The sequence below is a fragment of the Paenibacillus sp. OSY-SE genome (assembly GCF_000283315.1).
In the GTDB taxonomy this organism is placed as follows: Bacteria; Bacillota; Bacilli; order Paenibacillales; family Paenibacillaceae; genus Paenibacillus_B; species Paenibacillus_B profundus.
Map to the genome: position 1 here is coordinate 115,343 of NZ_ALKF01000195.1, position 45,472 is coordinate 160,814.

General features: G+C 49.5%; 41 protein-coding genes (1 of these 41 only partly in view). 33 read left to right on the plus strand and 8 right to left on the minus strand.

All coding sequences use genetic code 11. From position 1 onward, the window contains the following. Together A372_RS0122610 and A372_RS0122615 are read right to left on the minus strand one after the other, a co-directional pair. A protein-coding gene (locus A372_RS0122610) for an ATP-binding cassette domain-containing protein (protein ID WP_019423186.1) crosses the window boundary here: on the minus strand, positions 1-118 show its 5' end (the start). The gene continues 2,357 nt to the left of window position 1, outside the view; the window shows 118 of its 2,475 coding nt (coding positions 1-118); its start codon is at positions 116-118; its stop codon lies beyond the left edge, outside the window. Positions 119-321: 203 nt separating this feature from the next. Beyond that, positions 322-1,428: a nitric oxide synthase oxygenase gene (locus A372_RS0122615; RefSeq protein ID WP_019423187.1), complete on the minus strand. Its 1,107-nt coding sequence runs from the start codon at positions 1,426-1,428 to the stop codon at positions 322-324. A 179-nt stretch (positions 1,429-1,607) separates the two neighbouring features. Here A372_RS0122615 and A372_RS0122620 point away from each other — a divergent pair, with 179 nt between their 5' ends. The 7 genes from A372_RS0122620 (at position 1,608) to A372_RS36605 (ending at position 7,943) form a co-directional block, all read left to right on the plus strand. Next, a complete protein-coding gene (locus A372_RS0122620; protein ID WP_019423188.1) occupies positions 1,608-2,603 on the plus strand; it encodes a helix-turn-helix transcriptional regulator in 996 nt (331 codons plus the stop codon). Next, positions 2,600-3,277: an AlkZ-related protein gene (locus A372_RS0122625; RefSeq protein ID WP_019423189.1), complete on the plus strand. Its 678-nt coding sequence runs from the start codon at positions 2,600-2,602 to the stop codon at positions 3,275-3,277. Before A372_RS0122620 ends, A372_RS0122625 begins: the two co-directional genes overlap by 4 nt. A gap of 140 nt (positions 3,278-3,417) precedes the next feature. Next, entirely contained in the window at positions 3,418-4,308 is an 891-nt protein-coding gene (locus A372_RS0122630; RefSeq protein ID WP_019423190.1) for a hypothetical protein, read from the plus strand. Between the two features lie 370 nt (positions 4,309-4,678). Further along, positions 4,679-5,590: a helix-turn-helix transcriptional regulator gene (locus A372_RS35605; protein ID WP_237728585.1), complete on the plus strand. Its 912-nt coding sequence runs from the start codon at positions 4,679-4,681 to the stop codon at positions 5,588-5,590. A gap of 77 nt (positions 5,591-5,667) precedes the next feature. After that, positions 5,668-6,675 carry a hypothetical protein gene (locus A372_RS34570; protein WP_019423192.1) on the plus strand — a complete coding sequence of 336 codons (1,008 nt, stop codon included), beginning with the start codon at positions 5,668-5,670 and terminating at the stop codon, positions 6,673-6,675. A 47-nt stretch (positions 6,676-6,722) separates the two neighbouring features. Further along, entirely contained in the window at positions 6,723-7,703 is a 981-nt protein-coding gene (locus tag A372_RS0122645; protein ID WP_019423193.1) for a hypothetical protein, read from the plus strand. Positions 7,704-7,760: 57 nt separating this feature from the next. Continuing rightward, the gene (locus A372_RS36605; RefSeq protein ID WP_083858919.1) at positions 7,761-7,943 is read left to right on the plus strand and encodes a hypothetical protein; all 183 of its coding nucleotides are present in this window, start codon (positions 7,761-7,763) and stop codon (positions 7,941-7,943) included. Between the two features lie 203 nt (positions 7,944-8,146). Here A372_RS36605 and A372_RS34575 read toward each other — a convergent pair whose 3' ends face one another. Both A372_RS34575 and A372_RS0122655 read right to left on the minus strand, forming a co-directional pair. Continuing rightward, complete coding sequence (locus A372_RS34575) at positions 8,147-10,393, minus strand: peptidase G2 autoproteolytic cleavage domain-containing protein (protein WP_019423194.1); 2,247 nt, start codon at positions 10,391-10,393, stop codon at positions 8,147-8,149. Positions 10,394-10,726: 333 nt separating this feature from the next. Further along, positions 10,727-11,344 (minus strand): LysE/ArgO family amino acid transporter, encoded by a 618-nt coding sequence (locus tag A372_RS0122655; protein ID WP_019423195.1) that lies wholly within the window; start codon positions 11,342-11,344, stop codon positions 10,727-10,729. A 157-nt stretch (positions 11,345-11,501) separates the two neighbouring features. Between A372_RS0122655 and A372_RS0122660 the strand changes: the two genes are divergently transcribed. The 6 genes from A372_RS0122660 (at position 11,502) to A372_RS34580 (ending at position 20,047) form a co-directional block, all read left to right on the plus strand. After that, positions 11,502-12,968: an aminotransferase-like domain-containing protein gene (locus A372_RS0122660; protein WP_019423196.1), complete on the plus strand. Its 1,467-nt coding sequence runs from the start codon at positions 11,502-11,504 to the stop codon at positions 12,966-12,968. A gap of 124 nt (positions 12,969-13,092) precedes the next feature. Beyond that, positions 13,093-13,425, plus strand: coding sequence for a YbjQ family protein (locus tag A372_RS0122665; RefSeq protein WP_019423197.1), 333 nt, complete (start codon positions 13,093-13,095; stop codon positions 13,423-13,425). Next, complete coding sequence (locus A372_RS0122670; RefSeq protein ID WP_019423198.1) at positions 13,422-13,652, plus strand: hypothetical protein; 231 nt, start codon at positions 13,422-13,424, stop codon at positions 13,650-13,652. Before A372_RS0122665 ends, A372_RS0122670 begins: the two co-directional genes overlap by 4 nt. Before the next feature lie 347 nt (positions 13,653-13,999). Continuing rightward, positions 14,000-17,464 (plus strand): family 10 glycosylhydrolase, encoded by a 3,465-nt coding sequence (locus tag A372_RS0122675; RefSeq protein WP_019423199.1) that lies wholly within the window; start codon positions 14,000-14,002, stop codon positions 17,462-17,464. A gap of 466 nt (positions 17,465-17,930) precedes the next feature. Continuing rightward, positions 17,931-18,539 carry a 50S ribosomal protein L25 gene (locus A372_RS0122680; RefSeq protein WP_019423200.1) on the plus strand — a complete coding sequence of 203 codons (609 nt, stop codon included), beginning with the start codon at positions 17,931-17,933 and terminating at the stop codon, positions 18,537-18,539. Positions 18,540-19,132: 593 nt separating this feature from the next. After that, positions 19,133-20,047, plus strand: a complete 915-nt coding sequence (locus tag A372_RS34580; protein WP_051004532.1) for a M15 family metallopeptidase — start codon at positions 19,133-19,135, stop codon at positions 20,045-20,047. A 66-nt stretch (positions 20,048-20,113) separates the two neighbouring features. Here the strand turns inward: A372_RS34580 and A372_RS38770 are convergent, their stop codons facing one another. Together A372_RS38770 and A372_RS0122695 are read right to left on the minus strand one after the other, a co-directional pair. Continuing rightward, positions 20,114-20,218 carry a YjcZ family sporulation protein gene (locus A372_RS38770; protein WP_233696635.1) on the minus strand — a complete coding sequence of 35 codons (105 nt, stop codon included), beginning with the start codon at positions 20,216-20,218 and terminating at the stop codon, positions 20,114-20,116. Positions 20,219-20,456: 238 nt separating this feature from the next. After that, a complete protein-coding gene (locus A372_RS0122695) occupies positions 20,457-20,663 on the minus strand; it encodes a DUF1657 domain-containing protein (protein ID WP_019423204.1) in 207 nt (68 codons plus the stop codon). 160 nt (positions 20,664-20,823) lie between these two features. Here A372_RS0122695 and A372_RS0122700 point away from each other — a divergent pair, with 160 nt between their 5' ends. The 12 genes from A372_RS0122700 to A372_RS34585 all read left to right on the plus strand — a co-directional run bounded on the left by A372_RS0122700 (position 20,824) and on the right by A372_RS34585 (position 33,474). Then, complete coding sequence (locus tag A372_RS0122700; RefSeq protein WP_019423205.1) at positions 20,824-21,687, plus strand: DUF421 domain-containing protein; 864 nt, start codon at positions 20,824-20,826, stop codon at positions 21,685-21,687. Positions 21,688-21,753: 66 nt separating this feature from the next. After that, positions 21,754-22,761, plus strand: a complete 1,008-nt coding sequence (spoVAD, locus tag A372_RS0122705; protein ID WP_019423206.1) for a stage V sporulation protein AD — start codon at positions 21,754-21,756, stop codon at positions 22,759-22,761. Positions 22,762-22,825: 64 nt separating this feature from the next. Further along, positions 22,826-24,415 (plus strand): alkaline phosphatase family protein, encoded by a 1,590-nt coding sequence (locus A372_RS0122710; protein ID WP_019423207.1) that lies wholly within the window; start codon positions 22,826-22,828, stop codon positions 24,413-24,415. Positions 24,416-24,476: 61 nt separating this feature from the next. Continuing rightward, entirely contained in the window at positions 24,477-24,857 is a 381-nt protein-coding gene (locus A372_RS0122715) for a YmaF family protein (RefSeq protein ID WP_019423208.1), read from the plus strand. Between the two features lie 107 nt (positions 24,858-24,964). Beyond that, positions 24,965-25,918 carry a magnesium/cobalt transporter CorA gene (gene corA / locus A372_RS0122720; protein ID WP_026011236.1) on the plus strand — a complete coding sequence of 318 codons (954 nt, stop codon included), beginning with the start codon at positions 24,965-24,967 and terminating at the stop codon, positions 25,916-25,918. A 754-nt stretch (positions 25,919-26,672) separates the two neighbouring features. Beyond that, the gene (locus A372_RS0122730; protein WP_019423210.1) at positions 26,673-28,436 is read left to right on the plus strand and encodes an ABC transporter substrate-binding protein; all 1,764 of its coding nucleotides are present in this window, start codon (positions 26,673-26,675) and stop codon (positions 28,434-28,436) included. 167 nt (positions 28,437-28,603) lie between these two features. Continuing rightward, on the plus strand, positions 28,604-28,978 hold the full coding sequence (locus tag A372_RS0122735) for a ribonuclease domain-containing protein (RefSeq protein ID WP_443146846.1): 375 nt from the start codon (positions 28,604-28,606) through the stop codon (positions 28,976-28,978). 29 nt (positions 28,979-29,007) lie between these two features. Beyond that, complete coding sequence (locus A372_RS0122740; protein ID WP_019423212.1) at positions 29,008-29,280, plus strand: barstar family protein; 273 nt, start codon at positions 29,008-29,010, stop codon at positions 29,278-29,280. A gap of 113 nt (positions 29,281-29,393) precedes the next feature. After that, complete coding sequence (locus A372_RS0122745; RefSeq protein WP_019423213.1) at positions 29,394-31,058, plus strand: GAF domain-containing sensor histidine kinase; 1,665 nt, start codon at positions 29,394-29,396, stop codon at positions 31,056-31,058. After that, positions 31,048-31,695, plus strand: a complete 648-nt coding sequence (locus tag A372_RS0122750; protein ID WP_019423214.1) for a response regulator — start codon at positions 31,048-31,050, stop codon at positions 31,693-31,695. Before A372_RS0122745 ends, A372_RS0122750 begins: the two co-directional genes overlap by 11 nt. Before the next feature lie 197 nt (positions 31,696-31,892). Further along, entirely contained in the window at positions 31,893-32,519 is a 627-nt protein-coding gene (locus tag A372_RS0122755; RefSeq protein WP_019423215.1) for an FMN-dependent NADH-azoreductase, read from the plus strand. 262 nt (positions 32,520-32,781) lie between these two features. After that, positions 32,782-33,474: a VOC family protein gene (locus A372_RS34585; RefSeq protein ID WP_019423217.1), complete on the plus strand. Its 693-nt coding sequence runs from the start codon at positions 32,782-32,784 to the stop codon at positions 33,472-33,474. 64 nt (positions 33,475-33,538) lie between these two features. Here the strand turns inward: A372_RS34585 and A372_RS0122770 are convergent, their stop codons facing one another. Beyond that, positions 33,539-34,357, minus strand: a complete 819-nt coding sequence (locus A372_RS0122770) for an undecaprenyl-diphosphate phosphatase (RefSeq protein WP_192813630.1) — start codon at positions 34,355-34,357, stop codon at positions 33,539-33,541. 215 nt (positions 34,358-34,572) lie between these two features. Between A372_RS0122770 and A372_RS35610 the strand changes: the two genes are divergently transcribed. The 6 genes from A372_RS35610 (at position 34,573) to A372_RS0122800 (ending at position 41,076) form a co-directional block, all read left to right on the plus strand. Continuing rightward, entirely contained in the window at positions 34,573-35,589 is a 1,017-nt protein-coding gene (locus A372_RS35610) for an HNH endonuclease signature motif containing protein (protein ID WP_019423219.1), read from the plus strand. Positions 35,590-35,651: 62 nt separating this feature from the next. Continuing rightward, positions 35,652-36,194, plus strand: coding sequence for an SMI1/KNR4 family protein (locus A372_RS0122780; RefSeq protein ID WP_019423220.1), 543 nt, complete (start codon positions 35,652-35,654; stop codon positions 36,192-36,194). A gap of 114 nt (positions 36,195-36,308) precedes the next feature. Continuing rightward, entirely contained in the window at positions 36,309-36,731 is a 423-nt protein-coding gene (locus A372_RS0122785; protein ID WP_019423221.1) for a hypothetical protein, read from the plus strand. A 613-nt stretch (positions 36,732-37,344) separates the two neighbouring features. Further along, the gene (locus A372_RS0122790) at positions 37,345-37,896 is read left to right on the plus strand and encodes a sigma-70 family RNA polymerase sigma factor (RefSeq protein WP_036705041.1); all 552 of its coding nucleotides are present in this window, start codon (positions 37,345-37,347) and stop codon (positions 37,894-37,896) included. After that, entirely contained in the window at positions 37,893-39,518 is a 1,626-nt protein-coding gene (locus A372_RS0122795; protein ID WP_019423223.1) for a DUF4179 domain-containing protein, read from the plus strand. The genes A372_RS0122790 and A372_RS0122795 overlap by 4 nt, the downstream gene beginning before the upstream one ends. A gap of 316 nt (positions 39,519-39,834) precedes the next feature. Next, a complete protein-coding gene (locus A372_RS0122800) occupies positions 39,835-41,076 on the plus strand; it encodes an MFS transporter (protein WP_026011238.1) in 1,242 nt (413 codons plus the stop codon). Between the two features lie 47 nt (positions 41,077-41,123). Here A372_RS0122800 and A372_RS0122805 read toward each other — a convergent pair whose 3' ends face one another. Continuing rightward, positions 41,124-41,990 carry a YitT family protein gene (locus tag A372_RS0122805; protein WP_026011239.1) on the minus strand — a complete coding sequence of 289 codons (867 nt, stop codon included), beginning with the start codon at positions 41,988-41,990 and terminating at the stop codon, positions 41,124-41,126. Positions 41,991-42,333: 343 nt separating this feature from the next. Here A372_RS0122805 and A372_RS0122815 point away from each other — a divergent pair, with 343 nt between their 5' ends. Together A372_RS0122815 and A372_RS36615 are read left to right on the plus strand one after the other, a co-directional pair. Further along, positions 42,334-43,962, plus strand: coding sequence for a M28 family peptidase (locus A372_RS0122815; protein WP_019423227.1), 1,629 nt, complete (start codon positions 42,334-42,336; stop codon positions 43,960-43,962). A gap of 138 nt (positions 43,963-44,100) precedes the next feature. Further along, positions 44,101-45,434 (plus strand): IS3 family transposase gene (locus A372_RS36615; protein WP_237728584.1). Its coding sequence is split into 2 segments (ribosomal slippage): positions 44,101-44,488 and positions 44,488-45,434, totalling 1,335 coding nucleotides; the frame shifts between segments, so codons are not numbered across the junction. Positions 45,435-45,472: the final 38 nt, after the last annotated feature.

Genomic DNA, 45,472 nt, shown 5'->3' on the forward strand with positions numbered 1-45,472 from the left:
CGGAGCCGGACACGCCGGTCACGACGGTTAATTGATTGCGGGGGAAGCGGACCTCGATATTTTTTAAATTGTGTTCTCTGGCACCTGTAATTATAATCCAGTCTTGATTGCCAGTCATAGCATTCACCTTCTTGAACATGATTTGAAATAGTTGAACAGGTTAACTATTATCTTGGGTAACTAATATACTGCTCGGAGGGATTTCTGTCAACTTTTACGTCAGGGAAAATACAAAGAGGCCTGCCCTGTATCAGCACAACTGCTTTAGGACAGGCCTATTCGATCGAGATGTTGAAAGAATCATACAAAATAAGCAGGAGCTTAGTCGTTCGCCGCATAAGGCGCCTGCTGGTAGTGAAAATTCGGGCTCATCTCGCCGTTGTCGTAGCTTCGGTGGAAGATTGGCGTCGCCGCCGGCGATAAAGGCGGAATCAACCAGGTCCAGTCGCCCGTTAGCGGACGGTCTGCCTGACGTTCCTGCTCTTCGAAGCGCATGAACTGTTGCGCGGCCGTATGATGATCGACGATGCTGACGCCAGCTTCCTTGAAGGAATGCAGCACGGCGACATTGAGCTCGACGAGCGCCTTGTCTTTCCATAGCGTCGTGTTCGAAACCGTCGACAGCCCCATGCGATCGGCCACGGCTGGCAGCATATGATAGCGCGTGTCATCCGCGAGATTGCGCGCGCCGATCTCTGTACCCATGTACCAGCCGTTGAAGGGTGCCGCGTTATAGGAGATGCCGCCGATGTCAAGACGCATGTCCGAAATGATCGGAACGGCGTACCATTTGAGTTCCAGCTCTTCGAACCACGCAAATTCCGGATGTGTCAATGACACTTCCATTACGCTGGCGGGAGGCAGCTCGTACCATTGTGGCGGATTATTCCCGGTCTGTACGACTAGCGGCAGCACGTCGAAGGGAGTTCCAGTCCCTTGCCAACCGAATGATTGGCACAGCTTCGTGAACGGCACAGAATGCGGATCCCCGACCACGCCTTGTTCTGTCACATACCCTGCGTAGCGAATGAGCTGATGATTCCAGATGCGAACTCGGTCACGGCCTTGTTCCGCAGCGGGAAAGACCGTTATCGTCGGCCGGATCCGACCCTCGTTCGTGGCGAACTCGATATGCCTTAGCAGAGCAGCATGGATGTCCTCCTCGGTCTCGGCATACCGGGCGTCGAACACATGCAGGGACGGCCAGAAGAGGCGGCCGATACAGCGGTTGCTGTTGCGCCAAGCCATCTTCGCCCCGTGCGCCAGCTCTTCCGCCGTGTGCGAATAAGTGCTCGTTGCTTCTATCTCACGGGCGACTTCTTGTAATCTGTCCGCGAGGCTGCTATCATCTATTCCCAACTCATGGTAGCATTGCCGTAAGAACTCCGATGCCGCTGTCCACAGCGTATGATTATATTGTATCGTCATGTGAATGATGTCCTCTCTCCGATTGCTGTCTTCTCAGATTAACATACGAACGATACCGCAGGTATGTCCGCTAACGAACTTTTTATGAACCCCCTGAATTGGTGACACACAAGATGTCACCAATCCCATGTTATAATCGACGTAAATGAATCGATGGATACAGATTGGGAGGACAACCAGTGAAGCGTGCAGATCGATTGATGGCTATCATCATGGCCTTGCAGCATCGCCCAGAGACCGCCCAATCGTTGGCGGATAAGTTCGAGGTGTCGAAGCGCACCATTCTGCGCGACATGGAGGCGCTATGTGAGATGGGGGTGCCCCTATATTCCTCTACCGGTCCGTCTGGGGGATTCCGGCTTATGGATGGGTATATGTTGCCCCCATTGCAATTCAATTCGATGGAAGCGCTCACGGTGCTGTTTGCGCTGCGAGGGATGACCCAATTGCCGGACTCGCCTTTTAATGAAGAACGGTGGACCGTGATGGACAAAATTAAGCACGTGCTGCCGCAGGAGACGAGGTCTCAAATCGCACCGTTATTGGAAAAAATGGAATTATCCGTGCCAAAACGGAAGTATCGCACACCATTTTTGTCCGCCCTCCTGGATTATGTCTCAGTATCAGCCTGGGTGCGTGCGTTCTATCGCTCGCAGAATCATCAGCGCTGGTTAACTTTGTTGCCGCAGCGTATTTATGCGGCCCACGGCTTCTGGTACTGCGAAGCGTATTCGACCGTGCACCGGGAGTCGAGATCGTTCCGCATCGACCGCTTCGAGAAGCTTATGCCGCTCGGGGACGAAGCAGAGTTGGCTGCAGCAATATTGTGCTACAAGCTATCGGAACGCGATACGCTTGATGGACGGGAGGCAGGTTCGAGCAGAAACGTGCCAGCGACGCTCCATATCCATGCCCGCTTGACGTATCGTGGCTTGCTTCAAGTCGAACAGGACGAACACATTGGGGAATGTGTGAGGGCGGTAGGTGAGGACATCTGGGAGGTGTCCTTTGATTGCCCGCAAGCGGAATGGGAATGGGCAGTCCGATTTTTCTATCAATTAGGGCTGGAAGCGGAAGTCCTGGAGCCGGCGGTGCTGAGAATGGAAATACGCCGAATTGCTGAACAGATGTGTAATCGATATGATGCTGAAGAAAAAGGAGGGAATGGCCATTGAAGGACATTATCGTACATACTTACGATGAGGCAGTAAAGGTGATGCAGGAAGTGGGCATATTGCCGCTGGCGAAATTAATACCGGACCATCCGTCGCTTAGTGGAATCACTAAGGAGGAGCAGTGGCACTCCGATACCGAGTTCGATCCTTGGCGGTGGAGAGTGCGCTTCCCAGGCGATGGGACAGCTGCATACGGGAAATTCCTGAAGAAGAAAGCCGTCTTCATTGCCCGCGACCTTGTTCCGCTCGTGTATGCGATCTTGGGCAGCGCTCGTTCCGGCCAGGAACGATACGAGGACGGGCTGCTGTCGAAGGCGGCATGTGAGCTGCTTGCCATCATTGATGCGCAGCAGGGGATCGAGACGAGGTCACTGCGCGCTGCGGCAGGGATGAAAGCTGTCGATAAGAAGAAGGAGTTCGATCAGGCTGTCATCGAGCTGCAGGGAACGATGGACATCGTCATCTCCGGCGTCAAGGCACGGAGAAATGAAGCAGGGGAAATTAATGGCTGGAATAGCACATCGTATGAGACGATGCCTCATTGGATGGAGCAGACGAGGATCGAAGCCGCTGCGATTCCGATAGCAGAAGCGAAGGAGCGGCTGCATGGACGCTTGTCCCAGAGCAGCAGCGCAGAGGCGATGGCGTATATGGGGAAAATATTCGGCTGGTAATGCATGAGTACAAAGCGGCTGAATACCTGACGTATTTAAGCGGAATGATGCGCACAGTTACATGGAAAGTCAAAAGGAAAGAGTACTTTTTAGAGCAAAACCAATTCAATTAATGACATTAACTATTAAGGAGGTTTAATATGAATAACGTTAATGAAGTGTTGGAGAACGCAAGACAGTTCATATACCACAATGCAAGACTGCTCGATCGGATGCGGTTCGAATATTTCTTTGGCCAAGGTACGAAGGAGAGTGTCTTGGCCGTCCTCCGTGCTTATCAGAACGTAGATGGAGGCTTCGGCAATGCGCTTGAGCCAGACATCCGCTGCCCTCACAGCCAGCCGGTGCCGACGGAAGTCGCGCTGACCATCCTGGATGAGATCGATGGATATAATCGCGAGATCGTTTCAGGGATTGCACGCTTTATGGAATCGGCCACCGTGGAGGAGACTGGCGGCATTCCACGCTCGTTCTGCAGTGTGAATGATTACCCCCATGCGCCGTGGTGGACGACGGAACGGGACGATGCGGCATCCATGAATCCGACTGGTCGGATGATAGGCTTTCTGTTGAAGCAGGATGCGGTCCCTTTTATTTCGCATGAGACGTGGTTTCGCAAGACAGAGCAGTTCGTATGGGAGCGGATTGAGAAGGTCGACACAAGTGATTTTCATGACGTCACTCAGTGCATTACCTTCCTGGAAAATCATCGAGATCGTGAACGGGCCGGCGCTTATTTGGCGAAGGTTGACGAATGGTTGTCCCATCCAGGCACGATTGAGCTCGATCCGCATGCCCAAGGTTATGTGCACAAAGTGCTCGATTGGGCACCGTCACGGGATAGCTATGCGGGACGGTTCATAGGTGAAGCGGATCTGGAACGGCATCTGACCGCGCTGCTGCAAGACCAGAGCGAAGATGGCGGGTGGCCGATCAGCTGGCCGGCCGTCAGCTCCGCATGCGAGCTGGAGTGGCGGGGATTTATTACCGTGGAGCGCTTAAAGACCCTGCGCTCGTATGGACGGCTCTAAACCGCGTGATGTGCTTTACAAATTCAGTACTTTTCGCGCCGAAATCGGAAAATACGACGCTGAACTGCAAAAATACACGCAACTATGTACATTTCCCTCGATTTGCGCGATTTCCGGGGAAATCAACTGCATCATTTCAGCACATCGAACCGTCCGACGGCATTTTGCTCACGAGAAGTGCGTCTGAAGTTGAGAACAAGTCGCGTTGAGTTAGGGTATGCGGTCTCACCGCATACCCATGTCGGCGCGTTTATCTGTATCATTTAAGTTGAATCAAACTATCTTTGCGTTCGAGCTAAGCCAAGTCGAAGTATATATCATTGGACATTCATAGAGAATATAGAAACGAGAGGGTACATATTTGAGCAACATGCACCGCATCTTATGGTTTGATCAGCAGGTCAGATCGATGAACTATCCGAATAGCAGAAAGCTCGCACAGCAATTCGAAATCTCGACGAGACAGGCAAACCGGGATATCGAGTATTTGATGAATTCGCTGGGAGCTCCTTTGTATTATTCGGCAAAAAGCCGCGGATACGAGTACGAGGATACGGCATATATTTTGCCCAGTCTGTATATTACTGAAGAGGAGAAGAAGGTTATCTCTTTTTTGGCTTACCGTTACGAGCAGCATCAATATGGCGACTTCGATGACGGTGTGAAAAATGAGAAGCTGCAAAAGCAGGTATCCCGATTATTCCGTCGTTTATCGAACACCGACAGTACGGAGCACTCCATTCCTTCCTTTGCAATCGAGTCAGCGATCGTTGACACTGCCTATACGTTTAGGCTGTCTTTGGCGCAGTCCCGCAAAGTGGCTATCGTATATAATCATGCGGAGCACGGGGAAATCAGAGGCACGATTCATCCGTATCAAATGTATTTTAAGTATTATGCTGACTATATATCGGCTTATTGTGAGGAAACGAGGCAAACGGAAATCTATCGTCTTGACCGGATGGTGGGCACACGAATGCTGCAGGAGCGCTTTGAAAAGATGCATCACGACGCGTTGAACGAACATATTGATGCCAGTCAAGTGCGCCCGTTTGTCGCCGTGTTGGAATGTTCTGGACAACTGAATGGCGAGGAGTGGGGCAGCTATAACGTCAAGCCTCTTGGAAACGGTCAATACGCAATTGAGTTTATACATATCGATCCCTTTATTGATCAACTTCTCTCTGTGCGGGGATGGACGGCGATCCACAAGCCAAAATGGTTAAATGAGAAAGTGAAGCGGCGGTTGATGCAATTATTGACTGATTTGGAGACGCAATGAAGTGGTACGACATTTTATGTCGTACCACTCTTTGTATAATCGGATTATCGCGATGAAAGATTAGGGGGCGGCCGCTCTTGAGTTGGAACAAGCTCGAAGGTATCGATTTTAAAAGAGAGAACAGAAGCTATATCGATGCGCTGCATGCAATATTGACTGCGGCGGGACGGTTTGCGGGCACGAAATCCATGCTGTCCGGCATGACTGGCATGGCATTCAAGTTTATCATTCATGAATATTTATCCGAAAGCTCGATGACGGCGTATGGGTATTGGGGCAAAGAGCACGGCGAAGCGGCCGAGCGGCTGGGCTGGGCGAATGTGTCGCCGGCAGGCTATATTAGGCACCCGACGTTCCCATTGGCCCGGAAGCAGGCCGAACGTTCTATTAAGTTGTCGATCGACCGTGGTCTGGGCGTGGTGTTCTGGCTGCCCGAATTCGCAGTCATCCACGGCTATGATGATGAGGATGAAGTGTATTTTTACCGAGACGGTTGGTCGCAGGACGAGCAAGTCATGCTATACGACAATTTCGGAGTTGCGGGAAATGGCACTCCGTTCTGGTTCTATCAACTGTTGTTGGATAAATGGGACAGGCCCGAAGCAGACATTTATAGGGAGTCACTGCGCGCAGCGGTATCGGAGTGGGAAACGCCGCATAAAACGGCACCCGATCAAGCGTTTGCCTCGGGCAGACCGGCATACGATTATCTTATTCAGGCATTGGAATCACGCCGATACAGTGCGAGCGGGGGAACGTATATCCTAAAGTCCTACGCTGGAATCAAGCGCGATATCGTCGCTTACCTGGAAGCTATCCAAGCCGAATTGGGCCTGACCGAAGCGGTGCTTCAAGCGTATCGGGAAGTAGACGCCGTATATCGGCATATTTGCCGCTTCATTCGTGCCGACGAGGGGACTGCTGCCCTCGATCAAGCATCGTTTCCTGCACTGTTGAAGAGTGTCCGCGAGGCGAAGGAGCTTGAGGAGAAGGCGGTTCATGAATTAAAAGCGTGTATTGGCTGCGAAGATAGGTTGCCGGGAGAACTTGATATTGCGCTCTGGGGTATTGCTTCCCCGAGATAGCAGCGTCTTATAGCAAGAGGTTCGCATGCGGGGGAGGAGAGAAGAAGGTGTCCGTCATCAAGCTGTCTCCGTTCAAGGTTGAACCAGAGACGAATACGTTCATCGATCAATTTCATGCTGTGCTGCACGCTGCCGGGCTGACCACGTATCCGAAATACGCGTTGGCATGCATGTCCGCGCTCGCGTTCCGCTTCAGCGTTCACCGGCAATTGTCTGCCGTGTCCATATTCGCCTATGATTGGTCTGCGCAGCATTACTTGGCTGCTGATTTCGTCGGCGCATACTCGAAGACGTATGCGGGCTATGCCGACCACCCGCTCGTGCCGATTTATCGTCAGCATGTGGTGAAGGAAGCGATGCATTCCATTGACCATGGGGTAGGCGTCGTCGTATGGCAGGATCAATTCATGTCCTTGTACGGGTATGACGATGACAACAGGCTGTTCTATGCGGTCGATTCGGCGGGGAAATCCAATCAATCCATTTCATTCGATACGCTGGGGCAAGGACAATCGCCGCTTAGTTTCTGTCAATTATTCGGTGCAGAACGCATTGCGTTCGATATTCGGGACTTGGTTAAGGAATCCTTTGTACAGGCAATTTATCAATGGGAACATCATGACACCGCACTATGTGCGGATCAATTCGCTTGCGGAGAACGCGCGTATGACGTCTTGATCGAGGCGTTTCGCGAAGGCGAGTTCGATTGGGACGGGGCTGCCCGGACGATTCGGATGTACGGTGTGTTCAAACGCTATATTGCACAGTATGTTCAGTCGATGCAGCCAGAAATGGCGGGATTGGAGCTTGTGGCAAGCTATTATGCGCAGGTATGCCGCAAGTATGAGGACATCAATCGGCTGCTCGAGTTATGTCTTGCCGACGAACCAACAACAATGCCGATCCGGCTGGAAATAGCCCGCTGTTTTCAGGAAGCCAAGGATGCAGAGCAGGCAGCCATATGCCAGATGAAGCAAGTCGTTCATGATGTAAGGCTTTCACGAGGTGTCACTCCGGAACGAAGATAGAAGATAGAAGATAGAAGATAGATAAACGAAATGAATAAAGAGGAGATATCGAACAAAATGGCAAAGACCAAACGAGGAAAAGTATTATGGAATATGCCGAGCCACGGCAGAGGGACTTGTCCCGTGTGCGGAAGCACTCGAATCAAGCTGCTGTATACGCAAACCAAATCGGACGGAACATCCATTCAAGTATGTAAAAAGTGTGTGAAAGCAAGTCAGGAAAGAGTAGACGATGCTTAGCGATAGTCTTATAGTCGATGCGAAGCGGATGGTAAGCTCTTAGAGCCGAAATCAGCGGGAACTAATTAATGTGTGCTCTGTTTTTTAACCATATCACATAGGGAAGGCCTTGATTCTATAAAGTTTAGAATCAGGGCCTTTTTTAGCAAGTTCACGCAGTGACTTGTAAGCAGTCTTATGTTTGGAAAATGATTCCTGATATTCTATCTGAACAAGACTAGAATCTGATTCGGTCCCGTCCGCTTCATTACCCGATATCCCTGCTCGGCAGAGGTGGCAATCCCTTCGTTGTCAGGCTTGCAATAACCGTTGACTTGGCAGGTGCCGTCATCGCGGACGAGCAGTTTCCCATTCAGACCGACGGCTGCCCACTCGGGCTTCTCGAGGCGGGATGCGCATTTCTGGCTTCGTACCCAATCCGGATTCAATATCGGTCTTGATTCTTTGCGTTCCGGTTCGATGACGCGTTCTTCCCTTGTAATAGAAGGAATGACGACATCGTGATATTGAATTCGATTCCACTCGTCATAGAGGAATTTGCTGCAACTTGTATCTGCCGCATCTCCCAGTATTCCATAATTGAAGCTGGTAATACCCAAGATATAATTATCACTGGTGTCAGCCTTTCGGATTTTATCGCCGTCGAGGGTTACAAAATATCCTACATCAATGGTCTGTCCATCTGTAGACTCGAACATTTCGGCATAACTGCAGGCTCCGGCAATAGGACTGAAGACGGAACCGGTAACGCTGCTGTCAAAATGGGCACTGCCATCGCCCGATATTTTCGCCACAATACCATTCGGATCGTATGGAATTGCTCCATTGGCCAAAAACCAGGCGTTTTCTTCGTTTGCGGCTCCATTTATCCCCATTATGTGAGTTCTCGCAAATTCGTTGGTAGTGGTGCTGTTGCCTTCCGCATGAGAGGAAGCTCCGCTTGCTACCGTGTTCGTATTCTGAGCGTGAGCATCAAGTCCACTTGCTACGGATTTATACCCCTCGACATGGGTATTTGTCCCGCTGGCCATGGTCTCTTCACCTTCTGCATGGGCATTTATACCAGTCTCCGTCGTTTGCGTTTGATATCCCTCGGCATGAGAGTAGGCTCCGTCTGCTATTGTTCTGCCTCCTTCGGCATGGGACGCTCCTCCGTAAGCTTTTGTATAATAACCTTCGGCGTGAGCGGACGTAAAGCTTGCGGCTGTATATAAACCTTCTGAATGGGAGCCATAGCCGCTCGCTACAGTGCCTATTCCTTCGGCATGGCTGGCTTGCCAATATGCTTCGGTCTGTATGCCCTCTGCATGACAAGATTCCCCGCTCGCCAGAGTTCCGAAACCTTCCGCGTGACAGCCAGAACCGAATGCACGGGTATTTTGTCCTTCCGTATGAGTGGCTAACCCCTCAGATACTGTGCTGAATCCCTCTGCATGAGAAAAAGTCCCAACTGCGAAGCATGTGTACCCTTCGGCATGTGCGGCTAGCCCGCTCGCTGAGGTGCCCTGCCCCTCGGCATGCGCGCTTTCCCCATCTGCCGAAGAAACTGTTCCTTCGGCATGAGAACTTTTCCCCCTCGCGTAAGTTACTTGTCCTTCCGCATGGGAATAATCGCCGCTTGCTTGCGTCAGGTTGCCTTCGGCATGTGAAGCTCTCCCGCTGGAAATCGTACTATCTCCTTCGGCATGGGCGCTAATGCCTGTCTCCGCGGCAGTCGTCTGATAACCTTCGGCGTGGGAATAGACTCCATATGCTTTTGTATGATAACCTTCGGCATGGGCGGCAGTAGCGTTTGCGGCTGTTTGTTCGCCTTCCGCATGAGCGCCTTGGCCAGCTGCAACTGTCTCAATGCCTTCGGCGTGAGAACCAACGCCCAGGGTAGCGGATGATATTCCTTCCGCGTGCGAGCCCTTACCGTTTGCTTCGGTCTGAATGCCTTCGGCGTGAGAGGCATTCCCTCTGGCAATCGTTTCTTCACCTTCGGCATGAGCATTCATGCCGTTCACAGTGGTCTGCGTTTTAAAGCCTTCAACGTGTGAATTTTCTCCTGCCGCCGTTGTTTGCGAGCCTTCCGCGTGAGAAGCATTGCCGCTCGCGTTCGTCTGAAATCCTTCCGCATGTGTCGCGAATCCATTTGCCGTTGTCATTGAACCCTCGGCATGAGACGCGTCGCCTCCAGCAATGGTATTTGCCCCTTCCGCATGAGACACGAACCCGCTTGCTGTCGTTGTTGAGCCCTCTGCATGAGAGGCGTCTCCGCTTGCCGTAGTTAGAGCTCCTTCGGCATGGGACACGAATCCTCGTGCCTTCGTTGTTGATCCTTCTGCATGAGAAGCGTCGCCAAAGGCGGTTGCGCTTGCTCCTTCCGCATGGGATGCAAATCCTTTTGCCGTCGTATTGGAACCTTCTGCATCGGAACAAGCTCCGCTCGGCTGTTGATTACATGACATAGGAGCTAACCTCCCAATATAAGAAATAATAATATCTACTATAAAATATGATAGATTCTTTCTCGCAGAAACGGCGAATCAAATAGTAAAACAACCCTTAATATGTTTCGGGTGTGCTTATCCTTCCATTTATACAAAGCATGTCATGTAACGAAGAGCTTGTTCCTGCACTTTCTTTCACCTTAGAAAATGGCAGCAGCGAAGCTCATGGAGCCCTTAGGCATCCGTTTAAGCTTCACTCAATCGCTGGTAACGGCATTTATTGTTGTGCGGCCACCCTTAATAATTATCGATATTAAATAAACGTTTAACTGCATAAAATAAATTGTTTTTTCATAAGGACATTATCATCGTTACGCCCATATACAAAGCGATGAGCCCGATCGTTAGCGCCGAGATTTTGTTCAATCCGCTCATCCACTTGCCGGAATGGTCCAACGTCCGGAGAAGCCGGCCAGCAATGGCTAACCCGATAAACCACAACCACGACACGCCAATCGTCGCCCCGATGAAGGCCCACTTGTCCGTCCCGGTGTATTGAAGTGAATTCGTGCCGATAACGCCGACAGTATCCAGCAGGGCGTGCGGGTTCAAGAGTGACACAGACAATGCGAAGAGTACCTGCCTTTTGACGGATAGCTGCCCATGTTCGCTCTGATCCGTGGCGACCTCAGCTTTCCACAGGCTCCATCCCATGTAGAGCAAAAAGATGAACCCGGCGACATAGAGCAGGCTTTTTAACCACGTCCATTGCAATATAAGCAGGGATACGCCGCCTACCGCCAACGAAATGAGCAGCGTATCACAGAGCGCGGCCGTTATGATGACCGGAACCACCTTGACGAAGCGCGGCTGAATCGCTCCTTGGTTGAAAATAAACACATTTTGAACACCTAACGGAAGAATTAACCCGAAGGCGAGCAATACACCGTGCACAAAAGCTTCTGTCATTCTAATTCCTCTTTCTCCATGCTGTACTGAATCAACGCGTTGTTCAGCATCAAGGATATATGATCTGCAGCGGATTGTCCCCAACCATTTGGTTGTATAGCAGCCCAACCAAACATTATAATTGGAAGACGATAAGGGTACGGGAGAGTGTTGCCTCGTGGATAAGATCGATTGGAAGCCAGATCCGTCTTCATCGATTCCGTTATACCAACAGATTGAAGGGTTCATGAAAGAAAAGATAACGAGCGGGGAATGGACGGTGGGCATGAAGCTGCCTTCTCAGCGTGCCTTGGCAGCGGCTTTTCAAGTGAATCGAAGCACACTGATTATGGCTTTGGAACACTTGACATCACAAGGATATATCGCAGGGAAAAGCGGGGGCGGAACGACAATCATTCATCACCAGCCGGAACGTCAGTGGGAGTCACCGCCGCCGCCGAATTGGAATGCATATGTGGAGGACGGTGTTCACTATCCGAATCTGCCGACGATCCAGACGATTAACCGAATGGAATTCGATCCGACGATGATTCGACTCGGGACGGGTGAATTGTCCCCAGAGCTGCTGCCGCAGGAACAGGTTCGACTGTTGTTTGCTGAACTGGCACGGCAACATGTGCCTCTCGGCTATGAAGAAGCGTTGGGCACCTATGCGCTTCGTTCGCAAGTGAGCGCCCATCTGCAGAGGGTAGGTATTTCCGCGCCGCCGTCCACTATTTTGATTGTGTCCGGCTCGTTGCAGGCTTTCCAGCTTATCTCTGCCGCTCTGTTGGAAAAAGGCTCGACAATGCTGCTTGAAAAGCCATCTTATTTATATTCGATTCACGCCTTTCAATCCGCGGGGATGAAGCTCATTGGCTTGCCGATGGACGAGTCCGGGCTGCAAGTGTCCCATGTCGAGCGGTTCAAACGGCAATATGACGCTTCGCTGCTCTATACGATTCCTACCTTTCATAATCCGACAGGGACGGTCATGAGCGATAAGAGAAGACGGGATCTGTTGGAGACGAGCCTACGCATCGGCTTGCCGATTCTCGAAGACGGCGCATACGAAGAGCTATGGTTCGGCCACGAAGCTCCGCCGCCACCGCTGCGCGCTCTGGACACGCAGGGGCAAGTATTGTACGTCGGCACGATGTCCAAGATTGTTAGTCCCGGCTTGCGTATCGGATGGGTCGTCGGACCACAGCCGGTTATCGAACGGTTGGCCGATATTAAAATGCAGACCGATTACGGCTCCAGCTCCTTGTCGCAGGCTGCCGCCGCGGAATGGTTCGGGGCGGGATGGCATGCGGAGCATTGCCGAACCATCCGCAGACAGTTGAAGGAGAGGCGCGATTGCATGCTGCAACTGCTAGACGCGCATTGGTCTAATCTCGCCACCTGGAGCACGCCGCAAGGCGGCTTCTACATTTGGGTCACGTTGCACGCCGACATTTCCATGGCTGCACTGTTCGAACATGCGCTCAAGCGGGGCATTCTCATTAATCCGGGCTATATTTATGATCGTTCAGCCAAGAAGCAACTGCGATTGTCATTTGCCTATGCCGGGCTCGATGAGATGGAACGGGCCATGATAGAGCTCTCCATATTGATACGCCACCTTCACTGTCTTTCCGTATGATGGGTTTCGCCGCATTTACGCAACAAAAATGTTGTCCTGATTGAACGAACCTAAGCGTTCATTCGTACTATGGATGATTTGATTTATGATATAGGGTAGAGAGATCGACGGAGGGGGAACGACAATGATCATCGTGACGACAGAACATGTGCCGCAGCATAACATCGTCGAAGTGAAAGGGACCGTATTCGGACTGACGGTACGGGCGCGCGGAATCGGCAAGGACATTGCTGCCGCTTTTAAAGGGCTGGTCGGAGGCGAGATTAAGCAGTACACGGAATTACTGGAGGATGCGCGCCGGCAGTCGCTCGATCGAATGGTTGCCAATGCGCAGGCGATGGGGGCTAACGCCATTATTATGATGAGGTTCGATTCCGGCGAAGTGGGCAGTAACATGAGCGAAATCGTGGCTTACGGCACAGCCGTCGTCGTGGAGAAAGAGAAGATGCCGCGATGATGAAGTTCATCCTCATCTATGGCGCGATTCAATTGATCGTCTTCGTCGGGCTGTTGATCGCATCCGCGAAAAAGGATAGGCGGCTTGACGACAGGCAGGGCACGGTGGTGCCTTCCGGCTTTATTTCTACTGGGGAAGTGTCGTATGACCCAACAACCGGAGATTTGATCACCGTATATTTCCATCCGCAGACGGGAAAGCGGTTCTACAAGCTGGGCAAGGAATAGGACGGTGAGCAGAGGGGATGGCCCAAGTTCCATTCCTTTCTGTGCTGTTCAACCTTTTATCCTAGTTAAACCTATTGAATGGAGAGGGGAAGTGTGTCTGGAATGAACAGTCAATAATGATTAATGGAACGAAAGGTCAATAATTTTCTTCGTACCCCGGAACAATCCTGCGCATTTTTCATTAAAATGTTGGTGGTATTCCGAATTCAACAAAAGGAATCATTTTTCGCTATGTACAGCAAATTTGAAATATTATAAACTTATATCTGCCACGAATGGTGAAATATTATTTCAGACCTCAAGAGACGACCTGCATAATTTCCTATTATGAAGGAGGGAATGATGTATTGTTTCCGACAAGGCACACCGCCCGTAAAATGATGGTCTCGATGTTGGCACTCCTCATGCTGTTCAGCACTTTTGCAAGCGCTTTCGCATTAACTTCCCCTGATGAAACCGAGACACCACCGTCCCAACCATGGATTATCGAACAACCTCAAGCAGACGCAATTGCATCTATCGGTACCCGCGCAGCATTGCTCGAAGATTTTGAGCAGATTCAGGACATCTCCGTGTCGTCCGTACGAGCGGTGCCGGGTTCCGTCACATTGGTACCGTCGTCACGCCCGCAGCCGGTCCGGCATGGTCTTCATTCCGCCAAGCTGTCGTATGACTTTACGGGCACGGAAGGCACCTCGGCTGCTTATATGAATTTCAAGGATGTTTCCGGCGCTGCCGGAAGGCCAATTGACGGTTATCCGAAGACAATTGGTATCTGGGTATATGGTGACGGCAACGACCATTGGCTGCGCGCACAGCTTCAGGATGCCAGCGGCGCCAAGCCGACAGTCGACTTCACCGCGAGTGGAGGGTTGAACTGGAACGGCTGGCGCTATATAACAGCTAACATCCCGTCCAATCTTACTGAACCGCTCAGGCTGAACCAGATCTATCTTGTGGAGACGAGCGACCGCAATAAAAATGGAGGTGCGCTTTACTTTGATGAACTGCGCGTGTTTTACGGTGATACGGATGTGTATGAGCTGACCCTGAATGGTTTGACGCCGATGCAAGTCGGTGAGACGAAGCGCGTCAATGTGCTGGCAACGTACAGCGGCAGCAAGGAACCCATCGATGTGACGAGTGACGCACAGCTTGCGAGCAGCGATCCCGCTGTCGCTCAAGTGAACTTGGACGGTTCAGTCACGGCGCTCAAGGAAGGCACAGCGCACATTACCGCTCGATATCGTCAAGCTTCCACAGCAGAATATGAACTGGCTGTGGGTGTTGAGGCGCCGGTTATCGATAAGCTTGATTTCTATGGCTTGCCGAATCTGCCTGTTGGCCAGACGAATCAGACCGAAGCGTTCGCTAATTATTACGGTGTACCGCAACCAGTGAAGATGCTGAATGGCGTGGTATACGACAGCAGCCAAGCGAACGTGGCCTCCATCGATGCGAATGGACTGGTTACCGCACTTCAGCAAGGCACGACCGTAGTGCGGGCCGTATATGGCTCTCTCTCGTCAGCGTATGAGCTGACCATCGAGCCCGCGCTGCCAAAATTACAGCGCATTGAACTGAGCGGCTTGCATTCGATGACGGTGGGAGACACGCTTCAAGGCAAGGTATTGGCGACCTATGAGAACCAGACCGAACCAATTGAAGTATCATCCGGCGTAGCCTATAAGAGCGGCAATACGCAAGTGGCCGTCATTGACGCGAACGGTTTCATTACCGCATTGAAAGTAGGGGTGAGCGTCATTACGGCAACGTATGAGGGAAAGTCAGCTGCTGTCACGCTTGTCGTGAATGCGGAGACTACAGCACCGAAACGCCAATTGCGAGCGGCGTGGATTGCCTCGGTCGAAAATATTGACTGGCCGAAGAAAGGCGTCGTCACTATAAGTGAACAGAAAAAAGATTATGTTAACTTAATTGGCGATTTGCAAGCAAGCGGCATGAACGCCGTCGTCATGCAAATCAAGCCAACCGCAGATGCGTTCTATCCTTCCGAGTATGCGCCATGGTCGGAGTGGCTAACCGGCGTGCAGGGGAAGGACCCGGGCTATGACCCGCTTGCCTTCATGATTGAAGAAACACACAAGCGTAACATGGAGTTCCACGCCTGGTTCAATCCATACCGCGTTAGCATGAAGGCAGACCCGAGCCGGCTGGTGGAGGATCACCCGGCACGGCTGCATCCGGATTGGGTCATAAGTTACGGCGGCAAGCTGTATTTCAATCCCGGCATCCCGGAGGCGAAGCAATTCGTCACGGACAACATCATGGAAGTTGTACGCAAGTATGATATCGATGCCGTCCATTTCGACGATTATTTCTATCCGTATAAAGTATCGGGCGTCGAATTTCCAGATGGTGAAGCATATCGGAAATACGGAGCGGGCTTCAGCGACATAGCGGACTGGCGCCGTGACAATGTGAATTCGTTCATTCGGCGACTTTCCTCCGAAATCAAGCAGGTGAAGCCATATGTGAAATTCGGCATCAGCCCGTTCGGCGTATGGCGCAACAAGTCGACGGATACGGCAGGTTCGGATACGGCGGCTGGCGTACAGACGTACGACGATCTGTTTGCGGATACCCGCTTATGGATACAGGAAGGCTGGATTGATTACATTGCGCCGCAGATTTATTGGAGCTTCGGCTTTACACCAGCTGCGTTCGAAAAGCTCGTCGATTGGTGGAGCAAAGAGGTGACAGGGACGCATACGCAGCTCTACATTGGCCACGCCGATTACAAAATTAATGCCAACGACGACCCGGTGTGGAAAAATCCGGACGAACTGCCGAATCAGCTGAAATATATACTGAATTACGATGCGGTAAAGGGCAGTATGCATTTTAGCGCGACAAGCGTACTGGACAATCCGCTCGGGCTGCGCGATCGGCTCATACAAGACAGCTACCGCTTCCAAGCGCTTGTTCCCGTGATGCCTTGGCTTGATGCGAAGGCTCCGGCAGCGCCGCGATGGACGGCCGCTCATGTGACGGATAGGGGAATTCATCTCGCATGGCAGGACAACAAGGACAGTGATGCGGGGTATTATGTGCTTTATCGGACGGTGGGCAGCTCGACTCCGAATGTGAACGATCCGAGTCAGATCATACTGACGCTGCGCAAGAGCGGCGGTCCGCTCCTGTTTACGGATACAAGCGCGGTGACAGGCGAGACATACACGTATGCCATGACGGCAGTCGATCGCCTTCATAATGAGAGTGTGCCGAGCGAGCCGATAATCGTATTGAATCAGGCTATCGTCAGTATTGAATTGAGCGGCGCAGCGGAGATGAAGGCAGGAGAACAGCAAAGCCTTCAAGTCATCGGCATCAACAGCAGCGGCAATCGCATTCCGTTGGCGGCCGGAGTGACGTTCACCTCCGATAACGAGCGGGTCACTCAAGTTGACGGAAGCAGCGGGATTGTGACGGCGAAGCAAGCGGGGAAGGCGGTAATTACGGCCCGCTACGGCCCGTTCCTGAAGGCATCGCTTGATATTGAGGTGGCTTCCAAGGTCAAGCAGCCGAGGCGCATCGAGATCGGGAAGCTGAAGCCGATGAAGGCGGGGAATTCGGCAACGCTGCAGATTACCGCTTACTACGCGGACGGCACGAAGAAAGGCGTCAACTCGGGCGTGCGATGGTACAGCACGGATTCGAAGGTGGCTGCGATCGACCGCGACAGCGGCAAGCTCCGTGCGATCGCGAAAGGAAAAGCGACGATCATCGCTGGATACGAGGGTAAGACGGCAACGGAACGGCTTGTCGTGACGCCTTTTGAACATAACTAGTCAGGTCTATATCCACTTGACTTCTTTATAGTTATTAAGACGCCGGTCATTCTGATGATCGGCGTCTCTTAGTTATTGATTGTGGCTTCAGAGATTTTAAATTTTTGTGGATAGATTTCGTTGGAAAATATACAGTGGAATGCAGCGTATTCGAGCGGTAATGGTCGATTGGTTGGATAGCATCCAATCTAATCTGTTGTTCGTGCTGTAAGCAACTGCTTCAAGTGGATTCAGCTGTATGCAATCCAATGAAACGTTACGTTCAGCTTTAAATGACTCATTTCTATTGTACGAAATCCAATGGAACCGAACCTGTTTCATCGTGGTGAACTTTTGTTGCGATTGAACCCATTATAATATTACTGTTTACAAAACAACTAAGACGGGTAATAACCTCTATGCCTTGCTATAACAGACAGGGCATTTTTGTAGAATGACAGGATTGCGAGAGGGAGGTTGTTACGTTATGAACGCACAGAGCAACATGTACGAATTGAAAGCAGAGAGAAGAACTGATTTCAAGCGTTCCGCCCTTCGGGGCTTGCGGCAACAAGGACGTATTCCGGCAGTCGTCTACGGTTCGAGCATGGACAGCATACCGGTACATGTCGATTCGAAGGAAATTGGAAAATTGGCGCGCAGAGGTAGAACAGAAACGTTTCACTTGAAGATTGAGGGGATGAATCCGATTCAGACCTTAATCAAAGAAATGGAACAGAAAAATGGAGCCTGGATTCATGTCGACTTTCAACAGGTATCGGACAACAAGCCGATTCGTGTACGCGTTCCGATAGAATATCAAGGAACTCCAGCCGGTACGAAGAAAGGCGGAATTATACAGAGCCAGGAAACGGGATTGGAAATCGAAGGTCTTCCTTCCGATTTGCCTTCTGTTTTTGAAGTGGATATTTCCCATTTGAATGTGGGGGACAAGCTCTTGGCGCATGAAGTAGCGCTGCCTGACGATATTCAGCTCATTTCGAACAAGGATGAATTGCTTGTATCCATCATCGTACCACGCGGTGTTGATACGGGAGATGGGGCTGTCGATGCAGCGGACGAGCAACCATCCTGATTCATGTAAATATAGGAAGCCTGTTGAGATTCTTTCAGCAGGCTTCTTTTGGTTTTAAGGAGACTCTCATCCTTTATTAATTGATGCCTTTGCCCATTCTCCCGTTCCTTCAGAAACTCTTATAATCCCATCACCCGAACACTGGGAGTACAACTTCTAAAACCAACAATTATCTGGATACCGCGAGTGAGGAAGTTAAAAGAAACGTCGTCCGAGTAATGTGAGTGAGAAAGGTAAAAGCAGCAGTCGTCCAAACACTGCGTGTGCGGAAGGTAAAAGCCACAGTCATCCAACATTGCGCACAGGAAACGTATGAGCAACAATTATTGGCCAAAACAACAGTTAGCGAGACATTATAAGCCTAACTCGCAGAGCAACAGTAATCGGAGCATAGCAAGCATGATACGGAAAATTACAGCCGTCTCCCAATGTAATGACGTTTTCTGATGATATGGGATAGTGGAGCAAAAGGCAACATGACAGTACTTCTCGCCCTAGACACACCAATGTAATTATAAAATGGACGGTATCTGTGCGTATGCGTACATGGTAAGAGGGTAGTTATTCCATACTAAGACGAGGAGGGTTAGCACATGTCGAATGAAGGATATAGACACTTATATATATGTTGCATGCTAGTTATCACGATGATTGCGGGCTGCGGTTCAATGGCGGAAGCGCCTGTTCCGAACACATCTTCAACCGGATCAGCGAGCCTTTCATCAACTGAATCAAGCACATCATCAGCTGCATCATTATCCAGATCACCGAGCACTTTATCCACCGCATCTTCAAATGAATCATCGAATGCATTGTCAGTTAAGCCCGAATCGGGGAAGCTGCTCGCCGTTGCTTCAGAAGGGCCGAAGACGAAACGGGCAGCGGATATGCAGCCCACTCCAATCAGTCATGACGGCATGGCCATTCTCGTCAATAAACAGCATGCGCTGCCGGATGAATATGAGCCAGATGATTTGGTGGACCCGAAGGTGAAATTTATTTTCCGCGAAAAATCAGAGAAACGTCTCATGCGTCGAGAAGCGGCGCGGGCATTGGAACGAATGTTCGCTGATGCGGAGAAGGACAGCATCTTTTTGGCGGGCGTCTCAGCATATCGTTCTCAAGCGGCGCAATCGTGGATTTATCGTCAATATGTGAAAAAGCACGGCAAAGAGCAAGCAATGTCCTATAGCGCCGAGCCTGGACACAGCGAGCATAAGACGGGGCTTGCGATCGACGTATCTGGGAGCGATGGGAAGTGTGCGGTACAAGATTGCTTTGCCGGCTCCGCAGAAGCCGAATGGATCGCTCGACATGCACCTGAGTACGGATTCATACTGCGCTATCCGAAAGGCAAAGAAATGGTAACGGGCTATCAATATGAGCCTTGGCACTTGCGGTATGTCGGTGTGGAGAGAGCAGCGGAGATGGCGGAACGCAAGCTGACGCTGGAGGAATATGTATACGCGTCCACGACTGCATTGACGGAAAATAAATCTGAACAATAAGAAAGAGAGCCACCTATGGGCTTGACAGTCAAGGCCATAGGTGGCTCGAACTTTACTTGCCCGATCCTAGATCAAAAAGGAACGGCTAATGATGACCAACAAAATGAAGAGTACAAGGATGACACCTGTACTTGTAAAACCGCAACCAAAACCGCCTCTAACGTCGGACATCTGCTCATAACCCCTTTCGTGTGGAGAAATTGAATTACCGTATATTTGTATGTACTTGATATCGACCTTGATTGGACACTTGCGGGGTTTTGTCTGCAAAAACTATATTTGCGCCATAATTCCATTCCCAATGCGATGATCTTTATGAAGATAGGCTTTCTGATGAAAGTCGAAGGGGCAGGCCGATGATTCTAGAGGCCTGCCCCTTCTATTGCTACTACCCATGCGTTAACATGGCTTAAAACCCCTTATACTGAGGTTCTTCCGCTTCTAACTGCTGCACTCGTCCTTCTACCTGCTGAATAACTTGCTGGGTTTGTTGGGCGGCGTTGGTGTACATATTTTTAGCTTCCTGATTTTGTGTGCCTAAGGCAAACTGCTCAAGGTCGGCTTGGACGCCTTTCAACGAAGCCAAACAGGTTTTTACTTGAGATCCTACTGTCATGGTTTCACCACCTTTATCATCAAATCACAAATAATAAGTTGTCCGAAAGTTCCCGGAACCATACTCTCCGGTCGCGATTCATTCCACGCAACATAAAATCCGCTTGTTAGACAAATAATTACTTGTAGCAATTTCATTCGTTCAAAGGGGGATGACACTCATGCCGCAATGGCTAGAAATTACATTAAGAACGCTGGTTGCCGTAGTCACGCTTTTTATATTGACCAAGCTTCTTGGAAAGAGACAGGTCTCTCAGTTATCGGTATTCGAATACATAACGGGGATCACGATCGGGAGTCTTGCCGCTTATGTTTCCTTAGATCTGGAGGATAATTGGTTCTTAGGGTTGGTGTCTTTAGGTGTGTGGACTGCCGTGTCGCTGGGCATCGAATTTCTACAGCTTAAGAGCAAGACGATGAGAAACATTATTGACGGGAAGGCCACCGTACTCATCAAAGACGGTAAAATTTTAGAGGATAATCTGAAAAAAGAGCGTATTACGTCCGACGAGCTGTTGGAATTGCTGCGCAAGAAAAATGTATTCCGCGCGGCTGACGTGGAATTCGCCATCATGGAAACGAGCGGTGAAGTGAACGTGATGCCGAAGCTGGAACACACGCCGCTCACGCCAAGTCATCTCGGGGTTAAAGTCGCACCGGAGAAAGAACCTCTGGCGCTCATCATGGACGGGCAGGTGTTGGAGCAGCCGTTAATTGCGCTAGGAAGAGACGAGACTTGGCTGGAAGAAGAGCTGGCTAAGCTGGGTATCACGGAGACGAAGGACGTCTATTTGGCTCAAATCGACAGTTACGGGAAGCTGTATGTGGACCTGATGAACGATCAAATCAAGGTGACGATGCCGCAGACAGAGGCCGAAGCGCTCGCCAAATTGAAAAAATGTGAAGCTGACTTGGAATTGTTCAGTCTGTCGACTCAAAATGAAGAGGCAAAATCGATGTATGAACAATGTTCCAAAACGCTGCAAACTATCATTACAGACCTTAGACCTTACTTGATTCGATAACAGAGAGAGGCTCAAATTTTGCTTAAAATTATATACTGCATACATTTTGCATGAAGGGGTGCTGACATGCTTAAAGGACAGCAAACGTGGAAGTTTCAACATCCGCCCGTCATTATCGGGACGTCGGCTATCGTCGGCCCGGAAGAGGGACAGGGGCCGCTCGCGACCGATTTCGATCTGATACATGAACAGCTGGATTTACAGGAGCAAACATGGGAAAAGGCGGAACGTAAGCTATTGGAACAAGCGACGCACATGGCCATCACGAAGGCGAACCTGACCGCCAATCATATCGATTATTTCATCGGCGGAGATTTGCTCAATCAGATCATCAGCAACAGCTTTGCCGCTCGTTCCCTCAATATGCCCTTTATCGGAGTATTTGGCGCTTGCTCCACATCGATGGAGTCGCTCGCACTTGCTGCGCTTCTCATCGACTCAGGCAATGCGGATTACGCGCTGGCAGCCACCTGCAGCCACAACTGTACGGTGGAGAAACAGTTCCGATATCCTACGGAATATGGAGCGCAGAAGCCGCCGACTGCGCAGTTTACAGTGACCGGAGCGGGAGCCGCCGTCATCTCAAGCCGGGGAACAGGCCCGAGAGTGACCTCGGCGACGATTGGCAAAGTGATGGACATGGGCTTGAAAGACCCGTTCAATATGGGAGGAGCGATGGCGCCGGCTGCTGCGGATACGATTCGCACGCATTTTCATGACACGGGGCGGAAGCCTGAGGATTACGACCTAATCGTTACAGGCGACTTGGCGTCTGTCGGTCATCCGATTGTGAAAGATTTATTAAAGAAAACAAAAATATATATCGACAACACGACATTTAACGATTGCGGGCTGATGGTGTTCGATATCGAGAAGCAAGCCGTGCAGGCCGGTGGAAGTGGAAGCGCATGCTCGGCCGTGGTGACGTATGGACACATTTTGAAACGGATGAACAAGGGGGAGCTGAAGCGGGTGTTGATCGTTGCGACAGGCGCCTTGTTATCGCCGCTCTCTTACCAGCAAGGGGAGAGCATTCCTTGCATCGCACATGCCGTGTCGATCGAGATGGATTAGAGAGGGACGAGTACGAATCATCACGAAATCCGCCTAATCTAGGCGGTAAAAGGGGGGAAATACGATGAATCGGGGACGCTGGATCTTGATCATGCTGTTGCTGTTCATAAGCATTGTGCCGTCTGCCTGCCAGAAAGGGGAGATTCAGCAAGGTGCACAACCCCGTATCAAGTCGGTTCAGCCCGCAGCATCAACCAAACGTGTCATCCTCGTCATCCTCGATTCGATGATGGATAAGCCGCTGCAGGAAGCGATTCGGAATGGACAAGCTCCAGCATTAAAATTTCTGATTGATCGAGGTCATTACAAACCCGATGTGGTCAGCACGTTTCCGACGATGTCCGTGACGATTGACAGCACGATACTAACCGGATCCGGTCCGGATGGGCATCACGTGCCCGGTCTCGTCTGGTACAATTCACGAGAAGGCAGACTAATCAGCTATGGGACTGCGCTGTGGGAGACGTTGAAGCTGGGTGTGGGCGATGTGTTCAAAAACAGCTTGTACCGGTTGAACAACGTTCACCTGAATAAGCAAGTCAAGACGATACATGAAGAGTTGGCCGCAAGAGGAATAGAGACGGCGTCTATCAACGGAATGGTGTATCGGGGAACGACAGAACATCGTCTGAAGGTGCCAGCCGCGTTCGCGGACAGCACCTCATTGCCACGGGACCTGAAAACGTTAGCGCCGAAATGGTTCTCTCTGGGCGTTCTGTCCAGACTGAAGCCGGACGATGTGCGGAATACTCATGCATGGCAAAGCTATGGTCTGAACGATGAATTCTCGGCTGACGAGCTCATCTATTTGATTGAGCAAGATCGTCTTCCGTCATTTACCCTCGTTTATTTGCCGAACAATGATCATGATGTTCACCGTAAAGGGCCAGCGGAGACGCGTGGCATCGAACGGGCGGACAAGCAACTGCAGCGGGTATTTCAAGCGTTCGGTTCTTGGGATGCGGCCATGAAAGACAACGTGTGGATCATTGCCGGAGACAGCGGCCAGACCTATATCGAACGGGAACGCGAGCGTTCCATCATCGATTTGAGGCAGGTGCTGAATTCGTATCGCATCGCCGCATTGAGCAAGCCCGTCACGAAGCAGGATCAGATCGTGCTCGCCGTGAATGAACGGATGGCCTATGTGTATATCAACGATTCGAAAGTAGCAAAAGCAGAAGCAGTCCGCCGCTTGCAGCAAGAGAAACGGATTGATGTGATTGCATGGCGGGAAGGCGGAGACATTCTTGTTCGATCCGGACGTAACGAACAAGAACTAACTTATCGGCCGAATGGAAACGTTCGTGACAGACACGGGCAAACATGGAACATACGAGGTGATATAGGGCTCCTCGACATGTCACTGCGGAAATCGGATAAGAGGCTAGAGTACGGCGATTATCCCGATGCGCTCATGCGGCTTCATAGCGCGCTTTCTTCGCACGAAGGCAATTTCGTCATCGTCACAGCCGCGCCGGGCAGTGAATTCATTGGAGAGAGCTCGCCAACTCATAGCGGCGGCGCCGGACATGGTTCGCTACATAAGCAGGATTCACACGTTCCGCTCCTCATCAGCGGCTCGGAGACTCGTCCGGATATATTCCGACTTGTGGATGTGAAACGATGGATCATGAACGAACTAGGTCATTAACCAACTATTACAATCGCACATATAATACGTTACTGATCTGAGTAGAAGGATGTGTAACGTAATGGAAATACCGGTTACCGGGTTCGTCGTTCATTCGGAAGATGGGTCCGGACATCATTCGCACGGTTTGTATATCACGTCATGGAACGGAAGACCTGTCCATACCCATAAGTTTGCAGGGCAGACGTCAGTTGATGTCGGTCATCGTCATCAATATGCCGGTACGACAGCGCCTGCGCCGAGCGGAGTCCCTCACATGCACGAATACTACACTGTTACTTCGTTCGATGATGGCCATACTCATATTATCCAGGGAGTGACCGACCCAGCCGTCCCGCTTCCAGGTGGAGGACACTACCATTTGTTCGAGGGTGTCACGACGGTTAACGGCATGATTCCGCATAGTCATGCCTACAGCGGGCGCACAGGCAACGAAGAGTAAATGAAAATCGGGTGGTCCGGGCAGGAGTGTTCCTGCCTTTTTCATTTTTCACGTGCAGCGTGTACAATGGATTCATCAAGATGGGAATAGAGAGGAATGGAACTGCATTGATTCGTACACTCGCGCTGACGAAGGACGCCACACTGCTGCATAATTTGCCGCTCGAACGATTGAGAGCTGCGGATATCGAATGGTATTGGGTTGATTTCGATAGTCCAAGCCATGAAGAAGCAGCCTTATTGGACCGTGTTTTTCATTTTCATCCGTTAGCGATTGAAGACTGTCTTCACTTTCTGCAGCGCCCGAAGATGGATTATTACGGAGATTACAATTTTTTTGTGCTTCATGCTTTAAACCAACGGACTTTGGATGCGGAAGAAGTTGATTTATTTGTCGGGGGCAACTATGTTGTCTCCTTTCACCTGCAGCAATCGGAGGAGCTTGAAGAGGTGTGGGAGAAAATATCAGTGAATGAAGCGATATGGGCAAAAGGGCCCGTCTATATCGCCTATCTCGTCATGGATAAACTGGTGGATCAATATTTCCCTGCCGTGTATCTGATCGAAGAAGCTGTCGATAAGCTGGATGACAATCTGAAGAGAGCGAACGGGAATCGATTGATGGACGAACTGTTCGACATCCGCGGAGATTTGCTGAAGCTTCGGCGGACGATAAATACGATGCGTGATTTACTGTACCGTATTTTGAATTCTGAGCGGCTGGCTGCTTTTAAAGAGCACCATGTCTATTTTGTCGACATTCACGATCATTTGCTGCGTCTGTCTGAATTGATCGAATCCAATCGGGAAATGACGGCAGATATACGTGACAGTTACACTTCTTTTAACTCCAATCGGATGAATAGCATCATGATGACGCTCACGATTATTTCTTCCATTTTTATTCCGTTAACGTTTATCGCTGGTGTATACGGGATGAACTTTGAATTCATGCCAGAGCTGAAATCACATTACGGATACTTTATCGTATTGATAGTGATGGTTCTAATCGGTGTGGGGATGTACTTGTGGTTTCGGAGAAAAGGCTGGTTCAAAGTGTAATGCCCATATAGACTATTAATAGAAATAATACGATTAAATATTAATGGCATTAATATATTAAAAGCAAACCTCTGAGAGTGCATTTAAAACGGGCGGTTCACAAAACGAAAATGGATACAGCAATCCGAAGGTAGGCGAATTGTTCCAAAAAGCAAGAGCGGAAATTGACATCGAAAAACGCAAACCGATCTATTAAAGAACTGTATAAAGAATTGAATGAAGATTTACCGTATATGTTCATGTACAAGTGCCGTGATATGTGGGCGACGAACGCACGCATTCAAGGTTTTGACATGTCTCCTTATCGAGACTTCACTTACATTCTGCCTACCATTCAAATTCAATAAGTCTATTACACTGCATATGCTCAGCCGATTTGGCTGGGCATTTTTTATTCGTTTGTGTGCAATGAAAAGCCGCGGCAATACGGTGTCATCCCACAAATTAATAACCATATAATGTATATCAAGTGTGGTGATTACAGGCGGATTCTTATGCATGAAATTCATTCTTTTAGAATAAATATAGGGATTTACAAATGAAAAATTTTAAAGTAATATTATGGATAATTATTGAACGCCTCAAACTGGATACCTTATTTTGGTAATGAACTTCATAGAATCTCACTTGACCAATGTTCTATTAATATGCCCTGCATCTATGTTACGAACGTTATGTATATCAGCTATACCCATCCTATGTGCATAATTTATTTAACATAAGAAAGATTATTTTTTCGCAGGGGGAGAATCTATTGAAAAAGAAATTCAGTACCATCATGTGCTTGCTTCTGTCATTGACATTAGTCCTGTCCGCATGCGGCGGCGGAAGCAATGTGGGATCCGGCGACAAGCCGAATGAGCAAGCAGCCGAACAGCCGAAGGAAGAAGGCAATGACAAGGAGCAAGGCGCGGATAGCGATATTGTCTCTGAAGGCGTTATCAAAGCTTCGGACCCGGCAAAATCTCCGGAAGCCGCAAAAAACCGCAAAGATATGATTATCGTTGGAATGACCGCTCCGTCCGGCATCATCAATCCAATTTTTGCGGAGAACGTGTATGACAATTATATGACCTCCGCAGTGTTTAATTCCTTGCTCAAAATAAACCAGGACGGCACGTATTCCGAAGATTTGGCGGAAAGCTACGAAGTTTCGGAAGACAAGCTGAGATATATATTCAAGCTCAAAGACGGGGTCAAGTTCAGCGACGGCACGCCGTTAACCGCTGAAGACGTGGCCTTCTCCATCACGCTGCTGCATGACAAATCCTACGACGGTCCTACCGACGTCATTGCCCATGCCCGCATCAAAGGCGGTCAGGAATATAAAGACGGCAAAGCAACCTCAATTGAAGGCATCAAAGTTATTGACCCGAAAACGATTGAAATAACGACAACCGAAATCAGCGCATTGGCATTTTCCACCATCGGTGGTGTAGGTGTCATGCCAAAAGCATATTATGGAAAAGATTATAAGCAAGGCAGCCTCGGCTATATGAGAGATCTGTTCACTTTGCCGCTCGGTTCCGGCCCCTACAAGCTGGTTAAGTTCGTAGCCGGACAGGAAGCAGTGTTCGCAGCGAATGAGCTGTATTTCGAAGGCAAACCAAAGATCGAAAATATGATTTACAAATTTACGACAGAAGAAACAAACGTCCAACTGCTGCAAACGGGCGAGACGGACATGGACGATATTAGCGTAAACAAAGATCAGGTGGAACAATTGAAAGAAATGGGCTTTCTCGATGTTACGCTGTTCCCGACTAACGGATATGGATATATTACGTTTAACCATAACCGCGATCAATTCAAAGATAAGAGAGTCCGTCAAGCGTTGACATACGGCTTGAACCGTCAAGAAATCGTTGATGCCATCTATCAAGGCTATGCGGAAGTCATCGATGTACCGCAGTCTAAAGTATCTTGGTCTTATACAGATGAAGTGACTCATTATAACTTTGACCTTGATAAAGCAAAGCAATTGCTGGATGAAGCCGGCTGGAAGGTCGGAGCGGACGGCCTTCGTGAGAAGGATGGTAAGAAATTCAAAATCAACTTCACGGCGACGACGCCAAATCCGGTCAATGACGCCATCATTCCGATCGCGCAAGCCAATTACAAAGAACTCGGCATCGAGTTCAACGCTGAAATGATGGACTTCAATGCCGTCGTCGAAAAGCGGAAAAAGGGCGATTTTGACATGCTGTTCATGGCATGGCAATTGACGCCGGATCCGCAAACCGGCGAGAACGTGTTCAAGACGGGCGGCTCACAGAATGATGTCGGTTATTCCAACCCAAAAGTCGACGAATTGTTTACGAAAGCAGGTAAGGAAATTGACGTCGAGAAACGCAAACCAATCTTCAAAGAGCTGTATCAAGAACTGAATGAAGATTTGCCTTACATTTTCATGTATCAGCGCCGCGATATGTTTGGTACGAACGCGCGCATTCAAGGCTTTGACATGTCGCCATACCGCAACTTTACGTATGATCTAGCCAAGATTCAAATTCAATAGCAATAATTGAACAGAACTCTCTCGACTTTGTCGGAGGGTTCTCTTTTTGTGTGATCGTGATGTGCTGGCGAAAAGATGGTAAGATAGTACGGTGAAATCGTCAGAGATAGGGGGAAACCAACTTGAAGTGGTTGAAGTCCTTGTGTCTGCTGCTGCTTACGTTATTGGTGCTGGCCGGCTGCAGTCCTTCCGTTGCACCTATATCGGACACGCAGCCATTAACCGGGTTTCAGGAGGTAGCGGACTATATCAAGGCCCATCAGGCGTTGCCGGAAAGCTTCATTACGAAGAAGGAAGCCGAAGCGCTCGGGTGGCAAGCGAAGAAAGGCAATTTGCATGAGATGGCCCCGGGGAAGAGCATCGGCGGAGATGTGTTCCGCAATCGGGAAGGGAAGCTGCCGAAGAAGAAGGGCCGGGTCTGGTACGAAGCCGACATCAACTATGAGTCTGGCTTTCGGGGGAAGGACCGCATTTTATATTCCAGTGACGGCCTCATATATAAGACGGAAAATCATTATGAGACGTTTGAACCGATGAATTGAATGAAGAGCAGCAGAGAGGAGGGTTGGGAATGCGCACCATTATTTTGGATGGCCATCACTATGAGACCCGTGATCAGCTGCACGACGCATTGAAGGAGAAGCTGGAGCTTCCGGATTATTACGGCTGCAATCTTGATGCGTTGTGGGACTGTCTGACCGGGTGGATTGAGCTTCCGCTTATGATTCAATGGACTCACTTCGAACAGAGCGAGATCCATCTGGGAGACTATAGCCACCAACTGCTGGATCTGTTCCGTGAGGCTGAGGAAGAATTAGCAGGGTTTCAACTGCTCGTAGAATAATAGGCTGTGTCCCGTAAAGCGGGGTATTTGTTCGTCGAAACCGACGAGCGAATACCCTATTTTTTGTTTATAATGGTTATAAATAAAAAAGATTGCAGACGGAGGGAGCGAATATGGGCAGCGAGATTGCCATTGATGAACTTCAGGCCTTCAAGATGATAGCTGAAACGATTAACCGTTCGAGGGAGCTTCCGGCGTTATTGAATAATGTATTGCGCACTTTGGTGGAAATTACGGGGCTCAAAGCTGGATGGATTTTTCTCATTGAGGAGAAGTCAGATTATACGCTGGCGGCTGATTACCAGCTTCCGCCGGCGCTGGATGCGGATGGCAAGTATCATATGAAGCATGGCTCGTGCTGGTGCATTGACCGGTACCGGAAGGGAAAGATTCTGCAAGCGGACAATACGCTCAATTGCAAACGGTTAGAGGATGCCGTGAAATATCGGTGGGGCGATACCGAAGGCATTACGCATCATGCCACCATCCCGCTTCACTCAGGAGAACGGCTATACGGAATTCTGAATGTGGCTGCGCCCGGCAAGGAACAGTTCCATGCCAAAGAATTGATGCTGCTGCAGTCGGTCGCCTATCAGATCGGAACCGCGATCGAACGAACTTTGCTCTATCAATCCCGCCTGAAGCGGGCTGAGCTATTGAATCGGTTGAGCGGTTTGTCGCTTAGTCTGGGAGGCGTGGTCGATGTGAAGCAGATTCCGGAAATCGTCGTACGCGCCGTCGGGGAGCACCTAGGGTGTCCGGCTGCAGCCGTATATATTGCGGAGGGCGGCAAGCTGTCCCGGCATATCAAGCTGGAGAACGGAAAGATGTCGCGGCGGGTCCAGCGTTCGGGCTCAACGGCATTGGGTCCAATCTGGACCGCATATGCAGAGAGCAAGCCTCATGTCTGGAACGAGTTCCATGACCGTTCTGATGAGCGCCCCAGCTCATACCGGTATATGGCTTCGCAAGCAGCCGTACCCGTCCTCCTGCGGGATAAGCCGATTGGCGTCATCCACGCGGGCAGTGCGGAACAGAAGCATATCGATGCCGTGATGATGGAAATGCTTCAGTTGGTGGCTGAGCATATGTCCCGCGCCTATGAGACAGCACAGTATCATGAACAGCAGCTCCATTTGCTTATGTGGCAGGAACGCAACCGATTGGCCCGGGATTTGCACGATTCGGTATCCCAGAAGCTGTTCGCCCTGCAATTGACGACGCGAGGGATGGAGAGCTTGATGTCGGTTCCAGCCTCCTTACCCGGCTTCCAAGGGGAGTCCATTCTGTCCGCTCTGACGGAAATGCAAGAGCTGACGAAGGATGCGGTATGCGAGATGCGTTCGCTCATCTGGCAGCTGCGCCCCGCCGGGTTGGAGGAGGGCCTTCTTACGGGGCTGATCCGGTACGGCAAGACGCAGGGCGTGCTGGTGATCGCTCACTCCGAGATCATGCTGGAGTTGCCCCGCTATTTGGAGGAGACGTTATTCCGCATCGGGCAAGAAGCGCTTAATAATGTGCGCAAGCATGCACGGACGAACACGGCACATATGCGTCTATATATGGAAGGCGGGCAGGTTGCGCTAGAAATTACGGATGAAGGGGCTGGCATCGTCGCGTCCGAGCTGCAGCAGAGCGCAGGGGTAGGCATTATCGGCATGCGCGAGCGGGCGGAAGCGTACGGAGGCATGTTCAGTATGGAGAGCGGCTCCCGCCGGGGGACCCTTATACGGGTTATGCTGCCTTTGAAGAAGGAAGGGAATCGATATGGCGATTAAGGTATTGCTTGTGGATGATCATACGGTGGTGCTGCGCGGGCTCCGCTTCTTCTTAAGGATGCAGCGAGATATCGAGGTGATCGGCGAAGCGTTGAATGGGATTGATGCAATACGAATGTCGGAAACGTTGAAGCCGGATGTCGTCGTCATGGATTTGATGCTGCCTCAGATGAATGGAATCGAAGCGACACGGCACATCCGGCAGCATCTTCCGGACACGAAAGTGCTAGTATTGACGTCTTATTTCGATAAAGATCACGTCGTTCCGGCCATTCAAGCCGGAGCCAACGGCTATTTAATGAAGGATATTATGCCGGATGAACTCGTGCAGGCCATCGTCGGCGTGCATCAAGGCCAAGTTCAGCTTCATCCGGGCGTGACCGAGCAGTTGATGTCGCACTTGGCCTGTCGTCCGGAGCCGGAAGACAACGAACCTAATCTGGAGTCGCTTACGCATCGTGAGAAGGAAGTGCTGCACCTGATCTCGCTGGGCAAGAGCAACAAGGAGATCGCCGCTGATATCCATATCACGGAGAAGACCGTCAAGACGCATGTAAGTAATTTGCTTGGCAAGCTGGGAATGTCCGCCCGCACGCAAGCGGCGATATTTGCAGTGAAAAAGGGCTTAGCAGAATAGTTCAACTACAACTAAAGTCGTAGAAAAGTCCGATCAAAGATCGGGCTTTTTTGGTATGCCGGTGTCCGTCTGCCCGCCGACGCGAACCCGCTCCGGGACCTGTTATGCTAACGTTACAGGACGATATGCAATTCCGCTGTAATACCATAACCCGGCATAATCCGCTCTGGGAAATTGAACGCAAGGGAGAAAGTCAAATGAATCAAGTATTGTTCGTGAAAGCCAATTGCCGTTCCGTTGAACAGTCCGTCAGCGTAAAACTGTATCATGCGTTTTTGGAATGCTACCAGAAAACAAACCCGTCTGATCGCATCACTGAGCTGGATTTATATGCCGAGGAACTGCCTTACTATAACAATGACATGATGAACGGCATGTACAAGCTCCGGAAGGACGAAATACTGTCGCCAACGGAACGAAATAACGTCAACCTAATCATGCGCTATCTAAACCAATTCGTCGCGGCGGATAAGGTCATATTCGCTTTCCCGATGTGGAATACGACGGTTCCGACTGTGCTGCACACGTATATGGATTACTTGAATCAGCCGGGAACGACGTACCGTTATACACCGAACGGAGCGATCGGGCTCATGCATAACAAGAAGGTCGCCCTTTTGCATGCGCGAGGAGGCGTCTATTCCAGTGGTCCGGCCGTTGAAGAGGAGATGGCGGTGCGCTTCATGAAGCATAATCTGAAGCTGTTCGGTATCGATGATATCGTCACCGTTATCGTCGAAGGACATAATCAATATCCAGAGCAGCAGCAACGCATCATTGAAATGGGCATCGAGGCGGCATCGAAAGCAGCAATCGCTTTTTAGAGATCAGGAAGCGCGCATAGAAGGGGGGCGCACAAAGCTGAAAATAATGATGGTAGAGCCTAACCCGAGAGCATGGATATGGCTGTGGAAATACAGGGACATGTTGATTGGGAACAATCCAATCCTTGCGTCGGCCGAAATCGATGTGCTGTATCTTCATCAGCGGCATATGTAAGTCGAGCAAGAAGAGCATGAGGAGTACCGTCCGAATGCGGTCGGTGCTCCTGAACATCCATTTCATATTAAAGAGGAGGACATTGCCATGAAAATACAAGAAATCAGGTTGCATACGAGCGACTTGCAGAATATCAAGAGGTTCTATTCCCAAGTGCTAGGACTGCCAATTATGCATGAACACGGGGGAGGCATCACGTTTCAAGCAGGTGCCTCACAGCTTACCTTCGTACACAATAACGAGGCTGAGGCTGGACGTCCGTTTTATCATTTCGCATTCAACATAACTGAGAGTAAAATAGAGCAATGCGTGGAATGGCTGAAACGGAAACAGGCGGCTATCAACTGTATAGAAGGGAAAGATATTCAGCACTTATCGCACTGGAATGCGCATGCCGTATATCTCTACGACCCCGCAGGCAACCTTATCGAATTCATTGCGCGGCATAATGGTCAGGACAGAGAAGCAGGCGAATCCGCTTCGTTCGGTGTGCCGGACATTCAATGCATCAGTGAGATCGGCCTGCCGGTCGAGGATGTGCCAGAAGCGGCAGCAGTCCTGAAGGAGCGCTATGGGGCTGACGTGTACATAGCGGCCTATCCGCTCTTTGCGCCACTAGGCAATGAGGAAGGGCTGTTGATTCTATGTTCTACGCAGCGGAAATGGTTCGGCACCGACAAGTACGCAGCGATCCATCCGATAGAAATTGTGTTGCGCGACTCTGTCCGCGATGATGCTCAGTTTCTGCAATATCCGTATCGGATGATTAGACAAGATTGAAAAATGGAACCGGAATAGAAGCAAAACAGCCTTTGATCGCGAGGATCAAAGGCTGTCTGTACGATTACAAGAACACGAAATAGATAACAGCGGCCAACACGAGGCGGTACACCGCGAACGGAACCAGCTTCACCTTGTTAATCAGCTTCAGGAAGAAGCGGATCGAGATTAATGCGAAGATGAAGGCGCTGATGAATCCGATAATGAAGAACGGCAGCGCATCAACGGTGAAATCCTTCCAATGCTTCAGCAGCGACAAGCCGCTCGCGCCCGCCATGACCGGTACGGCCATAATGAAGGTGAAGTCGGCTGCCGCGCGGTGGCTCATGCCTAATAGAACGCCTCCCGAAATGGTCGATCCGGAGCGGGAAAATCCCGGCCACAGGCCCAAACATTGAAACAGACCGATACCTAATGCTTGCTTGTACGTGATCTGGTCGACCGTCTTCGCGGATGGCTTGCTCGGGCGGAACCAGTCCGCCGCTAACATCAAAATGGCTCCGAGCACCAGACCGATGAGCACCGTCTGGATAGAGAACAAATATTCATCGATATAGTTTTCGAAGAGGAGCCCGAGGACTGCCGCCGGAATCAACCCGACGATAACCTGCGTCAGTTTCAGCCGGCGTCCTCTGCCAAGTTCCGGGTGTACCGGCCCTTTCTTCAAGCCCAAGAGATGCATGAATCGATCCCAGAACACGACGACGACCGCCAGGATGGAGCCCAATTGGATGACAACCTTAAAGGTGTTCGCAATCGAAGGAGTGAATAGTTCCTTGGAGTGCAGCAAAAAATCATCCACTAAGATCATGTGTCCAGTCGAAGAGACCGGAGCAAATTCAGTCAAGCCTTCTACAAGTCCCAGTATAAAGCCGACAAACATTTCCCACCAATTCAAAATTTCACTCTCCCATTTCCAGCCTGTCCTTCTAACTTAGAGATATAACATTTGTATTATATAGGTTTTTGAACGGAGATGGTAGCCGTTGGACTAACAGTCTAACATCGAATACAAAATAATGGAATAAAAATAATATCATTACAATATTATGAATCAGGAAATTGTTTGGAGCATGTGCAAAATAGGAGGTTGATGGGTTGAAAAGAGTTATGTCACTTGTTTTATTTGTTGCTTTATTACTCACCATGTTTGTTGGCACCCCGGTCCAAGCACAGAACGAGGACTACGACACGGATTTAACTTATGAAAGTAATCCGGAAGTTACATCCAATCTCGATGAAATTAAAGAAAAGATTTCGGAGCTCCAAAGGCGAGGTTACATAGGAGATGAAAGTAGTCTGAATGAAATCAATCTTCCGGGTCAGCAGCAGGCCAGCTACGACAATGTAGAATTATTGGCGGAAACCTACGTCCTTGTCGGTTTAGATACGGATACAAATAAGACGATTGATATTGATCAACTTATTTTAGACAATGGTCCCTCGGATACAGAAAAACCATTAAATCTGGTATTTTATACATTGAAAATTACAGATTTTATAGGAAATCCAAATACAACCGAAGCCGATTTTGTCCATTCTGCCGCTGTAACTTCAGCATTAGGCTGTTGTAGTTTTCCGAAAGATTATACAATAAATAGCTCCGTATACCAAAGTACTGACGGTACTATTTATGCTGAATTTGCTAAAAAAATTGAAACTGTGAAAATTCGTGAGGATGTTAATATAGTCACCAGAATCAATACCACATTTTACTGGAAGTCTGACGCCACAGCTTATGCTAATTTTAAAGACGCTTCGAATCTGGCGGCTTCTGGAACTGAAGGCCCTTTCCTCTTAAATAAAAAGGGTGTAAAGTATCCTGAATATACCGATAATAATTCAAAGCTGGTGCTAACAAAACCTGCTTCTACAACTTGGACGAAAGGGAACATAGGTTGCGGTTTAACGCCGACAGAGAGAATAAAGTACAGAGACTATTATGACACTAGTTATGGCAGTATAACATGGGTAGATAATCTAGGCAGGGTTAAGTATGAAATTCATCACATTAGACCGTGTAATTATGGCGGCACCAATATTTATGATAATCTTATACCGTTACCCTATGATTTTCACCGAAAAGTAGTGACACCTTGGTGGTCGTCATATTAATATGAGGACGAGAGTGAAAACACTAAAATCACGCCCTATCATCACAACATTTGGAGGATTATATGTCGATTGGAAGTATTTGTGGATCATTAAAAGACAGACTATGTGAAAACAGCACTCTAAAAGTGCAGCATGCGGGCGGAGAATTATATATGACCTATTTCTCCTGGAGGCAGCCTGCTAATAAAGATAAAATCAATACTTTGCAAGAAAATAGCGGGTGGAGGCTTCCTAGAGATTTTATAGAGTTTTTGTTAGTTTCAGATGGAGCTTCTTTATTTTGCAATAAAATGGATGAAAGCAGAGTAGAACTTTACAGTGTAAATGAAATAAATGAATACTACGAAGATTATGCCAAAGGAGACGGATATTTGAGAACATATCCGCCCGAATGGGTGATGATTGGGGAATATAGCGGATATGGGGAATATTTTTTTATTGATAGCAAAAAAGTTAAGGATGGCGAGAACCGCTGTATGATTAACGTTTCAGTAGGCAATATCATCTCAATGGAAATTGATTTTACTACTTGGCTTGATCGATTAATTGTTGCTCAAGGAGAACGTTTCTGGCTATGGAACGAGAGCAAGCACATAGATATATAAACCAATTTAACTGTATATGAGAGTTATCATCTGTGTTATTTTTCAGGGTTCGCTTATAGAACTTATAAAGTGCCCTTGGTGTGTATTCACTAATTGTTTAGGAGGAACGCAGAAATGAGAAAAAAGCTATTTGTATTACTGATGGTTTTTGCTGTATTTTTCTCCTTAGGAACAAGTGTTTTTGCTAAAGAATTCAATTTCGACCTCAAAGATGGTAATTTTTTCGGAGTACTAACTTCGAGCGGCGATTATGACAAACTGAACTTTAACCCCTATGAAATTATCGGAAAAACCCTTTATTTCCAATTACATGGCCCTTCAACTTCTGTATATAAAGTTCAATTATACGAGGGGAGTTCTAGTAAAAAAACGCTCGACCAAGGGGATATAGGTATCTATTCCAATTTTATCGCCGGAAAAAACTATTATTTCAGAATATCCACTAAAAAATTCGATAAAAACTCCAACGACCGTGATTATAAACTGAGTGTATGGTACTATAATACGAATAATCAGAAAGTATACATTACGAAGTAATAATTTAGCACCAAGGGTGCTTTATGAGTTCTGAAAACAGCGATCCCGTTTATTATAATAGCTCTTTTATGCAAATGGTCTCAACCGTGCTTAATCGCACGGTTTTTTTTATGCGATTATATCTGTCGAGCTGAAAAAGGAGTTATCCTCTAACGGCTGTAACTCATTCATTGACCACGTAGGTTTAGAGGAGATGCGCAGCCACATATGAGGAAGCACAGCAGGCTTATACTTCTGGAGCGAGTCATGTTACGCATTGGTTTGTCGCACGCGCCCGATTCATCATAATATGGCAAGAGATAAGACGTATTTCTCTCATGTCAATGTCAATATGCAGATTGCGCGGAACCTGAGGTTGAATCGTCTCTATTAGATGCTGGTGATGTCATTTGACTCGCTGGCATTTCTTTTTTTTAAAATATTTTTTCGTATATGATGTAAGATAATCGACCGCCCTTTCGTATAAGTAGTGGAACTTCAATATGCAGCAGAAGGATCGGGGATGAATTGATGAATCGGATGTCACATGATTGAATGAGAAAATAGATAGAGACGGACTGAATCAGCAATGATAGATTATTACATTAATTCGCACTATAGACAGAGATGGAGGATGCGAGTGGTTAACGAAGATCAGGAGTGGGTGTCTCAAGTATTGGCCGGTCATACGTACAGTTACGCCCACCTTGTAAACAAATATAAAGGAAGGCTATGCGCGCTGCTCGTCAGCATGGGCAATTCGCAGGCCGATGCGGAAGACATCGCACAGACTGCGTTCGTCAACGCCTATAAGCACCTGAAGAAGTATGATCCGGAGCGCTCATTCTCGGCTTGGCTCTACCGGATTGCCGTCAATCTGAGCGTGTCGCAATGGCGCACACAGAAGAACAGGCAGTGGACGGAGCTTCAGGAGACGCTCGTAGCCGTAGAGCCGACGCCGGAGGATATAGTGCTGCAGGAAGAGAAGAGACAGCAAGTGAATGAGGCGATGAATCGCTTGACGGCTCCATATCGGACCGTGCTATTCATGCGTTACAATATGGACATGAGCTACAAGGAAATCGCCGACGCGTTGAGCGTGCCAGTGACGACGGTACAGGTACATCTGCACCGAGCGAAAAAGAAAATGAGAGACATGCTCGTTCAAGAGGGGGGATTCGCTTGAATTGCACGGACTTTCATCGGCTGATGGATGAGGAACGCCCGCTTACGAAGAGGGAGCTGGCCACTGTGGAGCAGCACGCCGATTCATGCTTGTCATGCGCCGCGTTGTTAGAGTCGGATGATGAGGCGAATGAGTGGGACATCGGGCAAGACATGCCGGAAGCCGCGGTATCCGAAGGGTTCACGGATAACGTCATGCAAGAAATTCTCGCCTTGGAAGATGCGTCACAACGCCGGAGAAGGAGACATAAGCGCGTCGGGCTGATTGCGGCCGGCATAGCATTCACCGTCACTGTTGGCGCGGCGGCTTCGCCGACATTCGCGGAAATGTTGAAGTCGCTGTTCGGGTATGGATATTATGTAAATGTGGATCATGCGGCAGAAATGGGGTTCTCGGAACGGGTGGAGGGCAGCGACACCGATCAACGAATCACGTTGTCCATTCACGAAATTCTTCCCGATTCGCCGCGCGTATACGTTGCCTATCAAATTATGAGAGACGGCAAGGTGTACGAACCTATGCTCCAGATAGATGGCAAACGCAACAGGCTATACGTGACGGATGAAGACGGTAATGAATATGAAGTTGACTCGGTCGGTGGCGGCACGTCGGATACGACCATTTCGTATATCAATTTTAAGCTGCCGTACGGGCTAGAACATAAACAACTGACCCTTCATATGGATATCCTTGAAGTGGGCGGAAGGCGAGAAGGGGTTCCCTTTATCGAAGGTCTGGATAAGGAGCCGAACCCGAAGGTAGAAGGGCATTGGCAAGTAAGCGTTCCGTTCTCGTTCGCGAAAAGCACGGAAGCGACAATCCGAATTCCAATCGATCGTTCCTATACGACTCCGCAAGGCTTGAGCATCAATGTGCGCAATCTGGTCTTGACGCCGACGAAGACGCAACTAGGGCTGTCCCACCAATTGACAGAGGAAGCGGAACAGCGAAAATATCGGGTGAAGCCGCTGTTTTGGAACGAGTTGCAGAAGGATGAGCGCAACATGTACGAATTGAACCAACGCACCTTCATGTGGCAGCTTGTGGACGAGTCGGGCGCGGTCGTCAACGATACAAGCACGTCAAGCGCGCAGCTCGGCCGTTGGCCGCAAGGTCAAAAGCTGACGTTCCGCCTTGATTACGAGGAGCATAACGAACTGTCGGATCTGTCGTTGACGTTCCGTCCGGCCGACGTACGCAAGGGGCCTGTCAAGCTGAAAGCGGGCGGAACGGAATTCATGTTGAGCTCGTTCAAGCTGGAACCGGATCTGCGCAATCCAAGCCAAACCAACGCCGTCATGGTTATCGAAGGAGTAATGCCGGCGCCGCTCTATCGCGTTGCCCATTGGGTTCTCGCGCAAGGCTCGGAATTGAAAGCGAACTTTATTTCCGTCGGGACGAAGACCAACGAGTACGAAATTAGAGAAGCGGTAAGAAATACGGGCAAGATTCCACTGAAGTATGAGCTAAGAATAAAAGGCTATGAAGAGAAGTGGGAGAACGAGGAGTTGCAGCTTCTCGCTCCTGTCATTACGACACGGTATTACTACGAGGACGACGCGTGGTCGTTCCCTATTGAAGTTCCGCCTTCGTCTGGAATGAAACAGGAAGAGGGAAAGTAATATTTTGCACCGATATAACATACTGTGAGTGACGCACCGGCAGTACGGCACTGCCGGTGTTTTTGGTGTTATCATTCAGGTGCGGACAAGATTCACTGTATCTTTATGGATGGGTGCGTAGTTATAATGGAATTACTTAATTTTGGAGGTGTTCAGATTATGCGGCAAAGCTACAACGTAATCGCAAATCAACGAACGGAGATTAGAAAAAAACGAGCGGTAGAACGGCACGCGCGTATGCGCGCATGCAGGTATTAAGGAAGCTGCGTATGCCTCATGTGACGTGCCGTCTGCCGGAAAGGCGGAACTGATTGAGATGAACTTACGCGCGTCACAAGTGTATATGATTATGATGTCTATGACGGCCCTTGCCATCTCCACGATGTCTACGACCTATGGGATTTATTTAATCGCGGAGCTTGGGTTGAACCCGTTCCAGCTTGTCATGATGGGAACGGTAATGGAGTGTACCGCACTCATCTTCGAAGGTGTCACCGGCGTCGTCGCCGATACGTACAGCCGTCGGTTATCGGTCATCATCGGTATGTTCGTGCTTGGCGCCGGATTTGTGTTGGAAGGCAGCGTGCAATGGATCGGCGCGCTGACCCCGTTCATTTCGGTGTTTATGTGGATTTTGGTTGCGGAATTTGTAAGCGGCTTCGGCTGGACCTTCATCAGCGGGGCTGATATGGCCTGGATCGTCGATGAAGTCGGTGAGAAGAACGTCGGGCATTTGTTCATGCGGGCGAAGCGGGTATCGTTGATCGCGACCTTGCTTGGTATCGCACTGAGTGTCGGGCTGTCTACGGTGGCGCCCAATCTCCCGTTTGTGGCCGCGGGTCTGTTCTATTTGGGACTTGGCGTTTTTTTGATGTTATTCATGAAGGAGACGAAGTTTGTCCGTCCGGAGCGTACCGCTCATTCCACGCACTGGCATGAGATGAAGACGACTTGGGTGACGGGCGCGAAGGTCGTGCGCCGTCATCCGGTGCTGCTGATGATCGTTGCCGTCACGCTGTTCAGCGGCGCGGCGTCCGAAGGTTACGACCGGCTGTGGGAGGCGCATCTCATTACCGATATCGGATTCCCGCAAGGCGTACTGTCTTCCATGGCGATGTGGTTCGGCCTCATCTCCGTCCTGACAACGATCATCGGAATGTTGGCCGTTCGTGCCACGGAGAAGCGGCTGGATATGAGCAACGAGCGATCGGTCTTCTATGGCATGTTCGTGCTCACTGCGGCACATATCGCCGCCATCCTGTCGTTCGCCTTCTCGCCGAGCTTCGCCTGGGCGCTCGGATCGCTGCTTGCGATCGGTGTGATTCGCACGCTCAAAGAACCGATATATAATACTTGGCTGAACATGAACATTGAGAACAAGTCCCGCGCCACCGTCTTGTCGATGATTAGTCAGTCGGACGCGCTCGGCCAAGCGGCAGGCGGTCCGTTGGTCGGTTGGGTGGGGAACCGCATCTCCGTCCGGGCTTCGCTCGTGGTTGCGGCTGTGCTGCTGTCGCCGATTCTGGCCGTGTTCGCCCGGGTGCTGCGCAAGCGGTAAACATCAAAAAGGCAGGCGCTCGTCACGGGCGCCTGCCTTTTCTTTCATTAATGAATGCTGTTCTTCTGGAAGTTGCCGCCGAGCACGTCGGATACACTCTCAATCGCGATGAACGCCTTCTCATCGATCTCTTGCACAATCGCTTTCAGCTTAGCCAACTCCAGACGCGTGACGACGCAGTATATAATCTGCGTATCCTCCTTGCTGTAGCCGCCTCTGCCGTAGAGGAACGTCGTGCTGCGTCCCAGACGATCCAGAATCGCTTGCGATACTTCTTCGTACTCGGAAGATATAATCGTAACCGATTTGGATTCGTTCAAGCCCTCAACGACAACGTCCATGACCTTGGAGGCAATGTAGAACGTGAATATGGAATACATCGCCGAATCCCATTTGAACACGAATCCTGCGACGATGAAGATAAATACGTTGATGAACAAAATAATTTGCCCGACAGGCACTCGGGTTTTCTTCGAGAAGAGAATGGCCACAATTTCAGTTCCGTCAAGCGAGCCGCCGAAGCGAAGCACGAGACCGACACCAAGACCTAGGATCAAGCCGCCGAACAGGACGGCCAATATCTTCTCATTCGTAAATGCATCGGCATGATGCAGCCACAAGGTCGTTCCCGACATGACCACGATACCGTACAAGGTGGAAAAGGCAAAGGTCTTGCCGATCTGCTTGTATCCGATGATGAGGAACGGGAGATTGATGATAAAAATGAATAGCCCGAGGGGCAGATTTGTCACTTTGGAGATGACGATGGAAATACCTGTAATTCCGCCGTCGATAACATTGTTCGGCACGAGGAATAATTCAAGCGCGACCCCCATTAATACAGCGCCTGCGGTAATAAAAATAAACCTCTTCAAGAAATCTAGGATAGTTAACTTCTTATGTGTTCTGGCCATACGATAAAATCCTTTCTTTATTAGTATGTATGAAGCTCACTTTTCGCAAAAAGTAGTTCTATAATAGCATTTCCCTATTTACAGTACAAACAGTCTTTTCATTATAAACGGTGCAATCGTGCTGCTAGTGTTTTGTCAACGCATTGCTGTGGCTGATTCTGATCGTTGTTCATAGGATGCTTTGCAGCATGGTCGCGTACTATATTAAGCGCAGAATGAACCTTTTCCAGATTGGAAGCCAAGTATGGATAGGGTGCTTGTATAAAAAGAGGGGGGTTATGTCTTGGTTCATTCGGTTCGAACTACGAAAAAAATAGGATCAAGGGGCTGGAGTTCCTTCGCGTTGGCGATTATCATCCTGCTGCTCATTTCGCTCACTCTATGGTGGGAGAGCCCGCCGGCAACGAAAGGGGCAGATGCCGAGGGACATGAATTTTCAGCGGAGAGAGCATTCAAGCATGTTGAAGTGATCGCACAGCACCCTCACCCCGTCGGTTCAGCGGAAAATGAGAAAGTGAGGCAATATTTGCTGCAGCAGATGGAAGAGCTTGGACTAGAGCCGAAGGTTGATTCTTATCCATGGACCATAAAACGGAATGACATTACGGAATCATTCGATTTGCACAACATCATAGGCGTCCTGAAAGGTTCGCAGGGAGGTAAAGTGCTTATGCTGACCGCGCACTATGACTCGACTCCCTTAGGTCCGGGAGCGAACGATGACGCTGTCGGCGTCGCCGCTTTGCTGGAAACGGCACGTGCCCTGCAGGCAGGGCCGCAGCTTGCCAACGATGTGTGGTTCGTGTTGACGGATGGCGAGGAGCCGGGATTGCTTGGTGCGACAGCGTTCTGGAATGAGGGGAATTACCGTGAAACTATCGGACTCGTGGCCAACTTCGAAGCACGAGGCTCGAAAGGACCGGCTATCATGTTCCAGACGAGCAACGACAACGGTACGCTCATTTCCGAGTTTGCCTCATTCGCTCCTGCACCGGTCAGCAATTCGCTGGTCGGGGAGATTTATAAGACGATGCCGAATGACACTGATTTGACGGTGTCGCTGAAGGCAGGCATCCCTGGATTGAACTTCGCCCATGCGGATGGGTGGGATAAGTATCATAGCCCGCTGGATACGCCTGAATATGTATCTCTAGCCACGCTGCAGCACCACGGGGATAATGCGCTGGCTGCCGCCAAGCATTTTGGAAATGTGGATTTGAGTGATGTGGCGTCCGCTAATCGGGTCTATTTCAATTGGTTCGGTATGCTGATTCATTATCCACAGTCAATGGTGCTGCCATTGACGCTGCTACTATGCGCGATGTGGGTATTTTCGCTCATTTTCTATATCCGTAAAGAGACGGTCTCGCTTAAAGGGGTCGCATCCGGTCTGCTGGCCATAGTGGCGGGCATCCTATTGTCGCTGGCTGCAGCCTATATTTATTATAAGGTCATTGATGTATTAGGAATATTGAAACCGGAGCAGGGAAGCCCTGCGCCAGCAGTCAATCCAACGTTCTATAATATCGGGATAGTGCTGCTGGCCTTATTCGTGTACCTGATAGTTACGCGATTTTTTAAGCGTAGAGTGAACGAGATGGAAATGGTTCTGTCAGGCATGCTGTTCTTTATCCTGCTGCTCGTCGGCACGACCTGGTTCCTTCCGGGAGCAAGCTATTTGTTCGCCTTGCCGCTCTATGTTCATGCTATCGTTGTCGGATGCGCAATGAGACGGAAACATCCGGCGGGCATGTTGAATCGGGCGTGGGCCATTATTTTATGCGCTATATTGCCGATTACGCTGTTTACGAGTCTGTTTCATCTCCTGTTTACGGCGATGCCGCTTTCCAGTAATATCGTATGTGCGGCGTTATGTTCGATTCTCTTTGCGCTCCTGCACCCAATGATGTTGAGATTCATATCTGTTAGGCCACCAGAGCATCGTGCCGACTATTCAATAATATCTGGTTGATGAGAATGACACCGCGAACAATTCGGCAAAGAAGAAGCCCATGATATTTAAACTGTACCCTGTAGAGTAGACACTTTAAAAAAGTCTCTCTATAGGGTATTTTTTGTTTAACGAAATAAATGGGACAGGGTGAACGTAATGAGTAAAAAGACATTTTCAGAGAAAGAAATCGAAAAGCTTTCCCAAAATCCTTATGTTAAGTCAGTGACATCCAGAGGAATCACCTATACTGACGAATTCAAACAACTCTTTATTGCATCCAATCAAAAAGGCAAGTTGCCGAGAGAAATATTTGAAGAATGCGGGTTTGACGTCAATGTGATTGGACTGAAAAGGGTACAATCCTCGGGCAAAAGATGGCGTGCGTGCTACAGGGAGAGCGGTGTCCTGGGTCTGCAAGATGCAAGAGGCCAATCATCAGGAAGGCCATCCTCAAGGGAACTGACACTGGAGGAGAAGAATGCCAGGCTCGAAGCGCAAAACACCTTATTGAAAGCGGAGAACGAGCTATTAAAAAAGATCCGTTTTGCGGGATGGGGGTTGAAAGACAAGTAGAATTGCCGCCTTGTAAGAAATATATCCTAATCCGCACTGTTATCAAGAAATATCACCTTCACCGGATGTTGAACTACTTATGTAAGATGGCCGGGATCTCTAGAAGCGGCTATTACAGGTACTGGTCTTCCGCATCCGTGAAGATGCGGAACCAAAGAGAACAGAAAGATGAACAAGTAAAAGAAATTATACTAAAGGCCTTCCGTTTCAAAAGACGCAAGAAAGGAGCCCGTTCCATAAAGATGACACTGGAGGGGCAGTTTCAGATTGTCTACAATTTGAAACGGATCAGGAGAATTATGAAGAAATACGACATTATGTGTCCTTTCCGCAAGGCAAACCCCTATAAACGGATGATGAAGGCAACACAGGAGCACCGCGTTGTGCCTAACCTGTTGAACAGGGAGTTTAAGCAGGACATCCCCGGTAAGGTATTACTGACGGATATCACCTATTTATATTACGGCACAGGCAGGAAAGCCTATTTGTCAACGATCAAGGACAGTTCAACCAATGAAATCGTGGCTTATCATGTGTCGGATCGAATCACCATGGACCTTGCGACAGAGACCCTTCTGAACCTGAAGAAAAATCGAAGGTTTAAAAAGGCGGAAGGTGCCTTTATTCATTCTGATCAAGGGACCCATTACACACATCCTGATTTTCAAAAGCTGGTTAAGCAAATGGGTTTGGGGCAATCGATGTCCAGACGGGGGAACTGTTGGGATAACGCACCCCAAGAATCCTTTTTCGGCCATTTCAAAGACGAGGCCTCCATCAAACCCTGCACTACTATGGAAGAGCTTAGACGAGAGATTAAGGACTATATGACCTACTACAACCACTACAGATATCAATGGAACTTAAAGAAGATGACCCCCATTCAATACAGGGATCATCTTCTCAGGGCAGCGTAGCCTTTTTTACATTTGTCCTTTACAAAGGGTACAGTTTA

What these genes read in the sequence shown, in the direction of transcription:
- A372_RS0122615 (WP_019423187.1), bottom strand. Translation starts at nt 1,428, where the DNA reads ATGACGATACAATATAATCATACGCTGTGGACAGCGGCATCGGAGTTC.
- A372_RS0122630 (WP_019423190.1), top strand. Translation starts at nt 3,418, where the DNA reads ATGAATAACGTTAATGAAGTGTTGGAGAACGCAAGACAGTTCATATAC.
- A372_RS35605 (WP_237728585.1), top strand. Translation starts at nt 4,679, where the DNA reads ATGCACCGCATCTTATGGTTTGATCAGCAGGTCAGATCGATGAACTAT.
- A372_RS36605 (WP_083858919.1), top strand. Translation starts at nt 7,761, where the DNA reads ATGGCAAAGACCAAACGAGGAAAAGTATTATGGAATATGCCGAGCCAC.
- A372_RS34575 (WP_019423194.1), bottom strand. Translation starts at nt 10,393, where the DNA reads ATGTCATGTAATCAACAGCCGAGCGGAGCTTGTTCCGATGCAGAAGGT.
- A372_RS0122655 (WP_019423195.1), bottom strand. Translation starts at nt 11,344, where the DNA reads ATGACAGAAGCTTTTGTGCACGGTGTATTGCTCGCCTTCGGGTTAATT.
- A372_RS0122665 (WP_019423197.1), top strand. Translation starts at nt 13,093, where the DNA reads ATGATCATCGTGACGACAGAACATGTGCCGCAGCATAACATCGTCGAA.
- A372_RS0122670 (WP_019423198.1), top strand. Translation starts at nt 13,422, where the DNA reads ATGATGAAGTTCATCCTCATCTATGGCGCGATTCAATTGATCGTCTTC.
- A372_RS0122680 (WP_019423200.1), top strand. Translation starts at nt 17,931, where the DNA reads ATGAACGCACAGAGCAACATGTACGAATTGAAAGCAGAGAGAAGAACT.
- A372_RS34580 (WP_051004532.1), top strand. Translation starts at nt 19,133, where the DNA reads ATGTCGAATGAAGGATATAGACACTTATATATATGTTGCATGCTAGTT.
- A372_RS38770 (WP_233696635.1), bottom strand. Translation starts at nt 20,218, where the DNA reads ATGTCCGACGTTAGAGGCGGTTTTGGTTGCGGTTTTACAAGTACAGGT.
- A372_RS0122695 (WP_019423204.1), bottom strand. Translation starts at nt 20,663, where the DNA reads ATGACAGTAGGATCTCAAGTAAAAACCTGTTTGGCTTCGTTGAAAGGC.
- A372_RS0122700 (WP_019423205.1), top strand. Translation starts at nt 20,824, where the DNA reads ATGCCGCAATGGCTAGAAATTACATTAAGAACGCTGGTTGCCGTAGTC.
- spoVAD (WP_019423206.1), top strand. Translation starts at nt 21,754, where the DNA reads ATGCTTAAAGGACAGCAAACGTGGAAGTTTCAACATCCGCCCGTCATT.
- A372_RS0122710 (WP_019423207.1), top strand. Translation starts at nt 22,826, where the DNA reads ATGAATCGGGGACGCTGGATCTTGATCATGCTGTTGCTGTTCATAAGC.
- A372_RS0122715 (WP_019423208.1), top strand. Translation starts at nt 24,477, where the DNA reads ATGGAAATACCGGTTACCGGGTTCGTCGTTCATTCGGAAGATGGGTCC.
- A372_RS0122740 (WP_019423212.1), top strand. Translation starts at nt 29,008, where the DNA reads ATGCGCACCATTATTTTGGATGGCCATCACTATGAGACCCGTGATCAG.
- A372_RS0122745 (WP_019423213.1), top strand. Translation starts at nt 29,394, where the DNA reads ATGGGCAGCGAGATTGCCATTGATGAACTTCAGGCCTTCAAGATGATA.
- A372_RS0122750 (WP_019423214.1), top strand. Translation starts at nt 31,048, where the DNA reads ATGGCGATTAAGGTATTGCTTGTGGATGATCATACGGTGGTGCTGCGC.
- A372_RS0122755 (WP_019423215.1), top strand. Translation starts at nt 31,893, where the DNA reads ATGAATCAAGTATTGTTCGTGAAAGCCAATTGCCGTTCCGTTGAACAG.
- A372_RS34585 (WP_019423217.1), top strand. Translation starts at nt 32,782, where the DNA reads ATGAAAATACAAGAAATCAGGTTGCATACGAGCGACTTGCAGAATATC.
- A372_RS0122770 (WP_192813630.1), bottom strand. Translation starts at nt 34,357, where the DNA reads ATGTTTGTCGGCTTTATACTGGGACTTGTAGAAGGCTTGACTGAATTT.
- A372_RS0122780 (WP_019423220.1), top strand. Translation starts at nt 35,652, where the DNA reads ATGTCGATTGGAAGTATTTGTGGATCATTAAAAGACAGACTATGTGAA.
- A372_RS0122785 (WP_019423221.1), top strand. Translation starts at nt 36,309, where the DNA reads ATGAGAAAAAAGCTATTTGTATTACTGATGGTTTTTGCTGTATTTTTC.
- A372_RS0122790 (WP_036705041.1), top strand. Translation starts at nt 37,345, where the DNA reads ATGCGAGTGGTTAACGAAGATCAGGAGTGGGTGTCTCAAGTATTGGCC.
- A372_RS0122800 (WP_026011238.1), top strand. Translation starts at nt 39,835, where the DNA reads ATGAACTTACGCGCGTCACAAGTGTATATGATTATGATGTCTATGACG.
- A372_RS0122805 (WP_026011239.1), bottom strand. Translation starts at nt 41,990, where the DNA reads ATGGCCAGAACACATAAGAAGTTAACTATCCTAGATTTCTTGAAGAGG.